We start from the raw sequence: 53567 nt of genomic DNA on the forward strand, positions 1-53567 counted from the left end.
AGGGAAACTACAGGACGCAACGTGTAAGATTTAACTCTTATTCTTCTGCTTAATTGTTTGTTACATACTTATAAAATTTACCCACGACTTACTTATCAATTTTTACAAGTATTTAGTAATAATAGTTATACCCCTGTAGTAATTGCTTCAGTAACAACTACTTATAAAACCTGCTATAAATTGAAATTCTATGAGAAAAATTATTGTTGGAGTGATGGGGCCTGGAAAAAATGCGACAGCAAATGATTTGCAAAATGCTTATACACTAGGTCAACTTATTGCCAAACAAGGATGGATTTTACTCACAGGAGGTAGAAATGTAGGTGTAATGGATACAGTTAGTAAAGGTGCAAAATCTGGTGAGGGCTTAACTATTGGTATTCTTCCTGGCGATAATCAAGATAGTATTTCCTCTTGGGTGGATATTGCTATTTTTACAGACATGGGGAATGCTAGAAATAATATTAATGTTCTCACTAGTGATGTAGTAATTGCCTGCGGTATGGGTGCAGGAACTGCTTCAGAAATTGCCTTAGCTTTAAAAGGAAATAAGCAAGTAATTTTGTTGACTGATGATCAACAAAGTAAGATTTTCTTCAAAAAGTTATCACCAGAAAATGTTTATATTGTGGAGAGTGTGGATCAGGCGATCGCTACTGCCATAACAATCTTATGCTAATTCGTAATTTGTAATGTTTAAGCTTGGTTAGTTAAGCTGATTGAATTGGTGTTCTAGAACGCATAGGGCTTGCTCACCAGACCAAAAAACGCCATGCACAGTACCTGAATCGGTTGGATGTTGAGCCTCGCTAGCGTTGTATACTCTACCTGCAATGGGTTGGCTTAACTGCTTGGATTCAAGTCGTGTTGCTGCGACTAACATTCGTGCGTAAGAATCTAATAATCTAATATAAAGGGTTCCTGACCCCATCGCGTGATGTAAACATCTGTTGATTGGGTAACTTTGTTAAACTGATATTTCGTCTTGATATCATGTCCGGCTGATTAGTTATGATTCTTGCATCTGTGCAAAAATCTGAAAACTCTTTCTCCCCCTGCCCCCTGCCTTCTTAATGATAAGTCTTTAACCGGACATGATATGACTTGATCACCCAGGCGATCGCTAGCTTCCCATACTGTAACATCGTATCGCTTAGTTTTTAATAGCTGTGCAGCACTTAATCCAGCAAAGCCTGCTCCAATGACTATCACTCGACCTTGACTAAAAGCCGCATTGTAACCTGGAATATGATCGTTTGGGCTATCGGGAAGCACAGATCACTAAGGGAGAAGCAAATATTGGTCCCAGCATTGCAAGTATGTTTTGGGTAAAAGTGAAGTTCGTCCAAAAAAAGTGAAATCCCTCAAATTTTTACCCAGAATTACTTAGAACCATTTACGTACTTATTTATAGCGTATTCTTGTTCTACTTGAGTTCTTAACGACTATTTACACTTAACTTGGTAACCAATCTTTTAGCCTTGAGTATACTTTGTTTCTAACTCCCAATGAAATGGGCGAACCGAGAGTATTATGTGCTGTTATTAGTAGGTCGGCGTAAATAATTATCGTTGGAATAAGGCAGGGGGCAGTGTTTCGACTACGCTCAACAACCGGGCAGGGAGCAGAGGAAAAAAGAGTTTGAGCCTTGTTTACTTTTCTTCACACAGTTTGGTTTTATTGTACTGATTTATTTAACTTCCACCATACTATATGGTCTATTTTTTTAAAGATTTAATGTATTAAAGGGTGAAAATTGTATTTTTTCTGCAAAGAATTGTCCATTTGATAATATTTCAAAAAATTTACAAGAAAATAAGCGTAGGCTATTCAAACTTTAAGTTAATCAGTGTAAGCTAATGATGTAAATATGTTTATCGCAAAACTATTAAACCACTTAGGCTAGTTGTGCTAGAGGAGGTGTAACAAAAATAACAAATTTATTTGTGTATATGTTTAAAGAGACTAAACATGACTGTAAAAAGATTGAGTTTAGTAGCTTCTAAATATATCAGACAATGTTGTTGAAGTCAGATTTTTCTTGATCTTTATAGTTTTTCTCATTTATTGACTGTAGCCTGCCCTAAGCTAGCTTTTTAATGCTGTTTATAGGTTATAGGCTCTAGACTCTAGACTGAAGCATCCCCACTAAATTGATTGTGATGCCTTGACAAAGCGGTAAACGCTTTGCTTCTAAATTATTGTTCAACCTCTTGCTGAAAGCACGAATCTTGTTGGGAGCAAAAAAGCTTGGCTATGCAAACGTCTAGCCCAATATATTAGCATTAACATTAGTGATTGTCAAGATCAACAATCAGTTACAACGAGTGGCGCTGCTTCCCAAATAAAAATACTTTGTTATATAACAACGCTCTTTTCTTTTAAGAAGTTTAGGGTTTCCTTGCAGATATAAAAGTAGCAAATCATACTTTTTATTATTTTTTCAATTTAGATCAATAGCTAGATTTTGTCTTGGAGGTTAGAAAATGCCACCCGTGCTTTCTGGGGAACATGTAGGCGAAAGGCTTTTGTACACCTTGGGTGCAAAGCTTTCAGAAAAAGAATTACAAAATTTATTGGCAGCAATGGAAATTGTGGAGCCACCACCAGCAAAGCAGTTCTGGCAATCTGCACAGACCAATCCTGGTATCTATATTATCCTTACAGGAAAAGTCCGACTGTTGGATAGCTCTGAGAATTTAATTACAAGCTTTGGTACTGGGTCTATTTTCGGCGAATTGACTCTTTTTCCCGAAGCTGACTTGAGTCCTTATGGAGTCAGAGCTTCGACAAGCTTAAAACTGGGCTATTTCAGGCAAGATGCATTGCAAACATTGATAGACAAGTATCCTAATATCCGCGATCGCCTTTTTGCCCGTGCAGAACTTTGGGACTTGTTATTGTTATGTCGCCAAACCTCACAATTACCGTGTCATACTTCACTTGTACCAGGGATGCTCAAAGCTTTATCTTTCTTTGAGCGACAGCATTTAGAAACTAGCCTAATAACTACGCAAGTATCGCAAGATTCTAAGTTATGGATATTGTACAAAGGTCAACTGCGGCATTCTGAAGGCCATTTTTTGACACCAGGCACAATTTTTGCCCAACCAAAACAAGGTGATTGGCAGGTAACTCAACCAACAATTGCTTACATTCTGAAAAACGACCAGATGCAAACAGCACTAGAATACTTCCCAGAGTTGGGGAATTGGGGACTTCTACTGAGCGAAGCCGAAGTAGTGGGGAGTGGAAAGTGGGGAGAGACGCGATTAATCGCGTCTGGAGTAAAGAGTAGGGAAAAAACTTCCCAATCTCCAAAATCTAAAATCATTCCTTTTCCTCAACGAGATCAGCAGTCACAACAACAACCAAAAAAATCACGTTTTTACTTTCCTACTCCGAAAGTGCAAGTGGGGCATTGGTGGAGACACCTGACTAAGAGCTATCCCTTCTATGCCCAACAAAGCGCTGCTGATTGTGGTTCTGCTTGCTTGGTAATGATTGGTAACTATTGGGGCAAGCATTTTAGTATCAATCGTCTGCGGGATATGACCAATGTCAACCGCACTGGTGCATCTCTAAAGGCTATGGCAATAGCAGCAGAAAACCTGGGTTTTGCCACCCGTCCAGTGAAGGCTACTCTTGATAAATTAGCAGAACAACCTTTACCTGCAATTGTCCATTGGGAAGGAAAACACTTTGTTGTTGTCTATGAAATCACCAAAAAGCGGGTGATTGTATGCGATCCGGCTCTTGGTCAACGCAGCCTGACAAAAGCTGAATTTCAAGCGGGTTGGAGTGGTTATGCATTGTTACTAGAACCTACAGCTTTATTACAAAATACTAAAAACGAAAGTACAAGCTTCTGGAAGTTTTTTGAGTTAATCAAACCTCACTATCGGGCACTATTAGAAATCTTTGCAGCTTCAATATTAATCCAAATATTTGGACTGGTAACGCCAGTATTCACTCAATTATTGCTCGATAGAGTACTTGTGCAACGTAGCGTTACAACCCTAAACGCCATTGGTTTAGGAATGATTATTTTTGGGTTATTTGGCGTCGCTGTCAACGCTTTAAGGCAATATCTTCTATTTCATACTGCTAACCGCGTTAGTATCGCCCTACTTGTAGGTTTTATCAAACATACCTTCCGCTTGCCCCTTTCTTATTTCGAGTCGCGTTTTGTTGGGGATATAGTCTCGCGTATCCAAGAAAACCAGAAAATTCAGCAATTCCTTACCGGTCAGACACTCTCCATTGTGCTGGATATGCTGACATTGGTGGTTTATCTGGGCTTGATGTTCTCTTATAGCTGGCGCATGTCATTATTCGTGCTGTTTACTGTACCGCCATTTTTTATCTTGGCGCTAGCTAGCACAAATATTTTACGCCGTATGTCTAGAGAAATTTTTAATGCAGGCACTAAAGAACAAAGCTATCTCATAGAATCTCTGAGCGGAATTCGTACTGTCCGCTCATTGTCAATTGAACAAACTGTGCGCTGGCGTTGGGAGGAACTGCTGAATGGTTTAGTCAAAAAAAGCTTTAATGCTCAAATAATTGGTAATCAGCTGCAAATTATCAGTGGTGTTATCCAAACTTTTGTCAATACTGGATTGCTGTGGTATGGAGCGACACAGGTAATTAATGGCGAACTGACGATTGGACAATTAGTTGCTTTCAATATGTTGGTGGGTAACGTCTTGAGTCCTTTCCAGAGGCTATCTATGCTGTGGAATCAATTGCAAGAAATTGTGATTTCCACCGAACGCATAAATGATGTGTTAGAGGCAAAACCAGAAGAAGACTTAGAAACTAAACCCCGGAAGTCGTTGGGTAAGCTGCGCGGTCACATTAGCTTTCATAATGTCACCTTTCGCTATCACTCAGAAAGTGAGACTAACGTTTTAGAAAATCTTAACTTTGAAATCCAGCCGGAACAGATGGTTGCTGTTGTGGGGCGCAGTGGTTCTGGAAAAACAACCTTGAGCAAATTGATTTTGGGTTTATACCCACCGACAGATGGCAAGCTACTGATTGATGGTCGTGACATGACTAGTGTTTCGTTGCGATCGCTCCGTTCTCAAATCGGCGTTGTAGACCAAGATACCTTTCTCTTTGGTGGGACTATTCAAGAAAACATTGCGATCGCTCATCCGAATGCTTCTTTAGAAGAAATTATCCAAGCAGCAAAATACGCCGGAGCCGATGAATTTATTCAAAAACTACCGATGGGTTACGAGTCCGAAATTGGTGAAGGCGGCGGTATGCTCTCTGGTGGACAACGCCAACGCCTAGCGATCGCTCGTGCTTTGCTCGGAAATCCTCGGTTATTACTGTTTGATGAAGCCACTAGCCACCTAGATTCCGAATCAGAACGAATTATTCAAAACAACCTCAAAACAATTCTTCAAGGACGCACAAGTGTAATCATAGCCCATCGCCTGTCTACAGTCCGCAACGCTGACTTGATTCTAGTTTTAGATCAAGGCGTTTTGGTAGAAAGCGGTACTCACGACGAATTAATCACCAAAAAAGGTCATTATTACTACCTGAATCAACAACAACTGGCTCAAGTTAGTTGAGATTGGGCATGGGGCACTTGTACTGAGCTTGTCCTGAGCGTAGCCGAAGGGCGAAGCCGAAGTATTGGGCATTGGGCATTATAGTTCTTCCCCCCTCTACTTCCCACTCCTTACTCCCCACTCCCCACTCCCCATCTACTTTTATCAGAACTAAAGCTATGCCATCTCCCAATAGATCATCCCCACCTTCTCAAGATCAGACAGATAAGTATCAAAGTTACACACAGCAAGAGGAATCTGTAGAGTTTAACGAGCAGAAAGAGGTAGAAAATGACAGTCAAGATTTGCACTACGGTACTGAAGTATTGCTCAATGCCTTACCTCGGATTTGGACTCGTGGTTTGTTGTATGCACTCATAGCCTTTGCTGGTCTGTTCTTGCCTTGGGCAACTCTCTCGAAAATAGATGAAACAGGTAGTGCTAGAGGGCGTATAGAACCGAAAGGCGCAACTCAAAAATTAGACGCTCAAGCTGGTGGGAGTGTCAAAGCAGTTCTGGTCAAAGAAGGAGACACAGTTAGAGCCAACCAGGTTCTAGTAGAACTAGAGTCTGATGTCCTCCAAACAGAACTGCAAGAAAACATGAGCAAATTGCAAGGGTTACAAAATCGGCAATCGCAACTGGTACTGCTCAAAAATCAACTCCTAATGTCAACTAGCCTCTTAGAGCAACAAAATAAATCCCAAGAATTAGAAAAAATGGCTCAAGTTAACCAGGCGCAGCAAAACCTGGATGCCAAACTGAGTAGCTATAACCTCCAAAAGTTAGAAAAACAAGCATTAGTTAAGCAAGCACAGCAGCAGATTTACACAACTCGCAACGATCAGCAATCGGCTAAAAGCCGTTTGGGTATAGATTCTAGGCAAGTTCAACGCTTTAGCAAACTCGTTCAGGATGGTGCAGTTTCTGCAACCCAAATTGATCAACTCAAAAAAGAAGAACAAGAAAGTAAACGACTCTATGGCAAGGCTATATCAGATATTAAACAAGCACAATTGCAGTTAGCAGGGGAGTTAAATCGTTATCAGGTAACTATCAATACGTTGGAGTCTGATATCAAACAAGCAAAACTCAGACTGCAAGAAGAACAAAGTAGCTATAAAAGTTTGATCCAAGCCGGGAAACTAGCTGTAATGAAAAATCAGGAACAGCTAAAAGATATACAGGCGCAAATAACAGCACTGCAATCAGAAGTGGCTCAGACTAGAAGCCAGATTACATCTATAAAAGTTCAGATACAGCAACGAGTGGTGCGATCGCCAATTAATGGGGTGATTTTTGAATTACCCACTACGAAGCCGGGAGCAGTAGTACAACTTGGTCAAAGAATTGCCCAAATCGCACCCAAGAATGCAGACTTTGTACTTAGAGCTAATATGCCTAATCAAGATAGTGGTTTCTTGAAGGTAGGAATGCCAGTTAAAGTCAAGTTTGATGCCTATCCCTTCCAGGAGTATGGCATCGTACCAGGGAAAGTTACTTGGATCTCTCCTGACTCGAAAATTACCCAAACACCCCAAGGGAACATTGAAAACTATGAGTTAGAAATCACCTTAGAGCACCAGTATGTCGAAAATGGTAACAAACGTATTCCACTAGGTGCCGGTCAGACAGCAAACGCTGAAGTGATCATTCGCCAACGGCGGGTGATTGATTTTGTTTTAGATCCGTTCAAGAAACTGCAAAAAGGCGGTTTAGAGATTTAGTTAGAGCAATACTTACGGTGGCAAGCTACCACTAGAATTAAAACTCTTGTACAGACGCGATTAATCGCGTCTCTACTCCTAACTTAACAATGCCCTTAATTATTGGAGATATCATATTATGCCTCACAATCTGACAATTTCCAGATCAGATATTATTCACAGCCTCAAGCTTTCCTGTCAGATTCCTGATCTAGTGGGGGCGATCGCATCGCAAAGCATCATTACCGAAGCAGCTCAAGAGCTAGGAATTACAGTCACACCAGAAGAACTACAGCAAGAAGGAGATAGTTTAAGGTTTGTGAAGAAGCTTGTCAAAGCTAAAGACACTTGGATATGGCTAGAAAAACACCACCTGTCTGTGCATGAGTTTGAAGAATTAGCCTACAACAACATCCTTTCGCAAAAGTTAGCAAATCATCTATTTTTTGATCAACTCGAAAAGCACTTTTATGAACACCAACTAGATTATGTCGCCGCCGTTACCTACGAAGTCGTTTTCGAGGATCGAGACTTGGCTTTAGAGCTTTTTTATGCGCTTGAAGAAGGCGAAATCAATTTTCCTGAAATTGCTCGTTTATATATTCCAGAACCAGAACTCCGCCGTGTTTATGGATATCAAGGACTCCGATACCGCAAAGATTTTCGCCCAGAGATTGCAGCTGCTGTATTTGCTGCTGCACCACCAAATGCCCTCAAACCAATTACGACACCCAAGGGAGTGCATTTAATTTGGGTGGAAGAAATTATTCAACCCCAATTAGATGAACAATTGCGCCAAAAAATTATTACAGAATCATTTTCTAATTGGTTAAAGCAACAAATCAACGCGATGAGAATTGTCACTCAGATAGACTCGGATGCAAATGTGCGATCGCAGGAGGAATTGCTAGATATGTCATTCACCAAAACTAAATAGGTGATAAAATTGCAAATGTTTTTCTAGCTAAATCTTTTCTCTGACTTAAGATAGATGTATATAGTTTATAAAAAATGTTATGTCTGTAAGTATTGATTGCTTAAAAACTTACCAATTTCCAATTTTTAAAAGTTTGTAAATACATCTAAAGAAATAGATTTTTCTAAATGTCAAAAATAACTTAAATAGCTATAAAGCTTGCTAGGCAATAATAATTTCAATTAATGCCTAAATTTATTATGCTATTTTTATAATTTAAATTGATGCTATTTTTGATGATTTTTCGTGCAATATATTAATTATTTTAATTAAAATACTTTCTAAAAAACATTGACTTTTTTCATAAACAAAGTATAGTTATTATGTGTCGAAAATAAACGATTGCGTTACTTAAAAAAACTCAATAAAGTTACAATTTTCAGGATAAACTCAAATGATTATTTTTGATCTGGGTAGGAGGGATCATTACCCACAACCACTACGGATACGGGTACTAACCCAAGTTTTTAAACGTGGGATTGAAAACTTGAAAACCGCAATTTTTATGCTACGTGTCTCAAAAAACATCTTTTTTTGAGTGACCTTCAGACTCACAGCTAAAGTTTCAAAATTCTTTCCTGTTCCCTGTTAAAACTTCCTCTCCCTTTTTCGGTGAAAGAAGTCATAGAACTCCAACTAGATAAACAGTTGCACCAAAAAATCATTACAGAATCATTTTCTGATTGGTTAAAGCAACAAATCAAGGCTATGAAAACAGTTACTCAGATAGCAACACCCTTGGGTTCAAGCTAAAATACTTTACCAAAGTCAGTTTTTTTAATGTAGATGCATACTCTTACGGAGAAGCAAGCTACGCCAAGCATCTGTCGGCTAGACGCTTTCTTTGCCTAAGCCTCCCGCAGAGAACGTAGAGAACCAGCTTGCTGCATGTCCTGTCCGTCAGGACTGGTGTTTGACGTTGATATGTTATTTACCAAACTAAATAGGTTATTAGATTCCAAATGTCTTTTAGCCAACTATCTTCTCTGATTTCAGGTAGATATCTCTAGTGTTAGAAAATGTTAGAGATGCTTTTATCTTTTGCTTAAAAATTTAATATTTTTCGTTTTGTCTATTTTGTAAATACATCCAAAAAACGCTAATTTAGCGCGATTAAAAATTTAAATTAAATCGCTATAACTCTTGATGGGCAGTAATAAATTAAATTACTGTTTAATTTTAGTATACTTTTTTAAATTTAAATATAGTCGTTTTTAATCTGCAAGGATATTATCTTTTTAGTAGGTTATTTTAGAAAAAACCTATTGACTTTTTTGAAAAATAAACTATATTAATTATGTGGCTAACACAAATAACTTTGTAACGCCAAACATTCCACCCAAAAGTTAAAACTTTCAGGATCAACTCAAATGATTATTTCTGATCTAAACTACTTGGAAAACACCTTTGAAGAAATTTTTGGTGGTCGTGGTACTACCATCAGAAACTTATACACCGCAGACAAAACAGTTAAAGCTGTTGTTAATGAAAGTTTCACCAAGACAGTTAACACTAACTACCGTGGTTTAACAGGAAACACTGCTGAATTAGTTGTTAGCGCTGATTCTACCGGAAACAGAACCTTCACCAGCGTAATTGGTGGTGTGCAAACCGAAGATTATCGCTCTGAGACTTTCGTTAACGCTATTTCTGCTACCGTAAAATAAAGCAGGTTAGAGTGAGTATGAAAACCAACACTCCATAGCAACTGTTTTGTTGGGTTATCTTGTACTCTACTCAACCTACTGTTTGGATGTTCAAAAATTGCTGAAAACTATAAGTAAAAATAGTTTTCAGCAGTTTTCTAAATTCGATTCAATGTTAACATAGTTAATTAGAAAGCTGCAAGACTTACCACTTTATTCAACGCCCTCTTTGTTAATGTAGGAAGCCTATTGTCAAGTCGAGTAGGCTAGCGCCTTCAAAGTTCAGCATCTAACAACTGCCATACTTGAGCTTTAATATCATAACTATCTGTCAAATTAACAGGAAAGAGGGCAGGGAGCAGAAAGCTTGGGGGAAAACCCCATAAATAAATTTAGGGCTGCTGAAAGCTTAGACGCATTATTTCTTGTGTCATGCATCTTGAAATAAGTATTTAACATTAAGCATAAATAAATTTATTTGCCCTGAAACCCTCTATTGCTGACAAATCACATCATTTTATCCCCTGCTCTCTGCCTCTCTGGTCAAGTCCATATTGTATATCTAGCAGGATCAAGAGGAAATCTAATGAGCAGTATTTTTCTCACAGCTCTATCCTACCTTACTAGGAGGGGTGCCGGCGGTAACATTAAAGTCAGGACTACTTCCCCTACAGATTTCACAATTAATACGAGTGAAGAAGTTTTCGTACCCAGAGCAACATCGAATAGAAGTACCATGATAGCCACGAATGCCTTCACTACAAGTGACATGAACGATTTGCTATCGGGAGATCAAAATGACGGTACTTTCTTCACCAACTTAGGCACTGATACATTTACTAGAGGTGCTGATGGCAGTTTATTTCTTGGTACAGCAACAACTTCTGCTTCTGGGCGTTCTAATGTAATTACTGATTTGAATGCATCTTTAGGTGATGCAATTGGGATAGTAGGAAATAAGAATCTGTTAAACAACTTCGGATTTGCAGACTTAAATTCGATAGTTGATAGTTTCCTATGAGGGGCTAAATTAGCCTATTTTTAAGCAGTTTTTATGAATCGAATATTTTTGGATAAAACAATAATTTAGCTAATGAATCTATTGCTCAAAAATAGCTAATAGGATGTTTTAAAAGTTCTATCATTGGTATAAAAACTTTTTAGATCCTCCTAAATCCCACTTTTTTAAGGGGATTTTGATTCCGGTTCCTCCTTTTAAAAGGGTAGCCATCATGGAAACAGGGGTTTCCACGCTACTTCCTTCTTATGTTCAAAGACCCTGCGTGTAGCTTGCTTATTTGTAAAATACAACGGGGAACCTCACGTTATTCGGTCATGGCTTAGGGAGGACTGATATATTTCTTCTAAATCACAGCCTAATACTTTTAAAATATCCTCTTGGATGATTACCCACTACACATTGGCAACTTCAACTAAGAATTTGCGAGGTAAACAATATGGCATCTATACAAACAAGTGACAGCAACGATATAGGAAACATTAATAATGATAAGATCACGAATCTTTTTAATCGAACTAACGATATCTTGAATGGCAGAAGCCTTAATAACAATACATCTGGACGTATTAGTGGCATTTTACAAGGAACTAACGGCAACGATCTATTAAATGTCCCAGGAGGAAAGACTAATACTAAAAATTACACGATTTTTGGTCTTGGTGGTAACGATACTTTGACCGGGGGAGGCGGTAATGACAAGATATTTGCAGGTATCAGTGGTAATTCCCTATTGAATGGGGGAAATGGGAATGACAGATTGTTTGGCAACCTCGGTAACGATACCCTAAATGGGGGTAGCGGTGATGATGAGCTGAGTGGAAGTCTTGGTGATGACTTGCTAAATGGGGATAGTGGCAATGATACGCTCCTCGGAAGTCTCGGCAATGACACCCTGAATGGGGGTAGCGGTAATGATGAGCTGAGTGGAAGTGTAGGAGATGACTTGGTTTTTGGGGATGCTGGCAATGACACTCTTGATGGAGGTCAGGGTAGTGACGTAATATTTGGGGGCAATGGTGATGATATTCTGCTTGGAGGTCCTAGCGGCTCTCCCGATGCTCCAGAAGGATTCTTTGAGGACTTTCTTGTAGGGGGTGCTGGTAGTGACACTCTGAATGGATTTGGCGTTGGCGGAGGAACATCAGATGCTAATGGGACAACAAAATTATTTGAAAGAGATGTGTTAGTAGGTGGCGGTGCGGTTGATGCAAGCGGCAATGTCACAAATGTTTCTGGCGACGGCGTGAAAGATGTATTTGTGCTTGGGGATGCGAAAGGGGCTTTTTATACAGCTGCTGGTGATAAGGACTATGCTACTATTTTGGGCTTTGAGAAGGGTATCGATCAGTTGCAACTTAGTCCAGCTGTGACTTATCAACTTCAAACTAAATCTCAGATAACTGAGCTTGATACTTTGATTTTCGCCCAACTTCCTAGCGGTAATGACTTAATTGCGATTGTAGCAAACGTTGACCTGACTAGATAGATATGGCTAATTATCAATAGAATACGAAATTAACAAGACCTTGTTTTTGGTCAAGAGTAGTATGCGATCGCTCTGCTTAAACCAAGAATATAAATAATATTTAACAGCGTAGATAACAGTAAAATTTACAACTTTGTGAAACAAAAAATATGGCAATTTTCCAAGGAACTAAGAACAATGATACCCTCAAGGGGGGTAGTGGTAACGATAGCCTCAATGGAGGTCTTGGTGATGACTTGCTTTTTGGGAATGCTGGCAATGACACCCTCAATGGAAATCAGGGTAGTGACGTAATATTTGGGGGTGCTGGTAATGATAATCTGATTGGAGGTCGTAGCGGCTCTCCAAATGCTCCTCAAGGATTCTTTGAGGATTTTCTCGTAGGGGGTGCTGGTAGTGACACTCTAAATGGATTTAGCCCTGGTAGAGGAACATCATTTGAGAGAGATGTATTAGTGGGTGGCGGTGCGGTTGACAATAAGGGCGACGTTACAAATATTTCTGGCGATCGCGTGAAAGATATATTTGTGCTTGGGGATGCAAATGCTTCTTATTATACATCTGCTGGCGACAAGGACTATGCTACTATTTTGGGTTTTGAGAAAGGTATTGATCAGTTGCAACTTAGTCCAGCCGTAAATTATATACTTGAAACTAAATCTCAGATAACTCAGCTTGATACTTTAATTTTCGCCAAACTTCCTGGCGGTAATGAGCTAATTGCGATTGTAGCAAACGTTAACCTGACTACTAAATAGGCATAGCTCATCATTAATAGAAGATATTAACAATACCTTGTTTGTGGTCAAGATAAGATTATTAATATAGATGCGATCGCCATGGACAACGGACATGACTGATGAAATTATAAGATTGTGCGATCGCTACACTCAAAATTCCACAAGTAGGGTTGCATACACTCATATATTTTTGTAGACAAAGTACTTAACAGGATAAACAGAAAATATTATGCGACCACAGACACTATTTTTACAGCCAATTGTAAATCCAATTCCTAATCCCAACCCTAACTTTGCTAACGCTACAGGGGTTGCTTCTTTCTCAAATTATAGTCAAAAGCCCTCAGGAACTTTGACTAACACTCAGGTAAAAGCGTTGGTTGATAGTGGTGTTGCTATTGCTACGGTTCAAGCCGCAGCTGTTTTTAACAATGACCCGACTTTTTCTTCGCTCTTTAGTGACATTAGTGGCATTGGATTAAATGGTTCTTTCTCAGGAAGTGCCAAGAATAAAATGCAAGTTATTGCTAGTTTTAAAATTGCTGCTAATAAAAAATTTTCTTTCAATTTCTCTGCCAATTTAGCACTAACAGCTAAAGAAATTGAAAAGTCTGCTACTGAATATAACCAGGCTAAGGGGAAAATTAGTTTCTTGACACTAGATACCACAAATCCTTATAAGCCTAAAGTATTAGATTATTTCGGTATTCAAGGTGAGTTAATTTCCTCTAAGCATATTGCTGATTTGGAATATTCCAAAAGTAGTAATGTTACAATCAAGAGTCGCCCACATAATACTGATATTGACGGCAATAATGGCAAGGATTCCATTACAGGAAACGCCATTGGTAGTTATCAAAAGACCTTTAAGCATGACACCAACATAACAATAGTACAAATAAATGCTAGTAATATTACTTTTTTAGGAGATACTTTAATCAACAATTTAGGTAAAGATGTTATTTATGGCACGATTGGGAAAGATGATCTTAAAGGAAGTAGTAGTGGAGATAAAATTTATGCCAGCTTAGGGGATGACAAACTGAATGGAGGGAAAGGCGATGATATCCTCGAAGGCGGCGAAGGGAATGATACCCTAGATGGGAGCCAAGGCAATGATAGCCTAAATGGTGGTTCAGGTGATGACGTTCTGATTGGTGGTGTTGGGAATGATGTTTTAGTCGGTGGCGACGGCCATGACAAATTTGTTTTCAACGTTAGCGAAAGCTTTTTGGCAAGTAAGCTTGGTGCTGTTCAAGATTTACTAGTTGGTATTGGTATCGATATCGGTCTTGATAATCTTTTCAACGTCAGCGATAAATTATTGAAAAGTGAGTTTGATGTAATTCAAGATTTTAAAATTGGTATCGATAAGATTGAATTTAAGGGTTGGGGTAATATTAATGCTAACAGTTGGTTACATGAAATGTTTTCTCAAGGAAATATAACCAATACTAAAGATGGCCTACTTTTGAATTTTAATTCTGGAGATACTCAAGAAACATTACTGCTATCAAATGTAAATTCTAACCAATTTAACTCTAATTCGCTCATATTTTCTTAGACTGATTTACTTGATATCGAATATCCAACGGTTTAGAGGATGTTTTAAAAGTCCTATAAGGTATAATTTTGCCCTTCTGACTTGGGTTAGCCCTGATGATAAATCAAGGTTTTAGCCATATAGTGAGATACTTAGTACAGCATTTCATTAATTCGTAGCGAATTAAATTTGGCAATACTCTGCAATGCCAATACATCGGCTAACAATGCCAATGCATCAGTTGACAATGCCAATGCATCGGCAAACAATACCAATGTATCAGTTGACAATGCCAATGCGTCTCCTTACATTAAAAACGCTACGATTTTACGCAAAGCTTTACTTAGCTGTGCTAATTATGAAAGCAAAAGATCCTTTGAAAACATCCTCTTATGTGTGCGTTCGATATCGATGCTTGAGTAAAACTAAAAGTACTACGTACTCAAAGCCACAAGCAAGACAAAAAATTGGTATCTGAGCTTAAAAAAAACTCGGAATTATCTCAATTGTCTCGAAGAACATTTAGCGTCAAGAAAATATCTCAAAATTGGTATGAGGTAGCAAAGGAACTAAGGACGAAACTAGAAGATTTATTTGAAGATTCACCAGTTATAGCATCACTAATGAAGAAAAAGCTGGAAATTCTGTTTTTATAAATAACACCAGAATGATTTTATTTCGCAGATCAACTGGTGAACCATGAGTGGCAATACACCCAACAGGTGTATCGCCGCAATTTCGACTAAGTAATAGAGGCGCTGTAGTTTACCGTTTGTGAAAAATTTTTATTACAATGCAGATGTCCACTAGGCGGCGTGCTGTCTATCCACGTAAATCGAAAAGATAATTGATGAGTAATCAACTACAAGACTACAATCCTAGCGGCATAGGTGAAGTAAATGGCAACCTCTTGGGTTTGCCCTGCGATTATGAGTCTGCAAACCTGATTGTCTTTGGTATGCCGTGGGAAGTCACTGTTTCTTATGGTGCAGGCACTGCTAACGGTCCACAGCGAATTCTCGATGCTTCAACTCAACTAGATTTGTTCGATTTTGATAACCCTGATGGTTGGAAGCAAGGAATTTTTATGGTGGAAATTCCCCAAGATATTTTAGAGAAGAATGCATATTACCGCGCCTTGGCAGCAAAAATTATTGAGCGATTAGCCCAAGGTAAACAACTTTCAGATACACCAGATTTAACATCTGTCCTCACAGAAATTAATCAAGTTTGTCAACAGGTTAATCAATGGCTGCATAAAAATTGTCAAGAAGCAATTGATAATGGTAAGCGAGTTGCAGTCATTGGTGGGGATCACAGTTCACCGTTAGGTTATTTCCACGCATTAGCGGCTAAATACACAAACTATGGTATTTTGCACATTGATGCCCACGCAGATTTACGTGATGCCTATGAGGGATTTGAGTTTTCCCATGCGTCTATTATGTTCAATGCGATGAAAATACCGCAAATTTCCAAGCTAGTGCAGGTAGGTTTGCGTGATATTAGCCATGATGAAGTGCAAATGATTAACCAATCTGATAGTCGCATTATTGCATATTACGACCCAGCCATTAAACAAAAGCTATATTCTGGTATAACTTGGATTGATTTATGCCGAGAAATTATCAGTCATTTACCTGAGTCTGTTTATATTAGCTTTGATGCAGATGGTCTAGATCCCAAACTCTGTCCCAGTACAGGTACTCCTGTTCCAGGGGGGTTGGAATTAGAGCAAAGTTTTTGTCTGTTCCGGGAATTGGTCAATAGTGGGAGAAAAATTATTGGCTTTGATATCTGCGAAATTGGTGATGGTGAGTGGGATGGCAATGTTGGAGCGCGAGTAGTTTATAAGCTGGCAAATTTGATGGATTTATCTCAACGTAATTCGTAGTTGGAAGACGAATTGTTGAGCTAAAAGCGCGTAGGCGTAGCCAGCACTTCTCTGCGAGACGCTCTTGCTAGCTTGCTTCCCTGCACGGGTACGGCAAGCTTAGTGACCATCCTAAACATCGCTTTCATCTGGTTTAAGAATTGGCTAATGGCGATCGCTCATTTGACTAGGACTTACGCACTGTACAAAATAACTATCTTGTGGCCTGACGTAAATACGTTGTTTCAGGCTTTTGTCAATCACCGTTGATTGGGTGCGTAGGCGTAGCCCGCCGCAGGCATCGCCAAAATCTCATTGAAAAACCTAGCTATAAGCCTTGAAAAATATACCTCTTATTTTGGCTTTTCTGTCAATGCGTAAGTCCTATTGACTTGCGAACTCAAGGTTGCATCTGGCAACACAAAAGTGAACTGAAAAGACCGCCCCATTCCTTATTCCCAAACACCAAAGCTTATTTATATACCAAGTGATATTGCTTCACCGTTCTTTTTCGCTTTTGCGAGTAAGTCGCAGACTTCTTTATCTGTAGTTTGGGGAAAGTTTTCGTACCAAAGACTAACGCTTTGGAAAGCACTAGGTGTCTCGACACAAACAATTTTGTCTACCTCAGCTTCTAACTTATGGCAAGTTTTGGGTGCAGCGACAGGTATAGCAATCACAATCTGAGCGGGTTGATGCTTTCGCACAGCCACAACAGCAGCCCACATAGTTGCACCCGTGGCTAAACCATCATCTACTAAAATGACCGTGCGTCTTTGTAAATTTGGTAAGGGACGATTTGAACGATAAAGTAGTTCTCGCCGCTCTAATTCCCGTTCTTCTTGTACCGCCACTCTAGCAATTACTTCATCGGATATCTTCACGAGACTAATAATATATTCATTAAGTATTCGCACACCACCAGAAGCGATCGCTCCCATAGCTAGTTCTTCTTGATCGGGCACACCCAATTTACGTACTACTAAAACATCTAAAGGAGCATTTAATGCTTTGGCAATCTCAAAGGCAACGGGTACACCACCCCTTGGTAGTCCTAATACCAGAACATCTGGGCGGTTACTATAATCGGCTAACTCTTTGGCCAAAACTTGACCCGCAAACCTCCGGTTTTTGAATCGCATGGTGTGGCACTCCTAATTAGTTTATAAAAAAATTAAGCATTTACATGTATTTGCCCTTGACTGCCCGCCTCAACCAAGAAATTTCTTAACCTAACGTTATTGAGACGAATGCGATTTTGCACCTGTCCAATAAACTCATCGTGTTGCATTTTCCCTCCAGATTTGTCTTAATGCATGACTTGTTAGATTTTCACATGTTCTGAACTGATCATAGAAAGCTAAAAATTCTATGTCCTCTGACTAACGAGGCGACATCTTCAATCTACAGTTCTATCAAACGGATGAGTTAATTTTTATGGAAGGAGATTTTTGCATCTTGCGCTGATCCCATTTCACTACTCCACACTCTACACGCGCCTTAAAATGGTTTGGCAAGGGAAAAAGCTGACGTAGGCAACAGTAAACCAGTTGCAAGTTCAGTTTTCTCGCACTTTCCAATCTTTATTGCTAAACTTAATACTGGTTATTTTTTTTACTTTATATTACAAAGCAATTACTTAATGGTTGTTAAATGCCAAAATCTAGAAAAATACAGTGATAACTCGATTACTAATTCGCCACCTGCTGACTTTTACTTGCATTATCTTTCGCTTACATGATTTTGATACTATCTTTACATTATTCTTTAATTATATGTGTGGGATAATACAGAATATACTCAGTTTTTCAAAAATGCGTAGTATTATACTTAGTATTAGAGAAAAAACCTCTTCTAAATTACCCATATAACACTTTTGAATAAAAATTCATAGAGTAGAATAACTGAATATTGCTCAAACATTTTTAAAATTAAAAGCAGGGTTTTTTTAATGATCAGCTTAAGTCATTCGGAAAAGGGCACAACTAGCAGCACAGCAGCTACTAAGAGGCTGGCAAGGGCGATGATGGTTTCTGGTGGAGAGTTCTCACTGATATTAGCTTGTTGTAACTGTGTTGAAAGGCAGCAGCAAGTGTTGAATATGTTAACAGAATTTTCATCAGCAGACATTCACGAAATTCTGCTTTCACCTGCAACAGACACATTGTATACAGCTATGACAACTGGGATTGGTGCTACTCAACCCGAAGCTTTGATGATACGGGGTTTAGAATCTGTGACAGAAATTAACCAATTACTCATCAGTACCAACATTATGCGAAATCAGTTTCAAAAAGAGTTCCGATTTCCGTTGGTGTTATGGGTCAATGATGAAATTCTACGCAAGCTAGTCTGGCTAGCACCCGATTTAAAAGACTGGGCAGCTAGTACTATTAGATTTGATGTACCTCAGAATCAGTTAGTTGAAGCTGAACAACAAGCTATTAGCGCTTAATACTAAATTATGTTTTTACACATTTGAGATGCTCGCAAAATAATTAACCATAGATGAACACAGATACTCGTGAGACACGGCAATGCTATGTCCCTGATTAAAATGAGAATTGCTATAAGGAACAAACAATCACTAGATCAGCGTCTGTCTTTATATCTGTCTTAAAAGACAGCTACTAAATTAATGCCAACTTGTGAAGTTCTGCAATTGTATAGTTATTGTATATTATTGGCTAAATACTATTTATGAGTTCTATAACTCTTGACTAAATATTACTATGAAATTAATGCTCAAAGACTACTTTAACCCCAATCAAGGGCGAATTTTCACTGTTTTGATTTTGACCGGAATTTTGTCTGTTGCTAGTGGTTTAACATTTATCAAAGGTGCTACGGGCGTCACTGCAAAGTTATCGCTAGAAACAAGCAATAAAGTTCTCAAATCCAATATTAAACCAAACCGCTTGCCATGTCCAGTAGCTGACGCAGTAGTGCAAGATTTAGATCATAACAATGGGCGATCGCTACGTTTAGCTTCGGCAAACAATCTGCAAAATAAATTACCTGCATCTGTAAAAAATGCTGTTTTGCAAGCCGCCTCCAAACGTTTGCAACAGCCAATTTCTCAGCTAAAAATCATTGAGTTTCAACAGCAAACTTGGAAAAATGGCTGTTTAGAATTAGCTAATCCTGATGAATTCTGTACCGAAGCTTTGGTACCAGGTTGGCGGGTGGTTGTAGGCATTGGTGAACAAACCTTGGTTTATCATACCAATCAAACAGGTTCCGCACTCAGGCTAAATGAAAAGGCTAGCTCAAGTTCACTAACCCCAGTGCCAATTCCAGTCAGTGATTTACCACCACCATTAGCTGCACATGTAGTATTTAGGCAAATTTCCAGTGGTGGTATTACTGGCAGAACTTACGAGACTGCTTTACTCAAAGATGGACAATTGATTCGGGTGCGGATTGGTAATGCGAATGATTCTGAGCGTAGTGTTCGCCGCGTTTCTGTGCAACAGGTGCAACAATTTGTGCGATCGCTAGAACGTTTTCAATTTAGTAAATTCAAGAATCTGAGTTACCCAGCCCCCAGTGGTGCTGCTGATTTTATCACTTATACTCTTACCAGCCAAGAGGGTACGGTTCAGTACAATGATATTTCTCGAAATAAGCTGCCAAAGAATTTACAAGCAGCAGTCAAAGCCTGGAATGAACTCATAGCCAGCGCCCAGTAATAAACTGGGCGTGAATAGCGATTGTTTTAGCACTTACAATCAAAACGATCGCTATTCACGCTGATTGTTCATAATTGGATGATGTCTTTAACAAATGATAAAAAGGTTTATCAAGTGGTGTGTTGAGTTTCCTTCTTGGTTGAATACTCGTCAAAGCAGAAAGTTTTTTTTGTTTAGTGTTATAGCTACCTTGAGCGTTGTGGATACGGCAATGCTATCGTTCCCATTGAACGCTCAAATTAATCTGCCGCGAACGCCAGCCTCTGAATTAAGGGGGGTTTGGTTAACAAATATTGATAGTGATGTGTTATTTGAGCGCGATCGCCTCAAGAAATCTTTGCAACGCCTTGATGAACTCAATTTTAACACCATATATCCGGCGGTTTGGAATTGGGGATATACATTGTATCCTAGCAAAGTTGCAGCCAAAGTTATTGGGCGATCGCTTGATCCCACACCCGGACTAAAAGGGCGAGATATCCTCAAAGAAATTGTTGATGTGGGACATCAAAAAGGCTTAACAGTGATTCCCTGGTTTGAATTTGGCTTCATGGCACCGGCAGATTCTTTATTAGCTAAAAATCGTCCCCTATGGCTCACCAGTCGCAGCAACGGTACTCGGATTGTTAAAGAAGGTATACATAATCGCGTTTGGCTAAATCCCTTTCGCCCAGAAGTGCAGCAGTTTATCCAAGATTTAATCGTTGAAATTGTTAGAAACTACAATATTGATGGTATTCAATTTGATGACCATTTTGGCTTACCATCAGAATTAGGATATGATGCTTATACAGTGGCGCTTTATAAAAAAGAACACGGTAATAAAGCTCCCTCGAAAAACTCTCAAGATCCAGAATGGGTACGCTGGAGAGCTAACAAAATCACCGAGTTTATGAAACGGGTATTTACAGCCATTAAAGCTACTAAAAAAGATTGCCTGGTTTCTGTTGCTCCTAATCCTCAACGTTTGTCCTACAATTTCCTTTTAGCAGACTGGCAGAAGTGGGAACGGCTGGGAATCATCGAAGACTTAGTTTTGCAGATATATCGTGATGACTTGAATGTTTTTGTTAGTGAATTAGAGTATCCAGAAGTGAAAGCAGCCAAGAGCCATATTCCGGTGAGTGTGGGTATTTTGGCCGGGTTGAAAAACCGATCTATACCGATGCAACAGATTCAGACACAAGTGCAAAAAGTACGTGATCGCAATTTCGCTGGAGTCTCTTTCTTTTTCTATGAAACCCTCTGGAATATGAGTAAAGAAAAGTCTCAAGAGCGTCAAACTGCCTTCCAGAAAATTTTCCCCACACCAACAGCTTACCCGAATTTGTTAGCAGGTTGGAAACCGTTCAGTTAATTTTCTTCATAAACTGTCGGTGAACACATCGCTTAATTTCAGTGAAAGTTCAACGACAATCACTTAAAAATCTATCATAGTATTTTAACTAGCTTGCTGTCCAAACCGTCTCTTTAAATCAGCCTCCACTTCCTCAATTGTCATCGGAACCTGTTTTGGAGATTGGGCGCGTCTTCTGTCGATGTAGATATGGAACGCTTCATCGTCGTTGCGATGCTCCAAAATAAAAGCGTTGTGTTTGCAGCACAACACTTTATCAAAGATTTGAATTTAGTTTTACTCTTGCTGTTCTTGCTGTCTACGTATTACATCTGGCAGTTGTTCTGGAAAATCTAACTTTACTCCATTTGTTTCAACTCGGTTTGCTAGAGCGTTGATAGCGTTTTGGTCATCTCGGTGTGCTAAAACATAAGTCCGCAACTCCTTTGTGGTCATTGCTTCATAATTCGGGCTGGTCATAGCTCAATTTTCCTTGCTTATTAATGACAATTAGTGGCTCTTCACCCGCGATGATTACTATTCTTGCGTTTCTAGAATCAAGCGTTACGAGATAGATGGGTAAATACATTTTTGTTAGCCGTAGCAGGCTATATACAGCGTTATTAGCTGCTGTGGTGTTGGTTCGATATCCTCCTTTTTTATGTGCTTGTTCGGGTGTAGGCTCCATAAGCACTATCCTATTCCCAAACGCCCAGCCAAGGCGGGAGTTAGGGGTAGAAGCGTGGTAATCATCAAGAATAGAGCCAAAAGACCCAAAGCGGCTCTAGCATCATCAGGTTCAGTGATTTCATTCAAGCTAGGGCGTTCTTGATCCCGTTGTAAAAAGAAAATTACGATCGCCCAGTACATAGCAAGAGTGTTACCGAGAGACACTAGCGCCAGTAAAATTAAAGTTGCGATCGTTGCCCGTCCTGCGGTTTTGCGTCCATAAATCGCCTGAACAATGCGCCCACCATCTAATTGTCCTGCGGGCATTAAGTTCAAAGCGGTAATAATTAATCCCAACCAACCAATTATCACTAAAGGATGAACACTTACTAAGGATGACTGCAACGCCGAACCAAGGATAACTCTCGCCAAGCTTCCCACCAAAATTGACCCTTGGAAAAACTGATTTGGCAATTGAAATAAACTACCTGGGCCAGAAAGCAGCAAGCCCGTCACCAGCATTAACAAAGAGACAATACCACCTGCGGCTGGCCCTGCCAAGGCGATATCAAATAATACCTTGCGGTTGGGCAATAGAGACTCAAAGCGGGTAATCGCACCAAAAGAACCAATTTGCACAGCCGGTAGAAAGAAAGGCCAGCTAAGGCGGATTTGGTGACGCCGAGCAAGTAACCAATGACCGATTTCATGAGCTACTAAAATTGAAAATATCCCAGCGCCTATAGGCAAAGCTTCTTGAAACCGCCCTGGATTGCCAAAGAAATCAAAATTCAGCAGTAATCCCGCAGCTTCTAAACTTGTGGCAATGGTCGCTATCAACAAAATACCTGCAAAAGCTTTTTGCGATAACAACATCGGCCTGGGATCGTTGCGACTCGGTAGGACAATTACCACTGGTTTGCCGTCTGTATTTTCTACTAAAAACAGGCGATATTGATCGCCAAGGCGTTGCTGTAAACTTGCAGTTAGACGGTTGTGAGTCTCTTCTGGTTCTCCCCGCAAATTGCCTTTGAAAATGGCTCCATCTTGGTAAGCGATGGTTTCTGTTGCAAAAAACGTATCGATACCGAAAATACCTTTAACTGCATTCAAGTCTTCTTCTGGTATCGGTGGGATCTCTGGTTTTAGTTCTGCTACTTTTGGTTGGGGGGAATTTGCTTCAATTGAGGAAGCAGCAGCGAGTCTTTCTGTGGCGCGTTGCTTGAGGATGGCATCTTGCCCAGCTGCACGTAACTGTCTGCCCAAGTATACGTACAATCCGGCGGATGTCACCACTAAGAACAATATACCCGCTATATTGATGTAAATCCCTGCGGCAAACAATCCAAAAAACAAGAGCCAGGGAGTCATCAACACCACCGACTGTAACCAGGCTAAGATTCCCAGTTTACCAAAAGGTCTGGCGCGATAAAAGCCCCAGCCCAAAATGCCTAAAGCTACCAGTAGGATTGCCGCCAGGATAGAAGTTTCTGATAAAGTAAACATCTCCAAACCTTTGCTATTGAGACTAAGCCAGAACAAGTCCGGTATTGCAGATACACTTATTAATGTATAACGCCGCCTGTAATCTGCCCAAATTATCCTGCTTTGCGTGGGCGTAGTCCAACCCTGGCGAGGGGTAAAAAAGTTTGTAGTCAGAACTTAGTCCTGGATTTTTAAGCACTAAAATGCTTACTACAAACCAATAAAAACTTTTGAGACAGACCACTAGATTTTAAAAAGTAAATCTTAAGTAGGATGTGTTACGGCTTTAGCCTAATTTACCTGAGCAACCTGAAAAGAGAGCGATCGCATAATATATCAATCGCTCTCTCGCCCAATAATTAATTTGCTCAAACCCTATATGAGCGAAGTAGTCTTCTAAGTCCAATAAAGAATTTCAGCATTTGGAAAGCGTTTACTAATCTCCCTCTCAAAAAAGCTACGCAACGCCTTCATTGTGTCCTTATCGTAAACGTACTTCGTCCCACCAAACTTATTACGCTTGACACTGCGTTTTGCTTCATCCATCTCTAATTTTGATTGCGGATACCAAGTTTGTAACACTTCTTTTGACCCTGGTGTGAACCGATGCGAGATGAGTTCAAAAGTAAGGTCACAATCAAAATCCAGTGCCTCGTTGATCTGGTCAAACAAACCACTATAGTGCATCTGCCAATCGTCTATCGGCATAATTGGCGCGATAACCAAGCCTACTGGATAACCGCCACCGCCACGCTCTTGTGGTAGCGCCAACCGTCGTAACGCATTCAGTCTAGATGCTACGGATGCTGTGCCACCTTCAAACTTACCAGAAATCGGTGCGGCATTAACGCTCATTCGACAGCGTGTATTCCCATTGTGTGGTAAATCGAGTAATCCATCCACAGCATCAAACTTCGATACCCAACGTAGATGTGCATTGGTACGAGTGCCAAAATAACGGATACATTCAGCAAGACTTCCAGTTAAATGCTCAATACCCAATGGGTCTGTGTAACAGCTAACTTCAAAACTCGTGTTTTTCCCCTGTTCCTCGTAGTTAGCTAAATTCGCTAATATCTGCGGCAAGTTTGCAAAAACGCGGATGACAGGTGGCCCCGACAAGCTACCCGCTAGGTAGCAGTATTGACAATGAGCCGGACAACCTTCGGCAATGTGAAACTGCCAATCCGCAGAAGGTGGGATGGGACTCAGTTTAAAAGAACTGGGTGGTGCAGTAACCACCGCTAAGGTACGCTTGGCGATGTTGTAAGTATCCCGCTCAGACTCACCGCGCAGTCCCTTCAGGCGGTTCTGTGATAGTTCTTCTATTGGTAAGTTGAGTGACTGCACACGTTGAAGAATCTGCTGCCCCCAATCTTCATCTAGGGCAGCAGGTGTAAACAGTACCCGTTCAGGTATCCACAACCTTGGCGATCTTGTTTGTGTATCTGATACTGAAACTTGGTCTGTAATTGTATTCAGCAATATCGTTCTCCGTTATTTAGTTTGCTGATTTCTGCAATTAATTTTCAAGGACTTGCTTAATTCGTCGCTCTAACAAATCAAGATCCAAACTGCCTTCATCACGGTTAATTCGACGCACAGTTGAATTAACATTAGCTAGATTAACCAATAAATCTTGAAGGATTTCCTGCTGCTGACGGGCTTGGGTAACTTCGTGTGGCTCCTGTACCAAATCACGCACAATGGTATCTTCAGCGCGAGAGGCGATAATTGGATCGCTTTGCCCTTGAATGTGAACAAAAGTTCGTCGCCCTGGGCCTCGCTCCTCTTCTATTGGTATAACTGCTGTCACTTGGTCAGAACGCACATATTTGCCAAATCCCAAATGGACTAGCTCTGATGAGAGGATTTTCATATAATTGAAGCGTTATTTTTAAGTCTTACTTATATTGTAAAATCTAGAAAAGCGACTGAAAGTCATAAACTATACGGGTTATACCCAATTCAAAGTAGTAGTTTCCTTTCCCATTGCTACTTCATATATTTGTGTCAGTTACACTATTTTTACCAGCTTTTGGGCTTGTTCTAGGGTTTTGGCAAGTTCAATCAACTCAAGTTTTAGGTTGGAATCCTAACTTTGGTTTGTTAAGTACAGCATTTCATTAATTGGTAGCAGATTAAATTTGGCAATACCTTGCAATGCCAATACATCCCCTGCAATGCCAATACATCAGGATGCATTAACGATGCATCCCCCTGCAATGTTAATGCATCGGAATACATTGTTAATGCGTCCCCTTACAATGCCAATGCATTGGAATACATTGTTAATGCGTCCTTTTACAATGCCAATGCATCCCGATGCATTATTTCTGCAAGTTTAGCTTGATTGCAAATAATACCTTTTTCAAGTTGTAAATTTATTAGTAGCCTCTTTCTTCACTAGCAAGATATTTAATCTTGCTCCGATTCAATATCTTCGTCTGCGATCGCAAAATCACTAATATAGTCTCGCACAACGCGTTCAAAAAATAACGGAGCAGGCAAAGCTGTCCAATCACTATAGTGACCAAAGCCGTAGCGCAGTGACTCCACAAGGGCAGCTAGGTCATCAGGATTATCTTCTGGTTGACGTAAGGTAACGACGATCTCAAGGGGGTTGGGAGTAGGCCAGTAACCAACAAAAGGAGGTCTTGTAGAGAGTTGACTTACATTTAACCCAGCTTGTTTTGCTAAAGTGTAAGTTGAGCGATAGCAACTTTGCCCACGTGAATATTGATGTGGTAATTCACGCGCCACAGATAGATAAGCTACACATCCAGTTTTGTTAGTCGCGCTGAGTCGGAATAAGCCAGTCGCACTAGATGCTGAAGGAATTTTCAGCGTAGGTGGCAGTTTCTTTAGTTCTTCTTTAGTTCTGGTATCTTCTACAGAAGTCTCTATTAAATGTCTGACTTTTTTCTCAATAATACCAGGGGCAAGTTCTTGGCGAATGCGAATTAAACGTGCGCCTTGCCATTCTTCTTGCATATTTTCATGCTGCTGACCAAGGTTAATTTGATTAGCATTAATCTCAACATCTTTAAGCCAAGACCATAGTTGGACACAGTTGGAAGAATCAATTAACACTAAGGGTTGCACTTTTTCTTCCACAGAATTGGAAACAAGCTGTTTCACAAATTTCATGAATCGAGTCTTGCGTACCTCATCTTTATCTGCCAGTTTGATGGGAGTAAGTTCAGCAATAAAAGCTCGTGCATCAGAAAAACTAGTCCACGAACTGATTACTAAATTTCCTCTATCATAAGCACAGCAAAACTCACATTTACCTGTATCCACATTGATGCGGATTGCTATTGGTAAAAATGTACTTTCAATTTTGCCACGAACACGACCCTTTTGTTTACGGACGATTGTAATTACAATAATTTCTTTTGGCCTAACTTCTGGTGGAATATTTTGCAGGTACTTATCAACTTTTTCTTTAATATCATCAATACGACCAGAATGAGCAAAGATTAAATCTTTTAATGCTGATTGCATCCGATGGAAAAAGTCTGATAGTTTAAGACGTTTTGTTTTTCGTGTCTTTTCAATGGGTAATAGAAACTGGACACCAGCACCAGCCATTGCTAATGCTTTGCGGGTTGAGGGTTTATTAACATTATCATCATGCTTAAAACTTTTTTGACCAGTAGGATCTGGATAAAATTCTCTTGCCATTATTAAGCAGAAGGTGGGCTGATTTAGCTTTGCAATCTGTTTTGCAGTTGATTCCCATGCTTCAATTCGCTTCTGCGATCGCTCTTTAGCTTTCAACTTTTCTCCTGGTAAAATCTCTCGTGGCCCGTGGGTATCTTCTGGCAAGCGATTAATTTCTATTTCAAGTGTATCTCCCCACAAAACTTGAGTAGCTTTTTCTAACAGTTGCGCTTCTGTTTGTAAATGAGCTTCATAAAAGATAAATAATAAGGGTCGTTCATTAGGATACAATCGCTGCATCGCTGTTTGGTTTGCCTGAATTATGCCTTGAAGTTCATCAGTCTGATTCTTTATGCGTCCTTTGAATTGAAGAGCTTTTTTTCCCCAATCAATCCCTTCTAAACGAATGTTAAAGTATTTACTTAGTAAATCATCAATTTGTTTATCATTGAGATGATCGAGATATTTTGGTGTAAATTCCGATTTGAAATTTGTTTCCAGAGCTTCCAAAACACCACCAAGCAGTGTAGGAAGATTAATCATGCGCGATGCTGTATCATCTAGTTTATGCTTAGATGATACTTCTGTGTAACCATCAAATACTTCCATTCCTAATGGTTTAAGAATTTTAGCGATCGCCTCAAAAGCATCTAATTTATCAATTTCTGGTACACCTGCTTCAATACCGTATTTTTCTGCAATTTCTTCGTCTTCTTCTGAATTATCTTGAAGTCCATTACGATAAGTAAGAAGTACCTCACAGCTATCAGTAGAGGCTAAACCTAAAGCAATTTCTTGTCCATCAGAAGTTTGCCCTAAATTAAATTCTCTCCGCAATATTTCAAAATCTTTACTTGTTTTCCAATTGCATTTTATCTTCTCTTGCTTTTTATTTTTCCCTTTTTTACTTTTTTTGTCTAGTTCGGCTTTAACTTGATAATTAAAAGCCCGATTAGTATATTCTTGAGAAAATATGAAACCGCTAATATTCCTAAGGTCATGTTTAGGAGCATTTAACTTAGTAAACCAGCGACGTTTAGAAAACTCAATTTGTAATAAAGGTTGATGTAAAGATGGATAAGTAATGACTTCCAATCTCACTACAAAACTGAATTTTCCCTTTTTGTTCTGTAAGGGAATCGGATCTGTAATCAGTTCTGCAATATTAGAGGAAAATGTTTTCTTGCTGGAAATAATGCGTTTCATCGGCCCTAAATCTGGAAAAATAACTTGTGCAGCAATTTGACGAGCCACATAATCTGCTAGCATTCGATACGCATATTTATCTTTAGGTTGAGTTGTATCTGTCTGTATATTCCAACTCCAAGGTAATACTTGAGATTTGAATGGAGAAACTTTTATTAACTCTCCTCTTTCTTGCAAATCTTCCAAGCGGTCAATAATCTTTATTGATATATCCTCCTTTTCAGCAAACGGGTTGAGATAATTTGTGAACCAATCATTAATAATTGGGCGAAGTATTTTATTTATTTCTTTCTCATTGCCACCAGTAAGGTAAACAAAAGGTTCTGGCATGTGATCGCCTTTAGCAGAATTCAAAGCATATTTGCTAAGACCTACCTGTGGTTCAATTCGTGTTGCATCTTTTAGCACTACTTGTAGGAAATTTCGCAATGAGCCATAAGGAAGATTTTTGACATTAGCTCCTTGTTGAATCTCGTCAAAACATTGCAAACCTGCTTTTGTCCAAGTAATAGTATAACCCTCTACTATAATTGGAGCAAGATTATCTGGTACGGTGAAAGCTAAAGGAAATTCTTTAATTAATTTAATTGCACCTTGCTGAATGTAAAACTTATCTGAAACTAAATTACTTTCAGTTTCGTCGTCTTCCTCTTCTAACAATAAATCTTCTTCCAATTCAATTTCATCATCAAAATTATTAATCATGTTTACATCTCCAATAGTGTTGAAAACTCATCAAAACCTTCATCTTCATCCGCAGATTCTTCTAACAAACTTAGTTCATCAGGATAAATTACTCCTTGAATACGCTGTAAAGGTTTTAGAAATGCACCATAAAGTTCCTGATAAATTTCCCGAATTACAGGGTCTTCATGATTGACACATTCTTCTAAAATTATTCGCATCTGAACCAGCATACTATCTCGTCCAGAGTCGGGCTTATTTTCTGTTGATTTTTTAGCCCAAGCTGCATCGACGAAGTAAACTGATACTGGGCATCCATTCCGCATCCCTCTACCAATTGTTTGCAGAATAGCTACCATTTGATTAGCCGTAAATGATTTGAATAGTTCAGGCCCCAAACGGCTTGCCATTAAGGGTTCACGTAACAATCTATTGGCAGTTAACCACAGGTTTTTTCTTGATTGCTGCCAAGCTGTTGCTATTGCATTCAAATCTTCTGTTTCGCTAAAAACTCGGCTATCAAATTCTTGTGTTGCTCGTCCTGCCAAACTGTACAAAAGCTGCATATCATTTTTGGTAGGGTGAGGACGAGTGAGGAAGTAAATCGAGCCAATTGCTGCATCTAATTTTCTTTCCCCTTTGGTGAAAACGATATTGACACCTCTACCAATTGCCAGCATAGGAAAAATTAAAATATGACAATTTTCATCATCTCCCAATGCTTCACATTGAGCAGAAGTGACGAAATCTTTTGGTTGTTCTCCGTCTCTCAGAGACTTCACAACTGCTTTTGTATGCCTACCAATTTGAGGATAATAGTCATTGATATATTTCTTAATATCACGAGCTTGCTCGTAACCATTAACAACTAAAGCTGCTTTGCGGCGTACACCACATTTGACATCAAATTTATCCATAGATTTGTAAATTTCAGGCTTAGTTCCTCCTACAAGAGCAGCCACCATCCGCAGAAGATTACGTTTTTGCAGGTCACCAGCACCGCTATATTTGAGGGGTTCATCACCACGTTCACTATCTGGATACCATTTGAAACGATAAATGCTAGGGTCTCTATTATCATCTGCTGGAAGCGGTTTTGCTTTTAGTAAATAATGGGGGCTGACGTTAATGTGGTAAGCGGGACTTGCTTGTAAAAATGATGTGGCTGACGTAATTAAAATGGCTGGACTTGCTTGTCCGTCATCTGCCTCTAACAACCGATGAAAACGGTGCATTAACATTCGAGGCGCACCTACAAATGTAATGTAAGATAATTCCACATTTCTGGCAGCAGTTCGCGTTGTTAATGCTTTGAAAAAATTATATTGCACACCAGAAAATGAACCTAAAATACTTTCTGAAATGAATTTTCTGAGTTCTGGTGATGCAGTTGATTCCATAATTGATTCACGAATGAAACCTTCTGCAAGCATTGTTCTTGTCCCTGGTACAATTCGCTGATAACCTAAAATTACGAATGTAACAGTTATAAGTAATTTAATTAAATCCTCGGCTTCTATGGTTAATTGATGATCCGGAAAACAGAGTTTGAAAAATAATTCAATAATTTCTTGGACAATTGCATCACGGTGCTTAATGAGATTTTCAGCTAGGTAACGGCGGAAATTACGAATGAGAGTTTTCCATTGCTGTTCCAAGGTTTCTCGGTTTATGTCTATAGTCTGAGACCAAAAATCTGCTTTAAAATCTTGAGGGTTCTTAACACCTGTACGATCATAAAAGGCGTTGTATGCTGCTTTTTCCCAAAATTCAGCTAACGCTCGACTTCTAGTAACTTCTCTTTTGACCTCTTGTTCATCAATTTCATCTTGTTTATTAGATTTGTTAATACTATTCAATAGTTCGCTAACAATCCGTAATACAGTTAGTAATTGATTTTCGTAGCGTTCTCTTACCCGCGACCCAGACATATTATGAACGGTGGTAATCAAAGAGGTATTATGATTGCCAAATTCTGCTAGGTCACGACTGTAAAGTTCTATATCTCGATCGAATAGTCGATAGTTTTCACCACGAGCAAAGCGGTTATGAATCTGTTCAAGAATTACTCTATGAATTGATCGCTCTGAGCCGGAAATACTTAAAGTTGCTGCCCCATATTCATCTAAGTATTTCTGCACCATGTCGCCTTCGTCGAAAACTACTACGTCGAAGGTACGGGCAATTAATTCAAAATATCGTATTTGTTCGTAAGTTGCATGAGGTGATATTTCAGTATCGAGCGATCGCACATGACCAACCCAAATATTCGCATCTAATAAATCTCGCTGTGCTTTATTACGACCGCACATTGTCCATAGGGGACACAGGCATTTCTTCATCTTTCCCTGTTTCCCTTCTCCTTGCAATATCTCGTTGCAAGGTGCGTAACCAAAGCCCCATTTAGACATATCCTCAGTTGAAAAGGCTGGTAGAACGCAGTTCATCCCAAAAACTTCTGCTTGTTCTAAGGTGTAAGCAAAACCACCATTATTTCCTGTAGCAGCGATCGCTTCTGCAATATTGTCTGCGTGGCGACGACGAGTTTCATCACCTTGACCGACAAGCATTCCCACCTTAACTTGATGAAATGCCAAATCAGCCATGTACTGTCTAGCAACTTCGATGGAGGGAAATACAAACATTGCTTTATAGTCATGTAGCCCCAACCAGACAGCTATCAACACAAGCAAGGTTGTTTTACCTGACCCTGGCAAACCAATTAAGTGCTTGATGTCCTCTAATTCCAACACATTATCTTCTTTCCGCAGTCCTTTGCCAGCCTCCGATACCATCAGGTCAAAGCGTTCAAAGCGTTTTGCCCAGTTACCAGGTCGTCGTTCAGGATCTTGTTTTTCACGCTCGTCCATCTCAATAGCCAGATCGCGCAGTTCTTTTAGAGGAATGCGAATCTTGCCTTTTGGTTTGCGGTTGAGGGAATGTGTGCGATGTGCAGCAATCGGGGCAGCGATCCGAGGGATGGGTAACTGCACGGCGGCTGACTCTTCACTTAACGCAACTGCCATCGCCTGACGAGGATCGGCAACTGTAAAACCATACGTCTGGTACGGCAAAGGGGTACTGAGAATTTGCCGCGCCTGTGTAATTGAGGAATCTTCTAAAGGGTCAGTCCTTTTAAAGTGAAGTGTTTCAATATCAATTTCATACGTCCCTTTAGTATTGTTGCAGTAATGATAATTGTTATAGAGAGCAATTCCGTGCTTAACTGATTGGTTTGTCACAAAAGCCAGTGACATCTGGCGCATATTGAAAATAGCTTGACGGGCTTGTGCAAATGCAGGTGCATTCAGAATGCTGGCCATGCCTGACATCACTAGTGGTGCATACTCCAGTGAATCAGTATTAATGAATTCCTTCATCAAGACGCAAAACCAGCAAATTCGCTCTGCACCTTTCCAAAAATCAGGTTTGGTTCGCATACGGCATCTTCTTTAAAAACTCAATGACGGAGGAAACTGACATAATTTCTAAACTGGTGGGATCGCCTTTTTTATCGAGTGTTGATTTCAGGGTAGAAATGTAACTTGGGTTATCCTCAATTAAGCGATCGCTCACAGCCAAAATCCGACGATGATAATAAATCAGCCCGCCAATACTACGATTGAGACGCAAAGCCAGAGTCACTGGACTTGTGTAGGACTTAGCATCAATTCCAATTGCTCGTTCATTAATCGCTATATCGCATAAATCCGACTCTGGATAAAGTTCAGTGTTGAGCTTATTTTGTCCGGCTATATCAAATATGGCTAATTCGTCAATTGCTGGGCCTGTCCAGTACATGAGAATTTGTGGCTTGGCAATTCGTAAAATATCTTTGTTGGGATCTAGTGTCTCAGATACTTTCGGCAATTCATGACCAATACACTGGCGAATGGGACAGCGCCCTTGTGCAAAGAGATTATTGTTAGGATGAGGTCGCATGAGCGTGCCACAGTATGCACAACGGTGTGCCAAACCATCAATTAGCCAAATATCCGGTACTAGGTCGAAAAATTTTTCAATTATTATTCCCTGTAAAGGAGTTAAGTCATTGTCAACCAAGTGATCAAATAGTTGGCGTTGTCCTATCAGGGAATACCTACCAAACAACTCTCGTAGCGCAGTGTAAGCCTTGTGCCGACGGCGACCACCCAACCGTTCAGTCGCATCGCATAACTCAGTATAAAGCCGATGTTCAATGACGTTATTTTCCCCAAAACCCCTACTGAGGTTGGCAATCTCTGCACAGTCTGAGGTGGGAACTCGTAAATCTGGATCGATGATGGTTGCGTTAGAAAAGCGAAAGTCTGATTGGTTAAAAATTTTTAACCCCCAACGATCAAAAGCAAGAGGGTAGCGCGCGTTATCCAAAACAGTGTGTACACAAGCCGCGCGATCGCTTTGTCCTTCTTCAATGTATAGACGACCCAATTTGCACATTGCTTGATAGAGTTCTGGCGGCAGCGTACTATCCTCTTGACGAACTATTTGTTTACCTGGCAGCACCCGTTCATATTGGCGAATAATTCCTTGGGCTAACAAAACTACAGCATCCTCAGCCAGATCCATTGCTGGGCGATGTCCAGTAGGCAAAGGTAAAGAGGTTGCTGAAATTGCAGGTAGCCATGTCGGATCTTGACCTTGAGCCTCTGCAATAATTTGCCTCTCTAAAACATCTTCACCAAAGGAAGGTAAAACTTGAGCGATCGCTGCAAGTGTCCAACCTTTCTTTAATAGTAAAATTGTTGCCAATCCCTCCAAAATCTGGCGAAATCCAAATTCTTGCCCTTTGGGTTGTGATAAAAGTTGTTTTGCTCTCCACGACCGAATGGTACGGAGGGCAGGTGATTCTATAGAGATTTTAAGGTATTTAATCTGGCGTTTTAGCTCCTTTGTCAGAGCCTCCGCAGTTCCCTGCCACTCACGCACATCCTCAAAATACATGGCTATGTATAATAAAAATTACATCTTAGTATGATTACACTAAATGATGTAAATAAAAATGTCAACTTTTTAATTACACTGCAAAACTACGCTGTACAGCGATTTTACTTACAACAAACTTTGGTTTTCTACGTATTTCCTAGATAACCTCAAGTTTTGAAATAGGCGATACCTACGGTAAGCTACGCTAACACACTTCGTAAAGCGATCGCAATTTGAGGATATCTTGCCATTCAAGATCAGTAAATAGTTGGGTAACTAGTTCTATGCCAAAGTACTGTTTTGCCGTCTCTGTCAATGTCTCCACAATCTTTGCAATCCAGCCATCCTCTTGTTGTGTATTGCAAAGTGAGGTATTCCACGGAGCAGGTTGTTCAAAGATTTCCTCAAATAAACTTTTGTCTGTAGATAAAATCATTGAGCCGTGTTGAAGAAGCGCATTTCTTCCCTTGCGTTGGGCACTACCAATGAATTTACTTCCATCGGCAGTAACTAAGTCAGCTGCTGTTGCTGTGTTGAAACAACTGGGATTGTGAATGTAACCCCTTCCAGCAGAACCATAATTTAACTCAATACCCAAGGTTTCCCAGCCTTGGATCAAAAAGTTACAGATTTTTTCATAAGTACCCCAGCTTTTTCCTGTACCAGCTGAGGTAATCAAGGCGTAGGTTAAGTTCCCTTGGTGGAGAACAGCTCTACCTCCCGTTGGGCGACGAACTAAATCAAGTCGCTGTTGTTGGTAAATCAGATTATGCCACTGGGCAGGCCATTGTTTTTGCAGATGTCCCAAGGAAAGAGCATAGGGATACCAGGTATAAAAACGCAGAGTAGATGGGTGCTGTCCCTTTTCACATTGGTTGAATAACCAAGCATCGATCGCCATTTGCACTGCTCCTGATGTCTTAAGCATGGGGATGAAACGCCAGGTTGATGGTGATTCGGTTGCTAGTTGTCCCATCTATTTTAGCTTCAATTCCATTATCCAAAATTTAAAATTCGCTGGTGAGAAAATCAAATAACTGATGCGCCATTTCTAATTTAGAACAAGGTGCGATCGCTAGCTGATTTCCTTGTTTATCTAAAAATATCGCTTGATTATTATCACTCCCAAAACCACTATCAGGTTGATCGATGGGATTGGCAACAATGACATCCAATTTTTTACTCTGTAATTTTTCTAATGCAAGATTGACAATATCCCCATTTTGTGCTGCAAAACCCATTAAGATTTGATGCGGCTGTTTATTTTGTGCTAATTGGGCAACTATATCGGGTACTGGTTCCAGGGGTAAAGCTTGGGGGAGCGATCGCTTGGGCAATTTCTCTGTACTATAATTTTTTGGCTTCACATCTGCCACAGCTGCTGACATGACAATGACATCAGCGTTGGGTAAATATTCCAGCATGGCGTGCTGCATTTGCTCGGCACTAATAATAGGAATTGCTTGCACTCCTAATGGTACATCCCAACTAGCTGGACCATGTACTAGGGTGACACTTGCCCCTCGGTGAAGTGCTGCTTGTGCTAAAGCTAATCCCATTTTACCTGTGGAAGGATTGCCAATAAATCTGGCTGGGTCAAGATACTCTCGTGTTCCCCCAGCACTAATTAATACTCGTTTACCAGCTAAATCTCGTTTACCTTGAGTGTGTAACAACGATTGAATGTGAGCCAAAATTTCTGGAGGTTCTGCTAGTCTACCAGCACCGATGCGATCGCACGCTAATAATCCTGATGCTGTATTCATTCCATGATATCGGCTATCTGTCAATAACTGTTGCCAATTTCGCTGCACTGATAGCTGTTCCCACATATCCGTATTCATTGCCGGTGCTAACACCACGGCACAAGTAGAAGCCAGCACGGTATTTGTGAGTAAATTATCCGCCATCCCGTAAGCTAACTTTGCTAATGTATTAGCTGTCAAGGGGGCAATTACCATGACATCTGCCCATTCACCCAACTCAATATGCAAAGGACGAGAGTGAGTTGGTTGCCAAAAATCATTATCTGTATAGGCCCGATGACGAGATAGGGTGGCTATTGTCAGAGGCGTGATAAATTCTTGCGCCGAACGGGTGAGGATGACTCGGACTTCCACCCCAGTTTTAAACAGCGTCGAAACCAATTCACAAATTTTGTAGGCGGCGATACCGCCACCTACACCAATTAGAACCCTATTCAATTTAAGATTTGGGATTTGGGATTTGGGATTTGGCATGGTAAAAAGTTAGGAGTGAGCAGTTACAAAAATTAGTACTAAATAGTTAGAAATTCTAACTCCTAACTCCTGTACAGACAAGGATTAATCGCGTCTCTACTAACTCTCAACTAAGCTTCATCATAGGGTTCCAAGTCTAAGAGGTAGATATAGGGTTCAACTAACTCTGGACGCTGAAATGCGATCGCTCGCAATAGATGCCAATCATTTAAACCCTCAAAAGCATTACTATAATTATCTAGCTCTAGACGTGTAGCCAGTTCTTCTACTTCTGCCACAGTCATGGCAGCAATTTCTTTCTTAGAAATGCTTAGAGTTGTCATAATGCTTGCCCCTCCCTTATCCAGCACTCGCCTTCAGCATGGGTTAAGTTGCGCTCTTTTGCAGCCACCCAATATATATTACTCATTAGAAGTCATTAATTTCGTGAAAATTGTCAGAATTTGTACCATAATTTATAAAAAATTCGTAATCCTGACTAAGCAATTGTATTTACAACGAAATTTCGTAGCACCTCTAACGTTTGTGGATTTATTTCATGCCCCATATCAAATTCGTGGTATTCTACCGCCACTTTTAGAGACTTTAGAGTTTCTCGTGCCTTCAAAGCAGCTTGTAGGGGCACAACTTCATCATATCTCCCGTGGCTGATTAAAGTCGGCGGAATCCCTTTTTGCTCTGCCGTTACTGCATCAGGATGTAAATACCCACTCATGACAGCTAAACCTGCTAGGGGCAATTTTGAGCCGACATCTAAAGTCATTGCCCCGCCTTGAGAAAATCCACTTAAAATGGTGCGTGACAAAGGTACGCCAGTGGTACTTTCTAAAGATTGCAAAAAATTTATTAGCAGTTGCCGACTTTCTGCCAATCCTTTATACATATTCTCCACCTGCAGGTCATACCATGCCCTCCCTACTGTGGAATAGGGATAAGGATAAGGTGCGTTGGGTAGTACAAACTGGTAATCGGGTAAGTTGAGCAAGGGTAACAAAGATGCTACATCCTCAGCATTAGCTCCCCAACCATGCAAAGTGACAATTAAGCCTGCGGGAGGTTGAGAACTTGCTGTAGAAACGTTAATAAATTGTAAAGACAGAGGTCTACTCCTTAAATCCTACTCTTTTAGTAGATCCTATCTCTTGAAGTAGCTCAGTATTAGGAAGCGGATGCCACTTCGACAGAGACACCTACCTTATTAGTGGCTAAACTTTTTACCAAGGTACTGGTTCACCAAGATGAAAAAAGCCACCACTCGGTCCATCGTCAGGGAGCATCGCTAACTTAACGCCCGTTTTTGCCCCTCCTGCGATATCCATCATTGCGCCTTCACCCCCCAATTCAGTTTTCACCCAACCTGGATGAGCGCTATTAATTTTCACAGCAGTATTGCGTAACTCATGGGCTAAATGGATGGTGAATGCGTTGACTGCTGCCTTAGAAGCATTGTAAGCAAATGGTTTAGAGTCATAAATTGGTGAACTTGGAGTAGCATGAAGTGTCAATGAGCCTTCAATACTAGACATATTGACAATTCGACCACTAGGACTGTTTAAAATTAACGGTAGCAGTACTTGAGTTAATTCCACCAAGCCAAAAAAGTTGGTGTTGAATGTCTGTCGAATAATGTTTATTGAAACAGAAGTGGCATTACTGATTAACCAATCGTCATCTAGAAACACACCTGCATTATTAATCAAGATATCCAGTTTACCAAAAGAGTCACTAATCTCTTGAAAAGCAGACTTAATTTGAGTACTGTCAGTTACGTCAAGAGCGATCGCTTCAGTTGAAACTCCTTCATCGTGCAAGTTACTGGCTGCCGTTTTTGCTGCTTCTAAATTCCGAGCTGCGATCAAAATCGTCAATCCATGTTGTCCGAGTTGACGACTCATCTCCAATCCTATACCCTTATTTGCCCCAGTAATCAAGGCTACTTTATTCTTGAGTTCGCTATTTACCATCGCTAGCCACTCCTATTGAATTGAGGATCTACGATGTATTTAAAAACACTATGTTTAAGCTTTGTTTAAATACTGGGTCAATCTTCTCATGAAGTTATAGGCAAGAAAACCTAGAAAAAAGGCTAGGTCTTAGCTAAAAGTGCGAGTCCGTTAGAACAAGCCGTCTGCTTCTGCCAGCAAACCTAGCAAATCGCATCGCTATATAATTCTTAGGTGTGCATAAACTATTTGTTATCTGCTTCATCTTCAAGCAGGATGGTGTTTAGCAGATTCAATTCACTGGATGCCATAAAATAGCGATCGTCAAAAACTGTTTCTAACTGTGTATAAATTCGTCGACCTGCTACAGCTACCCAAGGAAATTCTCGATACTGCGCCACTACAGGTATAATCAAGCCTTGAGGGTTTAGGGAGCGTCCTAAAGCATTTCTCCAAGTTAGGGGGTCTTCTAATTCCTGTTGGCGAATGTCATCTTCTGAGTGTTCATTCCAGAAGTGTGGATAGTCTAGAGGTAAGCCAACAACTATGTTTTGAGTTTTCAACGCCTGAAGTGTTGAGTATTCAAGAACAGATTCCTCCTGTTTCCGAATCAATAGTCTATGGAGTTCCTTCGCCGGACGTTTAAGCTTTGGTGGAAACTTGTTATCTTCGTAAATTCGTTGTAGTAGTGCTAAAAGATTACTGCTATTTTGTTGAATATAAGATTTCCATCCCTCAAAGCTAAATCTTTCCTCAGTTTGGCGATCGCTCCAATCTTCTATCCAGAAAGGGCCAATACAAGTTAATCCATCTGGTATTTGTAGCTCGTGGTTATCTAAAGATGGCAATAACCGACTCGACATTCTAGAAACAGTTTTCACTAACCCTTCCAGGGTTTGGTAATTCACATACGATTTGGCATTCCGATCTGATGCTTGTCCTGTCAAATTCAAGTGCTTAAAAATTTGTTCTGTTAATTTGGCTGCTTTGCTCGCAATAGCTTTTGCTTCTTGAGAGTTATTATCGCGGATAAAAACTTTGGTTTCATGGAGGAAATCTAAGACCTCATCAGACATTAATCTCAACAATTCCTCATCTCCAATTAATCCAACTGGGACAAATGCAATTCGCTTGTACTTGAGTCCAGCATCTCCTTTTATACGAGTGTGAATTGTAGAGCGCAGCATTACCAGCAAAGTCAATAAATCGCTTGACTGACGCAACCATAATCGTTTGCGGTCAATATCTTCTTCAATAATGAAATCATTGATCAGCATGACTAAGCGTCTATCTTTGTAATCTCCAGAAACTTCCATCCCGGTTTCTGGATCTGTATACATTCCTCGACCCCGGTAAATTAATTGCGCGACTTCCATTAAAGCGGCTTCAATATTAAATCGGGGAATTGCTGCAATAATCCAATCTGTTTTTGGGAAGGAAACACCTCTTGCGCCTGAAGAAGTCATCAAGAAAACTCGGATTTGATCGCGTCGTGGTTCTTTTACTAATTCCAATCGCTTATTAGCTGGTACGCTTTGATCCAAAACTGCTACCTGTCCCTTGTTTACCAGAGCATCTTTACCACTGGTCAATTTCTCCTGCAAGTGACGCAGGAAAGCTTTGTCCTGAGCAAAGAAAATTAGCTGCTCTGCTCCCTGTTGTAACCCGCGTTCGATTTCCAAGTAGGCATTCATTAGCAACTGGTCTTCTAATTGCTCTCGAATTGCTTGGCGAATTGTCTGTTTTGTCCCATCACTGGTTAATCCTGGTGTAACAGGAGACAGCCTAATACTATAGTCAATATCGAGTTTTCTGGCGGGGTAACTATTTGTCATGACGTGGAGCGTTGGGTGTCTTCTGGGGCCTACTTTGGTATAAGTGCCTGTCACCCGAAATGGTGCTTCACCTTGACTTTGACTAATTAACACCTTATCAGGGGCGCGATCGCCCGAACTTAGAAAACTATTCAACACAACTTCATTACTCAGTGAGGCATCGGCAACAATCAGAACAATCCTAAACGGAGATGGCGTTGTTTCAAACGGATCAATAAACTGCTGTTGCAGCCATTCTGCTAGCTTATGGACAAAGGGCGCTCCTGCCCCATCGCCAGCGAGTTCGTCTACCATGACGATAATAGTGGGAATTTTGGCGGCAAATGCTGAACGTTCATTTTTTCCCAAGGTAGTATTAGCTGGCTTTGCAAACAACTTGCTGAGGGCATCAACTGTAGTTGATTCGTTAAGCGTTCGATAACCTTGAATCGCAGCAGTTATTACTAGGCGATTAACTCGCGGATTAGCTTCTAGCAATTTTCGGGCAGAGGTTGCTAGGGTACGTAATACGCCAGGGCGATGGGGAGATTCTACGCTATCTTCTCGTTCATTGAGAGAACGTTTAAACCGAGTAGAGGCGACTACATTACAATCAATCTCCTGTTCTTGCTGTGGAGTGAGGAAGAGAATACTGCAATCAGGATGGCTGAGTCTTTCAAAGCCATCGACAACAACAGCACTATCAATACGGCGAAATTGAGATCCGTTTTGCTTAACTTGTTGCTCGTACCACTTAGGAGCTGAAACAATCAAATTGGCATTACTGGTGAGGGTCAATATCCCAGTAGCATTACCGTTGTTTCTGGCAATTTTGTCAGTAACATCCCGATTAATTACCACTCGTGGACTCAAATAAAGAAAGAAGAAGCCTTGAGACTGGTGCTGAAGAAATTGCATCACAGCAGTGGTTTTACCAATCCCAGGATTGCCCTCTAAAGCTATGACATTGATTCTACTTAGTTGAGCAGCATTCAGTCCTGCAACAACTGCTGCTTGGTGAACTTGTCGCAAAGGAATTTTTTCGTTGTCTGGATTTACCTGATTAAGAGCTTGTTCGATTTGTGATTCAGGATTTTCGCCAAAAAAGTCAAATAATGGTTCGTTTTTCTCAACAGCAGCGATCGCCTCAATCTTACTCACTTCATCCATTGGGTTGTAGAATCCCTTGACATTCTCCTGAAATAGAAAGTGAAGATACCCTCCTGGAGTTGGGTTCTCAGCAAGACGCTTTGCTTGTGTTTTGAAATCAGAGGGTAGCGATCGCACTAGCTTATTGAACACCAAACGAATCTCTGTCTCAAGTTCATCAGGTGCATCATCGCTTAGTTTGCGAGCTTGGCGATATGATTCTCCTAATGATTTCATCAGCTTGGCTCTAGGATCTGGTTCTGGTTCCATACCCAGAAAGTGAGCGGCAAGACTTTCAAGACCATTGGATGTTACAGCGATCGCTCTACCACTACAACTTCCTTTTAAGCGCTGATGCGAGTACAGCAGGCGAATCAAGCGCTCAGTGTAGGATGATGCCTGACAGAGCTTGAATAATGGTTTATCTTTACCGCTAAATGCTGATAGATGACTTTCCAGCTTTGATGAAGGTATAAACTCTTCACCCTCAACCTCTGCACAAACCCTAGAGAAGACACCCCGTGATTCAATGTAACGGTAATAGCGATTCATTTCCTCTCGGTGGGGGGCTTCAGTTCTAAAATCTGCTAGTTTTATCGGTGCGTTATACGAGAATTCCAGACAAAGAATTAAGTTATCGATTTTTTTGCGGTTGAGGTCTTTTGATCTGGAGAATAAACCTTTATCTGGTTTAGAAAGTATCAAATCCTCTGTTCGTTTACGGGAAATAGATTCGTCTGATAGCCATAAGATAAAATCAGCTCTGGCGGGTTGTCCTTGGTTTACTAAGTTCTCGTCTGGTTGTCCTGGTAAATTAAAAGCTGCTTGAAATGCTTTTGCTGTTTCTTCTTTTTCCTCATCGCGTTGCATTTCCTGTGTTGGCAGTGTCAATGGACACCAAATTGCTTCCAGCTTTGGTTTACGAATTCCACTGTGTTTGAGACACTCTCGCATTGTTGTCCAACCTAAACCATAACCGAGTACCAGCAGATGACGCAGCATCGTCTCTACCCATTCTTTTGTATTCGGATCTGTCAGCTTGAATACTTTTACCAGTTGGTGGTAGACATCTGCATTCTTCACGGATTGCCAAGGTTGCAGAACCGGATGATCGTCCAAGACCAACTTTTGCTGAATTAAGTGTTGCAGAACACCGCGTTTGACAGCAATTTCAAATACCTGCCCCCAAATGGAAGCCTGTTCTAAAAAAGACAAATCCATCAGTTCCTCCGGTGCAGAACTTGAGAAACGTGGGTGAGTAAGGCAGGATAATTGAGTAATACCTGTCCCTTGCGACGATTATGTAAGATTTTCACCTCTCCAGCCCCTTCTACTGTAGTGGGTGAAATCCAACTGAAGGGGTCAAGGACTGGAATAAGTTGACCTTTTTCAGCTTCGATAAAATGCAATCCCCGCAGTACAGCTATTAAGCAGGGATGAATAGGAGAATTATGTTCTGGATTTATCAAATGTTGACGAGCGCGTTCAGTCCAGTTGATATCGCGGACTTGTCCATCTGATACTAGAAAATAAATGCAAAAACCAGACTGTGGGCGCTGTGTTTCTTGAACAGCAAAAAGTGTGGCAAAAGTATAAACGGGAATCAAATCACGAAAGTATTCTCCGGTAACGGAGCGTTGGAAATATGTATGATCTCTAGCTTGTAAAATTTCAAATGCCGCCTCATTATAACCGCGCTTTTGCAAGCGGGTGGCAGGAAATACATCCCGCACCATTGAGTAAATGTTGAGATCGGGAAAAGTTTCAAAGACTTGTTCTAAAAATTCTTTAGGTATCAAAGAAGAATTGTAATCTGCGGCTCGATTAATTCGGCGATCGCCATAAGCATGAGCCAATAAAATAATGTGCTGACACCCTTGACCTTCTAAGTAATTAATTTCTTCTTGGAGTAAGCGTTGCTTTTTCAACCCTTTTGAAGAATCCAGCACATCAGACTGCATCCGCTCTCTTTTGAGTTCGTAACCTAAAAATGGTTGATTAACTGCTGTTGCAACGTAACTTTGAGTGAGAAAAAGATATCCTTTTTCACCTTTGTCCAAAAAAGTTTCTTCATCACAAGGACGGCTGGCATAAGAAATTAAACCAATCTTGGGTGCTGAATCAGCGCTTGGGGTGCTGATGAAGAGTGGAAATGCACTCAACAGAGCATTAAAAGTGCCGGATTTAGTAAATTTTGCCTTTTGGTCTTGTTGGGCAATATTTTCCAGAGTCAGCCCTTGCATTCTGATAGGAGTATCTTCAGCTAGTATTGCTTCTAAAGTTTGGGCTGCTGCATAAATATAAGCATCACCGCTACTATCATCACTTTGTTTGCCCAATTCTTGCAGCCTCAGCATTAAAGTTGTAAAGTCAACCAATTTGCCGTTATCACCTTGTTGCAATCGTTTGATGATCCGCCACAAACAGCAGTAAACTAGCACAGCAAAGGCAGTAACTACGGCTGCATGATACTGCTTACTTTCTTCAGAACCTTTTGTATCTGGTCGCCGCTTTACGGTGTCAACATCGTATTCCACTATAATTGCGGCTGATAATACCCATCTTGCTGCTTTAGAAGCATTTGGAGAATATTCATAAGTCCATTGACGGTTTTGATCCTTGCGAAAAGAACGAGGAACCCAACAAATTTGCAGGAGTCGCTCTGGTAATGAACGTTGTGCCTGCAATTTACTTGCTGTGCCTTTGGTTATTAAGTCATATTCCGAAAGTTCGGCAGTAACTTCAATTGAAAACAGTAATCCTGATGTGTCTGGTTGTTCGCAAATTTCAATATGTTTGAACCATTCCACCTGTTCGCGGGAACTTTGTTGTGGCCCTACAAGTAAATCTCTTACGCCTTCTTCTGCTCCTATTAGTCGCGTCCATTGAAAGATACCTCTTTTCACACAGATAAACTGTTGAGAGGAACGATGCTGAACTTGAGAAATTACTTTTTGACTCTTGTCACGGACTACGTTCATCAGTGCCGTTTTAATGGAATTCATTACTTTGGCGCGTTCCCGTAATTCCTGTAAAGTCTGGCTAATAGCTGCCTGTCTGCCCGATTTCAGAGTTTCAATGAGTTGAACCACTGTATTAGTTAGTGATTCTTGAGTTAGCGATTCTTCAGCATCTTTGGGAACAACAATAGCTAAAAAGATAAGTTCAGCTAAACGACGACAGATCAACCAAGGTTTTTGTAGGGAAGATTGATCGTTACTTAGTAAGGCTTCTTCAATTTGATCCAGTCGCACTTCAAAAGCGGGTTTGCCCAATTCTGGATTTTGTCCATTGACTCGAAAACGATAGCTTACCTCGCGGTCAACTTGATTTTTAGTCTTTTGCTCGAAGATTTGGGTTTTCCACTCAGGCCAAACAGGCAGACAAGAATAGAATATTACTTTGCTGAGTTCATCTGACAAATCAAATTCCACAGCACTACCGAAATGAGCAGTTAAATCAACGGTATAGCCGACTACTTTAGCGGATGTAACCAAAGTGAGTACTCGATTGACATATTCTGCTAAAAATTTGTATTCTGGTTCATCTTTTGATCTAGCATTGTCTGCGATCGCTTCCATAATCCGAAAGGTAATAGTCAATCGGACTCTAGACAATGCTTCATCGTCTAAAAAATTCAAAAAACGCTGGATTTGACTATATTCTCTATCTTTCTCTGCTTCCAAAGTTGCGATCGCTGAATCAATATCCTCTTCATCGCAGTCAAACTGATTTTCCAGATACTCGGCGACTGCACTACGCATTTGCTCAAAATAATCAGTTCCTTCTACCCGTTCACGTGCGGAAATAACTTTGGCAACAACTTTGTCAGACTTGCTAGGCTTGGTATCTCCTGCTTGAAATTTTATCGGTACGAGGTTAGCAGTGTTGGTTAGATTCTGAAACTTAGTACCTGCACGTATAGCAAGTTGTTTGAGTTGCTTATCAGGATCATTTAACAGCAATGTCAACAATGAACTATCGGAAGGCAATGCAGTTTCTAACGCTTGGTCGATAGCAGCAATTAATTTGTCTATTCCACCGGGTAACTTTGTTGCATTACCATCACTCAAACAGCCACCAATGCGTGACCTATTCCCAAATTCTGGCATTGACAAGTTTTGAATAAATCCACCGCCTCTAACTGGCTTAAAAGCTTCTTGGAAGTCAGGCTGTGTAAATAGCCGACGCAGAATGGCTGAAGTATTTATTCTCAGGCGTTTATTTTGTTTGTCATCAAATTCAAACAGCTGCATCCCTTTAGGGTTTGGCTGGTCGGTATTTGCCTGATTACTGCTAGGAGGAATAGCTTTAGTGAGTAACTCTATGAGTTTAGCAAAGTCAATAGACGGCTTTGGTGAACGTGCATCAACTTGAGCGCCAGTTTCTTTTGAAGGCATATTTTTTCCTTAATTTTCAGTCTTATGACTGCTTCATCTGCTTTAACTTCACTGTTTGGGCAGATGGATTCATCTCTTTTATTAGCTTATATGTGTCATATCTGTCAAGCTAGCCCAAGTTCACACTGAATAATAGTTATCTTCAAGTTCTTGCACAAGCAGTATCCAAACCATTATTTGCCAGTCTTATCAGTATTGAAGTAAACCAAGGCTTATGCAAAACTTGAGATCCTTTGCTTCACAACCTAACATCTGAGGAATTGATCAATGGCGCGTCTAGCCCTGCTGAGTGTATCTAACAAAACTGGTTTAATTGACTTAGCCCGTAGCTTGGTTGAAGAATTCGACTTTGATTTAATCAGCAGTGGGGGAACAGCCCAAGCACTCAAAGATGCGGGACTCCCAGTTACCAAAGTTGCAGATTACACAGGTTCTCCAGAAATTTTAGGTGGCCGAGTCAAAACGCTGCATCCCCGGATTCATGGCGGGATTTTGGCCCGGCGAGATGTTCCCCAAGATATTACAGATTTAGAAAATAACCGAATTCGCCCGATTGATTTAGTGGTGGTGAATTTATATCCTTTCGAGGAAACTATTGCTAAACAAGGGGTGACATTATCTCAAGCTGTTGAGCAAATTGATATCGGTGGTCCTGCTATGCTACGGGCATCATCGAAAAACTTCGCCCATCTGACAGTATTATCTGATCCGGCACAATATGAGGAGTATTTGCAAGAATTGCGGCAAAATAACGGCGAAGCCTCCTTAGAATTTCGGCAAAAGGCTGCTTTAAAAGGATTTTCGCACACTGCTAGTTATGATCAAGCGATCGCATCTTATCTCGCAGGAACACAGCAGCATACCCTTAGCGGCACACAATTGCAATCTCTGCGTTACGGCGAAAACCCCCATCAACCCGCCGCCTGGTATCAAACTGGTACTACCCCAACGGGATGGACAGCCGCTACAAAACTGCAAGGCAAAGAACTTAGTTACAATAACTTAGTTGATTTAGAAGCTGCACGCCGAATTATTGCTGAATTCACTGATACCCCAGCAGCAACGATTATCAAACACACAAATCCCTGTGGTACAGCACTGGGAAGCAGTATTTCTGAAGCTTACCAAAAAGCTTTCAATGCTGATTCTACTTCTGCCTTTGGTGGTATTGTCGCACTCAACCGTCCGATTGATGCGGCAACAGCTAGGGAGTTAATTAAAACATTTTTAGAATGTGTGGTAGCACCAAGTTGTGAAGCCGACGCCCAAGAAATCCTTGGCAAAAAATCTAACGTGCGGGTTTTAACTCTACCTGATTTGAGCAGTGGCCCTAAAGATACAGTGAAAGCGATCGCAGGTGGTTTCCTTGTCCAAGCTAGCGATGACGTGATTGCTGATACCAGTCAATGGCAAATAGTTACCGAACGTCAACCTACACCCGACGAATTAGCCGAATTGCTGTTTGCATGGAAAGTTTGCAAACATGTTAAATCTAATGCCATTGTTGTGACAAGCGATCGCACTACACTAGGAGTAGGTGCTGGTCAAATGAACCGCGTCGGCTCAGTTAAAATTGCCCTAGAACAAGCTGGGGAAAAAGCTAAAGGTGCAATTCTCGCCAGCGATGGATTCTTTCCCTTCGATGATTCTGTGAAAACAGCCGCAGCAGCAGGAATTACAGCCATTGTCCAACCAGGGGGAAGTGTACGCGATAAAGATTCTATCATTGCTGCTAACGAACTGGGTTTGGTAATGGTCTTAACTGGTTTACGTCACTTTTTACACTAAATTAATCACCGCAAGGTGTACAGTTTAGAAAGTGTCACACGAAATACTCGCTTTTTGATTTAATTAATGATATGTTTTAATCGTGTGTGAGGAGCAAGTTAAAAGTAAAAAGCGTTTGGGGTGGAAACACGGCAACACTCCCAAGCGCTTTTTAATTTGTCAGAAAGTGGGTTGCTTGTGCAATTTCAAAAGTGTCACACAACTTACTTGCTATTTGGTTGAAGTAATGATATGTTTTGTGTGTGTGAGGAGCAAGTTGAGAATAAAAAATGCCTGGGGTGGAAACACGGCAACACTCCCAGGCATTTTTTAATTTATATAGAAATATAAAAATTGGATTGTAGGTGCAGTTTTGAAAGTGTCACTCAATATACTCACCTTTTAATAGAAGCAGTGATATTATCTAATTGTGTGAGGAGCAAGTTAAAAATAAAAGGCGTTTGGGGTGGAAACACGGCAACACTCCCAAGCGCTTTTTAATTAGTATGCAGAGAAAAGTCCTTACAGATTCGCTGGAATTATTGAAATAATCACCTCAAGTCCAAAATCCAGTCAACCCCACTTACAATCAGAAATCTAGGTACAAATCAATCGGCTGACTCAACAAATTCAGTTCATCATCGAGATTGACCAATTATCGCACTACAATAACTGCTGTTCCCAGACTTACGTGATCGAATAATTCTTTCACATCGTTGTTGTACATCCGAATACAACCGTGTGAGGTAGCCTTACCAACTGAATCAGGATTAGGCGTACCGTGAAAGCCAACCCAATTTTTACCGTTTGTCCAAAATCCAATCCAGTATTTGCCAAGTGGGTTTTCAGGATTTCCTCCTGGGATAGCCTTACCTGTAAAAGGGTTTATCCAAATAGGGTTTTCAACATTGTACGGACTTATGCTACTAAGCAATTTTCTGAAATCTAGAAAAAGCTTTTTCTATTTTTCAACTACAACATATATTTTCAGCAAAAGTATCGAAATATATGTTGTTTATTAACTAACAAATTAACTAAAATAATTTCCTTGTTCTTCTGCCTTAAGTCTAATCTAATGTTAAATTAGCTCGTGATATTTTCAACAGTATTTGTTTAGTTTTTTAAATCAATCTAATACCTTAGATATAGTTTTAATATATTACTTTATTGAAAATATTAAAATTTTAAAGTGCATTAACATAAATTTGTAAATAACACAATTATTTATGGATATAGTTAAATTCACCTTGCTGTCACTCTGACTTGTCAGAGTATCTGGAAAATCTCTTTCCTTAAAGGAGAAAGACTTTAAATATTCCCCTTCCTGTGTCGGGAGGGGAATTAGGTTTTCGCTGGTTTTTCCAGATAGCGTGAAAAGTACAAGCATTTAACTCGTCATCCTCTACAACTAAAATTTTCACGTTAAAAGCTTTCCAAGTTAAAATGGATACAATAGGTAACAAGTAATAAACTTAAATTGCAAAATTAATTACAGTGCGTTTGAAGTAATTAAACCACACCATTCCCTACTCGTTATATTCTCTAACTGAGTAATTATCTTTCGAGCCATAAAACTCCCAATTCGCTACAACAGAAAAAATCTTCTGCTAAACCTGTGAAAAAACGAGTAACGCTTACCTTCCCGAAACGCGCCGTACAAATGCCAGTCACTTACGTACTGGCCAAAGAGTTCAACGTCGCCGCTAATATTATCCGTGCCCAAGTAGCCCCAAATCAAATTGGCAAACTGGTAGTGGAACTATCAGGAGATATCGATCAATTAGATGCAGCGATCGAGTGGATGCGATCGCGCCATGTTAATGTTTCTTATACCTTAGGCGAAATTGCGATCGACGAGGATGTGTGTGTCCACTGTGGATTGTGTACTGGGGTTTGTCCTACCGAAGCCCTCACCCTCCACCCAGAGACATACAAACTCACATTCACGCGATCGCGTTGTATCGTCTGCGAACAGTGTATCCCCACCTGTCCTGTACAAGCAATCTCCACTAACCTTTAATAATCCAAAATCTAAAATCGTTCGATGGTTCCTAAGCGAAGTCGTAAAGCCTGCGGCATAGCTACGCTTAGGGCGCAGCCTAAGAAGAGATGGACTGAGCGTAGCCGAAATCTAAAATCCCAAAATTCATATTATCCCAGCTTAAACACATCCGCTATTACACCACTATCACCCACCAATCTAGTTGTTGCTGGAGAGTCATAAACTACTAATAGCGAAGGTATACCAGCTACATCCTGAAAAAGCGTCATTCCTTCAGCATGGTCTTCCCGATTTCCATAGGGAATATCTTGTACAAAATCTGGATTGCTGAAGACATTTTCTCGCAAGTTAACACCATTTATCCAACGATAAACTTGCACCGGGCCATCTAAATCCATCGTTGGTCCAGCTAAAATCAACAAATCATTTCCATCTACACATAAATCTCGAATTCCCAAACCATTTAACCAGATAAAATGCTTTTTATATAACTCATTCGCTTCTCCAATTTGCCATAGTTTTAGAAATCCAGGACTAGAATCTTCTAACTCAATTTCCAGAATAACAGCCCAACCCCGCAATACAGGGCCACGCAAACCCAAAAAAATCCTGTTTTGATAAATGCCTATTCCTTCAATATCAAAGCCGTTATCTTTTCCTGCAATTCCAGCCCTGATAAATAAGCCTAAATGTGCGTCATCTGCTAAAGCTGTCATTAGCAAATTACCCTGGTTCGTCACCTCTAGTTTAGCAGCCTTCAATTCTATATTTGGATTTTGGGGGTGTGGGCAAGATGAGAATAACTTACCGTCTATCAAAGGAATCCTTCCTAAAAGGTAACGGTTGGGTTCTGATTCAATTTTGGTCAACCTTTTAAAGTTTTGTGAATCTGTTTTATCGGGTCTAGGTTTTTTACGTTTGTAACTATGAGAACCAACAAACCATAAGTAATAATCTGTGTAAGCAAGTCCTTCTATATCAATTTCTTGGTCTTCTGGCACAGGTAAATTGATAAATTCTGCTACCCGAAATTGTTGATGATCTGTAAATTTATCACTATTAACCAAAGAGAGACGTTCAATAGTTGAAGTTTCATCTGACCCCAGCCATAAATATTTATGGTGTGTTAGCAGCAACGCTGATAAGTCTTCCCTATGTTGTTTAAAATTATCTACAAAACTCAATAAAACTTGATTGAGAAAATTGGATTGTGACATGTTTTGATTTTAGAAGGATTAATGATGTTATCATAATAAATGATTTAAAATTATGCTAAATATTATTATAAGCTATTGTACATATAAAATTACGAAAGTTAAATTACTCTTTAGACCTCTGATAGATATTAGATATTTCTCTAATCTAAGAGGATGCAAGTATTAATGCTCATCAGCATACTTTATAATACTCATTGAACAAAAATATCAAAAGTAGATACAAATTTTTAACTAATGTTATTATTCAATAAACTTATGAGGTTATTGAATAATAACATCAATTATGAAACTAGCCACACAACCCACGGTAAAAACTCTAGGAGACTACGCCTACCAAGCAATTGAAAAACACTTTAAGAAAACCTTGAAGTGGGAAAAATCAGTAAAGAAAGATGAAGATCCAGAAGCATTGCACCAAATGCGAGTGGGAATGCGTCGCTTACGAACATCTGTAACTAGCTTTGGGCTAGCGGTAGATGTGCCAAAACCAGTCAACGATAAAAATATTGGTAAAATAGCCCGTCGTCTTGGTAGTCTAAGAGATTTAGACGTACTTAAAGAAAGTTTGGAAAACAATTACAAACCAAACTTACCCTGCAAAGAGCAAGAATCTCTACAAACAGCTTTCAACGCTTTAGCTAAACAACGTGAAGACGTACTATCAAATGTGCAGAAAACGTTAAAAGATGAATCTTACAAGTCTCTAAAAGATGCATTAGATAAATGGTTAGAGAAACCTAGTTATCAAGCGTTGGCATGTTTTGCCATTCAGCAGGTACTACCAGATTTACTTTTACCAGAAGTAAGTAGCTTTTTACTGCATCCGGGTTGGCTAGTTGGCACTCAATTTGTGGAATCAGAAGTGAAAATACAGAAAAACTGGAAACCAGAAAAGATAGAAAAACAATTGACAACAGAAGGTGAAATTCTTCACAGTTTGCGAAAAGAAGCTAAACGTCTACGCTACCAGATGGAGTTATTTTCTGAGTTATATGGCGACTCTTACGCAGCTTATCTTACAGAAGTCAAAAATATCCAAGAAATTTTGGGTACGATGCAAGATAGTGCAGTCTTAACTGACTGGCTTACAGATGTCTTCAAGTCAGAAATCCAAACTGAACTACCTACCCTTGCTACTTTGTTAACTCAAAATCGCTACCAGTCGTGGCAGAAGTGGCAACCCTTGCAAGAACGGTATCTGAAAGCTGAAACTAAGCATAGCTTTCATTTAACAATACTGCACCCGCTTTCAGGAGTAATAGTGAGCGGGTAAGGGTTGAGGGTCGCTCCTCGTTCCTCCCCTAAGAACTGTGCGTGACACGGCAATAAAGCGGGAGGATAATCCACACCGCTTTTTGCCTCATTAATGCAAGATTTAGTCTCGGTTATCACTTCGTACAACGGATTTATGGGTTGAGGAAAGCAGAACGTAAGACTGAGAAATTGATAATTTTGAATACTTCGACAAGCTCAGTACAAGTTTTGAATTTTGACTTTGGAGCGAAGCGACGTGACCATACCACCCGATAATTTGGAGATTAATGAAACGACTGCGGTACAATTTGCTCAATTGGTGCTGGATTGTATCGGGCGAGAGTATCCCAACAGTGGTCTGTATTGGGTTGATAGCGACGAGGATATAAAACCACCGCGTGAATTGACTCCTGCTTTTTATGGCTGCTTAGATTGGCATTCAGCCGTACATGGTCACTGGTTACTGGTACGTCTGATGCGTCACTTTCCTGAAGCCTCCTTCAATGCAGCCTCAAAGCAAGCACTTGAGCAAAGCCTAACACCTGAGAAAATTCAAGGAGAAATTGCCCATTTCCAACGGCTACCCTTTTTTGAATTTCCTTATGGTGTGGCATGGTTTCTACAACTGGCTGGGGAACTTCACGAGTGGAATCATGCTCAAGCCAAAGAATGGCGGGTTGTATTGGAACCGCTAGAAAAGTTGATTACAGGTAACTTACACCGTTGGATTGACGCACTCAAACTTCCCAATCGCACAGGGATGCATGGCCAAACAGCTTTTGCACTTGGTTTGATGCTGGATTGGGCACAAATTACCGAAAATGCTGAGTTTATTCAGTTAATAGAGAACAAGGCACGGCAATTTTATCTCAGCGATCGCAATTATTCCTTACAATTCGAGCCGCTTGGCTACGATTTTCTCTCTCCTGGACTTGCTGAAGCAGACCTGATGCGGCGAGTTTTGCCAACAACAGCTTTCACTGACTGGCTGACCGATTTTCTTCCACAAATACCCATTGAAAATTCAGCAAATTGGTTACAACCACCCGAAGTAGATAATCCTAAAGATTATATGCAAGCCCACTTCTGGGGTCTTAATCTCAGTCGTGCTTGGATGCTTGAGGGGATCATTTCTGGATTGCCAAATAGCGATCGCCGCATAGAAACACTTCGCTCTGCTGCCCTTTACCATCGTCAGCATGGACTAGCAGATATTATAAGTGAACATTATGCAGCTAGTCACTGGGTAGGAACTTTTGCTGTTTACCTCCTAACAAATCGTGGCTTGCAAAGGCAAATTGTTTAAACAGCCTGGGCAATCTAAGCTTGACTTTATCCATTTTTTGGCAACTATCAATTTGACGCTGAAACCTTTGTGTTACGGTAGTTTTACTTTTTCGATATTATAGACAGTTGAGCCTTTTTACTCGGCAGTTGAGCCTTTTTACTCGGCAGTTGAGTCTTTTTACTCGACAGTTGAGCCTTTTTACTCGACAGTTGAGCCTTTTTACTCGACAGTTGAGCCTTTTTACTCGACAGTTGAGCCTTTTTACTCG

The 53567-nt window shown here is 40.3% G+C and carries 38 protein-coding genes and 1 pseudogene; 17 read left to right on the top strand and 22 right to left on the bottom strand.

From position 1 onward, the window contains the following. The first annotated feature begins 190 nt into the window (after positions 1 to 190). Positions 191 to 679, top strand: a complete 489-nt coding sequence (locus V7L20_RS03130) for a TIGR00725 family protein (RefSeq protein WP_334742667.1) — start codon at positions 191 to 193, stop codon at positions 677 to 679. 27 nt (positions 680 to 706) lie between these two features. On the opposite strand, the gene V7L20_RS03135 is transcribed toward V7L20_RS03130, so the two are convergent. Together V7L20_RS03135 and V7L20_RS03140 are read right to left on the bottom strand one after the other, a co-directional pair. Further along, positions 707 to 931, bottom strand: a complete 225-nt coding sequence (locus tag V7L20_RS03135; RefSeq protein ID WP_334742668.1) for a hypothetical protein — start codon at positions 929 to 931, stop codon at positions 707 to 709. A gap of 74 nt (positions 932 to 1005) precedes the next feature. Next, on the bottom strand, positions 1006 to 1275 hold the full coding sequence (locus V7L20_RS03140) for an FAD-dependent oxidoreductase (RefSeq protein ID WP_334742669.1): 270 nt from the start codon (positions 1273 to 1275) through the stop codon (positions 1006 to 1008). Between the two features lie 1211 nt (positions 1276 to 2486). On the opposite strand from V7L20_RS03140, the gene V7L20_RS03145 reads away from it, so the two are divergent. The 8 genes from V7L20_RS03145 (at position 2487) to V7L20_RS03180 (ending at position 14709) form a co-directional block, all read left to right on the top strand. Beyond that, positions 2487 to 5591 (top strand): peptidase domain-containing ABC transporter, encoded by a 3105-nt coding sequence (locus tag V7L20_RS03145; protein WP_334742670.1) that lies wholly within the window; start codon positions 2487 to 2489, stop codon positions 5589 to 5591. Between the two features lie 158 nt (positions 5592 to 5749). After that, the gene (locus V7L20_RS03150) at positions 5750 to 7297 is read left to right on the top strand and encodes an HlyD family efflux transporter periplasmic adaptor subunit (RefSeq protein ID WP_334742671.1); all 1548 of its coding nucleotides are present in this window, start codon (positions 5750 to 5752) and stop codon (positions 7295 to 7297) included. A 118-nt stretch (positions 7298 to 7415) separates the two neighbouring features. Further along, positions 7416 to 8213 (top strand): peptidylprolyl isomerase, encoded by a 798-nt coding sequence (locus tag V7L20_RS03155; RefSeq protein WP_334742672.1) that lies wholly within the window; start codon positions 7416 to 7418, stop codon positions 8211 to 8213. A 1409-nt stretch (positions 8214 to 9622) separates the two neighbouring features. Beyond that, positions 9623 to 9919: a hypothetical protein gene (locus tag V7L20_RS03160; protein ID WP_334742673.1), complete on the top strand. Its 297-nt coding sequence runs from the start codon at positions 9623 to 9625 to the stop codon at positions 9917 to 9919. 715 nt (positions 9920 to 10634) lie between these two features. Next, positions 10635 to 10919, top strand: a complete 285-nt coding sequence (locus tag V7L20_RS03165) for a hypothetical protein (RefSeq protein ID WP_334742674.1) — start codon at positions 10635 to 10637, stop codon at positions 10917 to 10919. A 436-nt stretch (positions 10920 to 11355) separates the two neighbouring features. Continuing rightward, complete coding sequence (locus V7L20_RS03170; RefSeq protein WP_334742675.1) at positions 11356 to 12405, top strand: calcium-binding protein; 1050 nt, start codon at positions 11356 to 11358, stop codon at positions 12403 to 12405. A gap of 149 nt (positions 12406 to 12554) precedes the next feature. Further along, positions 12555 to 13163, top strand: a complete 609-nt coding sequence (locus tag V7L20_RS03175; RefSeq protein WP_334742676.1) for a calcium-binding protein — start codon at positions 12555 to 12557, stop codon at positions 13161 to 13163. Positions 13164 to 13374: 211 nt separating this feature from the next. Continuing rightward, the gene (locus V7L20_RS03180) at positions 13375 to 14709 is read left to right on the top strand and encodes a calcium-binding protein (RefSeq protein WP_334742677.1); all 1335 of its coding nucleotides are present in this window, start codon (positions 13375 to 13377) and stop codon (positions 14707 to 14709) included. 131 nt (positions 14710 to 14840) lie between these two features. On the opposite strand, the gene V7L20_RS03185 is transcribed toward V7L20_RS03180, so the two are convergent. Further along, the gene (locus V7L20_RS03185) at positions 14841 to 14978 is read right to left on the bottom strand and encodes a hypothetical protein (protein WP_334742678.1); all 138 of its coding nucleotides are present in this window, start codon (positions 14976 to 14978) and stop codon (positions 14841 to 14843) included. Between the two features lie 560 nt (positions 14979 to 15538). Between V7L20_RS03185 and speB the strand changes: the two genes are divergently transcribed. Further along, positions 15539 to 16582 carry an agmatinase SpeB gene (gene speB / locus V7L20_RS03190; protein WP_334742679.1) on the top strand — a complete coding sequence of 348 codons (1044 nt, stop codon included), beginning with the start codon at positions 15539 to 15541 and terminating at the stop codon, positions 16580 to 16582. 455 nt (positions 16583 to 17037) lie between these two features. Here speB and V7L20_RS03195 read toward each other — a convergent pair whose 3' ends face one another. Then, positions 17038 to 17703, bottom strand: coding sequence for a phosphoribosyltransferase (locus tag V7L20_RS03195; RefSeq protein ID WP_334742680.1), 666 nt, complete (start codon positions 17701 to 17703; stop codon positions 17038 to 17040). A gap of 809 nt (positions 17704 to 18512) precedes the next feature. On the opposite strand from V7L20_RS03195, the gene V7L20_RS03200 reads away from it, so the two are divergent. The 3 genes from V7L20_RS03200 (at position 18513) to V7L20_RS03210 (ending at position 21610) form a co-directional block, all read left to right on the top strand. Beyond that, complete coding sequence (locus V7L20_RS03200) at positions 18513 to 19016, top strand: hypothetical protein (protein ID WP_334742681.1); 504 nt, start codon at positions 18513 to 18515, stop codon at positions 19014 to 19016. 286 nt (positions 19017 to 19302) lie between these two features. Further along, positions 19303 to 20253, top strand: coding sequence for a hypothetical protein (locus tag V7L20_RS03205; protein WP_442943497.1), 951 nt, complete (start codon positions 19303 to 19305; stop codon positions 20251 to 20253). Between the two features lie 94 nt (positions 20254 to 20347). Then, positions 20348 to 21610, top strand: coding sequence for a glycoside hydrolase family 10 protein (locus V7L20_RS03210; RefSeq protein WP_334742683.1), 1263 nt, complete (start codon positions 20348 to 20350; stop codon positions 21608 to 21610). Positions 21611 to 21694: 84 nt separating this feature from the next. Here V7L20_RS03210 and V7L20_RS03215 read toward each other — a convergent pair whose 3' ends face one another. From V7L20_RS03215 to V7L20_RS03290, 16 genes are all read right to left on the bottom strand, one after another. Next, entirely contained in the window at positions 21695 to 21832 is a 138-nt protein-coding gene (locus V7L20_RS03215) for a DUF6887 family protein (RefSeq protein WP_334742684.1), read from the bottom strand. A 54-nt stretch (positions 21833 to 21886) separates the two neighbouring features. Then, positions 21887 to 22069 (bottom strand): DUF6887 family protein, encoded by a 183-nt coding sequence (locus V7L20_RS03220; RefSeq protein ID WP_334742685.1) that lies wholly within the window; start codon positions 22067 to 22069, stop codon positions 21887 to 21889. Continuing rightward, positions 22050 to 22277, bottom strand: a complete 228-nt coding sequence (locus tag V7L20_RS03225; RefSeq protein ID WP_334742686.1) for a DUF6888 family protein — start codon at positions 22275 to 22277, stop codon at positions 22050 to 22052. Before V7L20_RS03225 ends, V7L20_RS03220 begins: the two co-directional genes overlap by 20 nt. Before the next feature lie 5 nt (positions 22278 to 22282). After that, a complete protein-coding gene (locus V7L20_RS03230) occupies positions 22283 to 23764 on the bottom strand; it encodes a site-2 protease family protein (protein ID WP_334742687.1) in 1482 nt (493 codons plus the stop codon). 375 nt (positions 23765 to 24139) lie between these two features. Next, complete coding sequence (locus tag V7L20_RS03235; RefSeq protein ID WP_334742701.1) at positions 24140 to 25162, bottom strand: spore photoproduct lyase family protein; 1023 nt, start codon at positions 25160 to 25162, stop codon at positions 24140 to 24142. A 103-nt stretch (positions 25163 to 25265) separates the two neighbouring features. Then, positions 25266 to 25622: a hypothetical protein gene (locus tag V7L20_RS03240; RefSeq protein WP_334742688.1), complete on the bottom strand. Its 357-nt coding sequence runs from the start codon at positions 25620 to 25622 to the stop codon at positions 25266 to 25268. A gap of 539 nt (positions 25623 to 26161) precedes the next feature. Further along, positions 26162 to 29320, bottom strand: coding sequence for an RNaseH domain-containing protein (locus tag V7L20_RS03245; RefSeq protein ID WP_334742689.1), 3159 nt, complete (start codon positions 29318 to 29320; stop codon positions 26162 to 26164). Positions 29321 to 29322: 2 nt separating this feature from the next. Further along, positions 29323 to 32739: a hypothetical protein gene (locus V7L20_RS03250; RefSeq protein WP_334742690.1), complete on the bottom strand. Its 3417-nt coding sequence runs from the start codon at positions 32737 to 32739 to the stop codon at positions 29323 to 29325. Continuing rightward, on the bottom strand, positions 32723 to 34228 hold the full coding sequence (locus tag V7L20_RS03255) for a restriction endonuclease-related protein (RefSeq protein WP_334742691.1): 1506 nt from the start codon (positions 34226 to 34228) through the stop codon (positions 32723 to 32725). Before V7L20_RS03255 ends, V7L20_RS03250 begins: the two co-directional genes overlap by 17 nt. 202 nt (positions 34229 to 34430) lie before the next feature. Then, positions 34431 to 35201 (bottom strand): lipoate--protein ligase family protein, encoded by a 771-nt coding sequence (locus V7L20_RS03260; RefSeq protein ID WP_334742692.1) that lies wholly within the window; start codon positions 35199 to 35201, stop codon positions 34431 to 34433. 31 nt (positions 35202 to 35232) lie between these two features. After that, positions 35233 to 36465 carry a bifunctional phosphopantothenoylcysteine decarboxylase/phosphopantothenate--cysteine ligase CoaBC gene (coaBC, locus tag V7L20_RS03265; RefSeq protein ID WP_334742693.1) on the bottom strand — a complete coding sequence of 411 codons (1233 nt, stop codon included), beginning with the start codon at positions 36463 to 36465 and terminating at the stop codon, positions 35233 to 35235. 110 nt (positions 36466 to 36575) lie between these two features. Continuing rightward, on the bottom strand, positions 36576 to 36788 hold the full coding sequence (gene isiD / locus V7L20_RS03270) for a protein IsiD (protein ID WP_229457986.1): 213 nt from the start codon (positions 36786 to 36788) through the stop codon (positions 36576 to 36578). Positions 36789 to 36943: 155 nt separating this feature from the next. Further along, complete coding sequence (locus tag V7L20_RS03275; RefSeq protein ID WP_334742702.1) at positions 36944 to 37564, bottom strand: alpha/beta hydrolase; 621 nt, start codon at positions 37562 to 37564, stop codon at positions 36944 to 36946. 115 nt (positions 37565 to 37679) lie between these two features. Then, the gene (locus tag V7L20_RS03280) at positions 37680 to 38429 is read right to left on the bottom strand and encodes an SDR family oxidoreductase (protein WP_334742694.1); all 750 of its coding nucleotides are present in this window, start codon (positions 38427 to 38429) and stop codon (positions 37680 to 37682) included. A 224-nt stretch (positions 38430 to 38653) separates the two neighbouring features. Next, positions 38654 to 42592 carry a helicase-related protein gene (locus V7L20_RS03285; protein WP_334742695.1) on the bottom strand — a complete coding sequence of 1313 codons (3939 nt, stop codon included), beginning with the start codon at positions 42590 to 42592 and terminating at the stop codon, positions 38654 to 38656. After that, positions 42592 to 45771, bottom strand: a complete 3180-nt coding sequence (locus tag V7L20_RS03290) for a hypothetical protein (protein ID WP_334742696.1) — start codon at positions 45769 to 45771, stop codon at positions 42592 to 42594. The genes V7L20_RS03285 and V7L20_RS03290 overlap by 1 nt, the downstream gene beginning before the upstream one ends. A 267-nt stretch (positions 45772 to 46038) precedes the next feature. On the opposite strand from V7L20_RS03290, the gene purH reads away from it, so the two are divergent. Then, positions 46039 to 47559 carry a bifunctional phosphoribosylaminoimidazolecarboxamide formyltransferase/IMP cyclohydrolase gene (gene purH, locus V7L20_RS03295; protein WP_334742697.1) on the top strand — a complete coding sequence of 507 codons (1521 nt, stop codon included), beginning with the start codon at positions 46039 to 46041 and terminating at the stop codon, positions 47557 to 47559. Positions 47560 to 48193: 634 nt separating this feature from the next. On the opposite strand, the pseudogene V7L20_RS03300 reads toward purH, so the two are convergent. Next, positions 48194 to 48442 (bottom strand): annotated as a pseudogene (locus tag V7L20_RS03300) (L,D-transpeptidase); the annotation flags it as partial. A 711-nt stretch (positions 48443 to 49153) separates the two neighbouring features. Here V7L20_RS03300 and V7L20_RS03305 point away from each other — a divergent pair. Then, positions 49154 to 49558, top strand: coding sequence for an NIL domain-containing protein (locus V7L20_RS03305; protein ID WP_292718668.1), 405 nt, complete (start codon positions 49154 to 49156; stop codon positions 49556 to 49558). A gap of 131 nt (positions 49559 to 49689) precedes the next feature. Here V7L20_RS03305 and V7L20_RS03310 read toward each other — a convergent pair whose 3' ends face one another. Beyond that, entirely contained in the window at positions 49690 to 50757 is a 1068-nt protein-coding gene (locus V7L20_RS03310; RefSeq protein ID WP_334742698.1) for a DUF3616 domain-containing protein, read from the bottom strand. Between the two features lie 283 nt (positions 50758 to 51040). Between V7L20_RS03310 and V7L20_RS03315 the strand changes: the two genes are divergently transcribed. Beyond that, the gene (locus tag V7L20_RS03315; RefSeq protein WP_334742699.1) at positions 51041 to 52030 is read left to right on the top strand and encodes a CHAD domain-containing protein; all 990 of its coding nucleotides are present in this window, start codon (positions 51041 to 51043) and stop codon (positions 52028 to 52030) included. A gap of 237 nt (positions 52031 to 52267) precedes the next feature. Next, the gene (locus V7L20_RS03320) at positions 52268 to 53317 is read left to right on the top strand and encodes a DUF2891 domain-containing protein (RefSeq protein WP_334742700.1); all 1050 of its coding nucleotides are present in this window, start codon (positions 52268 to 52270) and stop codon (positions 53315 to 53317) included. Positions 53318 to 53567 lie beyond the last annotated feature (250 nt).

The organism is Nostoc sp. (genome assembly GCF_036916735.1).
GTDB lineage: Bacteria > Cyanobacteriota > Cyanobacteriia > Cyanobacteriales > Nostocaceae > Nostoc.

What these genes read in the sequence shown, in the direction of transcription:
- V7L20_RS03130 (WP_334742667.1), top strand. Translation starts at nt 191, where the DNA reads ATGAGAAAAATTATTGTTGGAGTGATGGGGCCTGGAAAAAATGCGACA.
- V7L20_RS03135 (WP_334742668.1), bottom strand. Translation starts at nt 931, where the DNA reads ATGGGGTCAGGAACCCTTTATATTAGATTATTAGATTCTTACGCACGA.
- V7L20_RS03145 (WP_334742670.1), top strand. Translation starts at nt 2,487, where the DNA reads ATGCCACCCGTGCTTTCTGGGGAACATGTAGGCGAAAGGCTTTTGTAC.
- V7L20_RS03150 (WP_334742671.1), top strand. Translation starts at nt 5,750, where the DNA reads ATGCCATCTCCCAATAGATCATCCCCACCTTCTCAAGATCAGACAGAT.
- V7L20_RS03155 (WP_334742672.1), top strand. Translation starts at nt 7,416, where the DNA reads ATGCCTCACAATCTGACAATTTCCAGATCAGATATTATTCACAGCCTC.
- V7L20_RS03160 (WP_334742673.1), top strand. Translation starts at nt 9,623, where the DNA reads ATGATTATTTCTGATCTAAACTACTTGGAAAACACCTTTGAAGAAATT.
- V7L20_RS03165 (WP_334742674.1), top strand. Translation starts at nt 10,635, where the DNA reads ATGATAGCCACGAATGCCTTCACTACAAGTGACATGAACGATTTGCTA.
- V7L20_RS03170 (WP_334742675.1), top strand. Translation starts at nt 11,356, where the DNA reads ATGGCATCTATACAAACAAGTGACAGCAACGATATAGGAAACATTAAT.
- V7L20_RS03175 (WP_334742676.1), top strand. Translation starts at nt 12,555, where the DNA reads ATGGCAATTTTCCAAGGAACTAAGAACAATGATACCCTCAAGGGGGGT.
- V7L20_RS03180 (WP_334742677.1), top strand. Translation starts at nt 13,375, where the DNA reads ATGCGACCACAGACACTATTTTTACAGCCAATTGTAAATCCAATTCCT.
- speB (WP_334742679.1), top strand. Translation starts at nt 15,539, where the DNA reads ATGAGTAATCAACTACAAGACTACAATCCTAGCGGCATAGGTGAAGTA.
- V7L20_RS03195 (WP_334742680.1), bottom strand. Translation starts at nt 17,703, where the DNA reads ATGCGATTCAAAAACCGGAGGTTTGCGGGTCAAGTTTTGGCCAAAGAG.
- V7L20_RS03200 (WP_334742681.1), top strand. Translation starts at nt 18,513, where the DNA reads ATGATCAGCTTAAGTCATTCGGAAAAGGGCACAACTAGCAGCACAGCA.
- V7L20_RS03205 (WP_442943497.1), top strand. Translation starts at nt 19,303, where the DNA reads ATGCTCAAAGACTACTTTAACCCCAATCAAGGGCGAATTTTCACTGTT.
- V7L20_RS03210 (WP_334742683.1), top strand. Translation starts at nt 20,348, where the DNA reads ATGATAAAAAGGTTTATCAAGTGGTGTGTTGAGTTTCCTTCTTGGTTG.
- V7L20_RS03220 (WP_334742685.1), bottom strand. Translation starts at nt 22,069, where the DNA reads ATGACCAGCCCGAATTATGAAGCAATGACCACAAAGGAGTTGCGGACT.
- V7L20_RS03225 (WP_334742686.1), bottom strand. Translation starts at nt 22,277, where the DNA reads ATGGAGCCTACACCCGAACAAGCACATAAAAAAGGAGGATATCGAACC.
- V7L20_RS03230 (WP_334742687.1), bottom strand. Translation starts at nt 23,764, where the DNA reads ATGTTTACTTTATCAGAAACTTCTATCCTGGCGGCAATCCTACTGGTA.
- V7L20_RS03240 (WP_334742688.1), bottom strand. Translation starts at nt 25,622, where the DNA reads ATGAAAATCCTCTCATCAGAGCTAGTCCATTTGGGATTTGGCAAATAT.
- V7L20_RS03245 (WP_334742689.1), bottom strand. Translation starts at nt 29,320, where the DNA reads ATGATTAATAATTTTGATGATGAAATTGAATTGGAAGAAGATTTATTG.
- V7L20_RS03250 (WP_334742690.1), bottom strand. Translation starts at nt 32,739, where the DNA reads ATGCGAACCAAACCTGATTTTTGGAAAGGTGCAGAGCGAATTTGCTGG.
- V7L20_RS03260 (WP_334742692.1), bottom strand. Translation starts at nt 35,201, where the DNA reads ATGGGACAACTAGCAACCGAATCACCATCAACCTGGCGTTTCATCCCC.
- coaBC (WP_334742693.1), bottom strand. Translation starts at nt 36,465, where the DNA reads ATGCCAAATCCCAAATCCCAAATCCCAAATCTTAAATTGAATAGGGTT.
- isiD (WP_229457986.1), bottom strand. Translation starts at nt 36,788, where the DNA reads ATGACAACTCTAAGCATTTCTAAGAAAGAAATTGCTGCCATGACTGTG.
- V7L20_RS03280 (WP_334742694.1), bottom strand. Translation starts at nt 38,429, where the DNA reads ATGGTAAATAGCGAACTCAAGAATAAAGTAGCCTTGATTACTGGGGCA.
- V7L20_RS03285 (WP_334742695.1), bottom strand. Translation starts at nt 42,592, where the DNA reads ATGGATTTGTCTTTTTTAGAACAGGCTTCCATTTGGGGGCAGGTATTT.
- V7L20_RS03290 (WP_334742696.1), bottom strand. Translation starts at nt 45,771, where the DNA reads ATGCCTTCAAAAGAAACTGGCGCTCAAGTTGATGCACGTTCACCAAAG.
- purH (WP_334742697.1), top strand. Translation starts at nt 46,039, where the DNA reads ATGGCGCGTCTAGCCCTGCTGAGTGTATCTAACAAAACTGGTTTAATT.
- V7L20_RS03310 (WP_334742698.1), bottom strand. Translation starts at nt 50,757, where the DNA reads ATGTCACAATCCAATTTTCTCAATCAAGTTTTATTGAGTTTTGTAGAT.
- V7L20_RS03315 (WP_334742699.1), top strand. Translation starts at nt 51,041, where the DNA reads ATGAAACTAGCCACACAACCCACGGTAAAAACTCTAGGAGACTACGCC.